We start from the raw sequence: 55,119 nt of genomic DNA on the forward strand, positions 1-55,119 counted from the left end.
GGCCGTGCGGCCGCCCGGACGCACGGTCCCGGTCGACTGGAGGCCGGGGTCGGTCGCGTCGGTCATGCCACCACCTTAACGCAACGACTGTTGCGTCAACGGTTCGAGCGCGCTACGTTGCAAATGCAACGAGAGTCGCATCAACAGCGGAGGTGGCGTGATGTCCAGAGTGCTGGTCGTGGGTGCGGGGATCGCGGGGGACGCGCTCGCGGTGCTGCTCGACAGGGCAGGGTGGCAGGTGACCGTCGTGGAGATCGCGCCCGGCCTGCGGTCCGGCGGGCAGACGGTCGACCTGCGCGGGGACAGCCGGGACGTGCTCGCCCGGCTCGGGCTCCTCGACGCGGCGCTCGCGGCCACGATCGAGCAGCGCGGCCTCGCGTGGATCGACGAGCGGGGGAGGCGGCGCGCCGAGATGCCCGTCGAGGCCTTCGGCGGGGCGGGCTTCGTCTCGACGGACGAGCTGCTGCGCGCCGACCTGGCCCGGTTGCTGCACGACGCGACCGGCCCGCGCACGCGGCACCGGTTCGCCGACACCGTGACCGGGCTGACCGGGACCGGCCACGGCGTGCGGGCCGAGTTCCGACGGCACGCTCCGGAGGACTACGACCTCGTGGTCGGGGCGGACGGCGCGCACTCGGTCGTCCGGCGCCTCGCCTTCGGGCCGGAGGAGGCCTTCCGGCGTCCGCTGGGGCTGGCGCACGCGTGGTTCACGCTGCGCGAGGCACGGACGACCCCGCCGACCCCGCCCCTCGACGGGTGGTTCCTCATGCTCAACCTGCCGGGGTCCCGGGTCGTCGAGGCGCGGCCCGGGCACGCCGGCGAGCAGGAGGTCGGCTTCACGTTCCCCGCCACCTCCCTGCCACCACGCGGCGACACCGAGGCGCGGCTCGCCCTGCTCGAGCGGACCTTCGCGGGGGAGGGCTGGCGCACGGCGGAGCTCCTGGCGGCCGCGCGCGTGGCCGACGACCTCGCGCTCGACACCTACGACCAGGTCCACGCCGGCACGTGGTCCCGGGGCCGCGTCGTGCTCCTGGGGGACAGCGCCTGGTGCGCGAGCCCCTTGAGCGGCCTCGGCACCGCGCTCGCGCTCCGGGGCGCCGCCACGCTCGCGGACGCGCTCGGGCGGGAGGTCCCGGCGGACGTGGGCGGGGCGCTCGCCGGGTACGAGGCCGCGATGCGGCCCGTGGTCGAGCGGGCGCAGGCCATGTACCCCGGCCGGGTCCGGTCGTTCGCGCCGCGCACGCGGCTCGGCATCGCGGCCATGACCGGCGTGATGCGGCTGGTCCAGCGCGGCCCGGTCGGCGCGTTCCTCACCCGGCACGTCGGCGACTACGGGCGGGCGCCCGAGGCGGCACCCGCCCCGCCGGTCACGACCGGCCGCTGAGGAAGGCGCGCAGGTCCGCCGCCAGCAGCTCGGGCTCCTCCATCGCGGGGAAGTGCCCGCCCTCGGGGTGCTCCACCCACTGGTCGATCCCGCCCCAGGCGTTGAAGACCTTCGCCATCAGGGGATGGGTGTCGAAGACCGACCAGGCGGAGGGCACCTCCGCGGCGGAGAGCCAGTCCAGGCCGGAGTGCGTCGCCTCGTAGTAGAGCTGCGCGCTGGACGCGCCGCTGCGGGTGAACCAGTACAGCGACACGTTCGTCAGGAGCTGGTCGCGGTCGACGGACTCGTCCGGCGTGCGGCGGGTCGGGTTCGTCCACGTCTGGAACTTCTCGGCGATCCACGCGAGCTGGCCGACGGGCGAGTCGGTGAGGGCCGGCCCGATCGTGTCCGGGCGGTGGTTCTGCATCTCGAAGTAGCCGTGCTCGGCGGCGTCGGCCGCGCGCACCGCCTCGATCTGCGCGACCTCCTCGGCCGAGAGCCCGTCGGGCATCGGGTACTGGTCGCCGACCATCCCGAGCGACCGGCCGTCGCTCCCGACGTGCGTGCCGATCACGCGCTGCGGGTACAGCGCGGCCAGGCGGCCGGTGGTGCCGGCGCCGATGTCGGTGCCGTGCACCGCGAACCGGTCGTAGCCGAGCCGCGTCATGATCTCCGCGTACGCCTCGGTGGTCCGCGCCACCTCCCAGCCGGTGCCCGACAGCGGCGTCGAGTACCCGAACCCGGGCAGCGACGGCACGACCACGTGGAACGCGTCCGTGAGCAGCGGGACCAGCCGCTGGTACTCGACGAACGACCCCGGCCACCCGTGGCACAGCAGCAGGGGGATCGCGTCCGGGTTCGCCGAGCGGACGTGCAGCACGTGGAAGGTCTGCCCGTCCACGACGGTCGTGAGCTGCTCGTCGGAGTTGAGCGCGGCCTCCTGCGCGCGCCAGTCGAACCCGTCGCGCCAGTACTCGGCGAGCTCGCGCAGGTACGGCAGGGGGATGCCGCGGCTGAAGTCCGTGCGGTCGTCGCGGCCGGGCACGGGCAGGGGCCAGCGGGTGCGCGCCAGCCGGTCGCGCAGGTCGTCGAGATCGGCCTGCGGCACGTCGATGCGGAAGGGGACGAGGGCGGTGTCCGCGCTGTTCGTGGTCATGGCTCCACGCTCCCAGGAAACGCGGAAGACTTGCTTCCGCGATCGGTGAGAAACTCCGAGGGTGCTCGAGACCTCGGCCCGACTGCTCCAGCTCCTGTCCCTGCTGCAGCTGCGGCGGGACTGGACCAGCGGCGAGCTCGCCGACCGGCTCGCGGTCAGCACCCGCACCGTGCGCACCGACGTCGGCAAGCTGCGGTCGCTCGGCTACCCGGTCGAGGCCCGTCCCGGGGTCGCCGGCGGCTACCGCCTGGCCGCCGGGACGGCGATGCCGCCGCTGGTGCTCGACGACGACGAGGCGGTCGCCGTCGCCGTAGGGCTCGGCGTCGCGGCCAGCACGGGCGCGGGCGGCGGGGAGACGTTCCTCACCGCGCTGGCGAAGCTCGAGCAGGTCATGCCCTCCCGGCTGCGGCGCCGCGTCGAGGCGGTCCGCGAGGCCACCAGCGTGGTGCCGGGGACGGACCCGCCCCCGGACCTCGAGGTGCTCGGCGCCGTCGCCGCCGCGATCCGGGCGCACGAGCGGCTCCGCTTCGGCTACACCGCGCACGGCGGCGCCGAGACGACCCGGCACACGGAGCCGCACCGCGTCGTGCGCTGGGGATCGCGCTGGTACCTGCTCGCCTGGGACCTCGACCGCGCGGACTGGCGGGTCTTCCGGGTGGACCGGATCACCCCACGCCCGCCCACCGGCGCGCGGTTCCGGCCGCGGGCCGTCCCCGAGGACGCCGTGCAGCGGTACGTCGTGGCCCGGGTGGGGCGGGCGACCTGGCGGTACCGCGCCCGGATCCTCGTCCACGCGCCCGCCGAGGAGGTCGTGGCGAGGATCGGCTCGCCGCTCGAGGTCGAGGTGCTCGGGCCGCGGACCTGCCGCCTGGAGGTGGGCAGCGACGACCCCGACCAGCTCGCGCTCTGGGTCACCCAGCTCGGGATGGACGTCGAGGTGCTCGAGGGCGCCGAGCTGGCCGCCGCGTTCGGCCGGCTGGCGACGCGCCTCAGCCGCGCGGCGCGGGAGACGTCGCCGTGACCGCCGCGTCCAGCGCCCCCTCGGCGACCCGCACGTGCACGGCGTCGCCGGGGGAGACGTCGCGGGCCGCGCGGACGACGTGCCCGTCGGCGCGCTGCACGACCGCGTAGCCGCGGGCCAGCGTCGACTCGGGGGAGAGGGCACGCACCTGGGCCGCCAGCCGGCCGATCTCGCCCGACGCGCGCAGCAGCGCGGCGTCGAGCAGGTGGCGTGCGTGGCGCACGTGCTGGGCGAGCTCGCGCTCGCGGGCGTCGACCGTCGTCTGCGGGTGCGCGAGCGACGGCCGCGACCGGAGCGCGTCGAGGCCGTGCTGCTCCCGCTCGACGCGCGCGGTGACCGCGGCGCGCATCCGGCGGCGCGCCTGGTCGAGGCGCTGCCGCTCCTCGGCGACGTCGGGCACCACCCGCTTCGCGGCGTCGGTCGGGGTGGACGCGCGGTGGTCGGCGACGAGGTCCAGGAGAGGCGCGTCCGTCTCGTGGCCGATGGCGCTGACCAGCGGCGTCGTGCACGCCGCCGCCGCGCGGACGAGGGCCTCGTTGCTGAAGGGGAGCAGGTCCTCGACGGACCCGCCGCCGCGCGCCACGACGATCACCTCGACCTCCGGGCGCGCGTCGAGGTCGGCGAGGGCGGCGCTCACCTCGCGCACGGCGTCGACGCCCTGCACGGCGACCTCGCGGATCTCGAACCGCACCTGGGGCCAGCGGGCCCGCGCGTTGACGACGACGTCGTGCTCGGCCTTGGACTCCCGCCCGCACACCAGGCCGACGACCGCGGGGAGGAACGGCAGCGGGCGCTTGCGGTCGAGGTCGAACAGGCCCTCCGCGGCGAGCACCCGGCGCAGCTGGTCGATGCGGGCGAGCAGCTCGCCGACGCCCACCTGCCGCACGGCGGTGGCACGCATCGACATCCGGCCCGTCTTGACCCAGAACTCCGGCTTGGCCTGCACCACGACGTGGTCGCCCACCTCGGGCTTGTGGTGGAGGCCGTCGAAGACGCGCGTCAGCATGTGCACCGGCAGGGACGCCTCGACGTCGGTGTCGCGCAGCGTGACGAACTGCACGCCGGCCCGGGGCCGGTAGGTGTGCTCCACGACCTGGCCCTCGACCCAGACCAACGACATCTTCGCGACGTAGTCCCGGATCTTCGCGGACAGCAGGCGCACGGGCCACGGGCGCTCCGCCGTCGTCTCGCGGGCGAGCTCGGGCAGGGGCAGCGGCTGGGCTTCCGGCGGGGACTCGTCAGGCACGGCGTCCAGCATGCCCCACGCCCCCGACGGCCACCCCCGCCGCCCGTCACAGGACGTCCACACCCCCGCACCTAGACTGGCCGCGTGACTGCGACCGTTCCGGCCCCTTCCGTCCCGACGTCGACCAAGCGCGTGCTGCTGGCCGCGCCGCGCGGCTACTGCGCGGGGGTCGACCGCGCGGTCGTGGCGGTGGAGAAGGCCCTCGAGACCTATGGCGCCCCGGTGTACGTGCGCAAGGAGATCGTGCACAACAAGCACGTCGTGGAGACGCTGCGCGACCGGGGCGCGATCTTCGTCAACGAGACGGACGAGGTGCCCGAGGGCGCCCGGCTCGTGTTCTCGGCGCACGGGGTCTCGCCCGCGGTGCGCGAGTCGGCCGCCGCGCGCGGCCTCGACACCATCGACGCCACGTGCCCGCTGGTGACCAAGGTGCACAAGGAGGCCGTCCGCTTCGCGAAGGACGACTACGACATCCTCCTCATCGGCCACACCGGCCACGAGGAGGTCGAGGGCACGGCGGGCGAGGCGCCCGACCACGTGCAGGTCGTGAACTCCCCGGACGAGGTCGACCAGGTGCAGGTCCGCGACCCGCACAAGGTCGTCTGGATCTCGCAGACCACGCTGTCCGTGGACGAGACGATGGAGACCGTGCGGCGCCTGCGCGACCGGTTCCCGGAGATGCAGGACCCGCCCAGCGACGACATCTGCTACGCCACGCAGAACCGCCAGGTCGCGGTGAAGAAGCTGTCGCCGGAGTGCGACGTCGTGATCGTCGTCGGCTCCGCGAACTCGTCGAACTCGGTCCGCCTCGTCGAGGTGGCGCTCCAGGCCGGCGCGCGCACCGCGTACCGCGTGGACCGGGCCACCGAGATCGAGGACGCCTGGCTCGACGGCGCGGCGACCGTGGGCGTCACCTCGGGCGCGTCGGTGCCGGAGATCCTCGTGCAGGACGTCATCGCGCACCTCGACGCGCACGGCTTCGCCGACGTCGAGGAGGTGCGCACCGCGACGGAGGACCTGATGTTCTCCCTGCCGCGCGAGCTGGCGCGCGGGCTCAAGGCCGCGGGCCAGGAGGAGAAGCGGCCCCGCCGCGGCGCACGTACCGCGCTGCCGGTCGAGCCCGCCTGACGTCGGCCGGGCGGGCGGCCCGCCCGACGACGGGCGACGGGCTCAGCCGGCGGCCGACTCGCCCTTGTCGTCCGGGTCCGCGGCGCGCTCGAGGTCGCGCTGCGCGGCGTCGACGAGGGACTCGACCGAGTCGTCCCGGCCGGCCTCGACCCCGAGGATGCCGAGGTCGACGACCAGGCCCTCCTCGACGGCGAGCAGCTCCGGCTTGGTGACCGCGCGCGTGGTGTCCTCGACCGCCTTCAGCGGCTCGAGGGACTGGCCGGCGTCCACCACCTTGAGCTCGACCATGCGGCGGGCCTGCGGCAGCACGCGGGTCTCGAGCGACCCGACGAACGCGTTGTAGTGCTTGGTGGCGGTGGTCATCGACTGGCCGAGCTTGGTGATGCTCTTGGTCATCGTGACGATGCGGGCGTACAGCTCCTTGCCCGTCTGCAGCACCTTCTGGGCGTCCTCGGCGATGGCGTCCTGCTGCCACGCGTACGCCACGGTGCGCAGCATCGCGACGAGCGTCATCGGGGTCGCGACCAGCACGCGCTTGCGGATGGCGGTCTCGAGGAGGTCGGGCCGGCGCTCGACGGCCGCGGCGAGGATCGGCTCGGCCGGGACGAACAGGACCACGAACTCGGGGGCGGCGTCGAACTGCGACCAGTAGGCCTTGTCGGCCAGCACGTCCACGTGCTTGGCGAGGTCCTTGGCGTGGGCGTCGAGCTCCCTGTCCCCCTCGGCGGAGCCCTCGGCCTGCTGGGCGCGCAGGTACGCGCTGAGCGGCACCTTCGCGTCGACCACGATCGTCTTGCCGCCCGCCAGGCTGACGACCAGGTCGGGGATGAGGGTCTCGCCCTCGGCCGTCGTGCGGTGCACCTGCGCCTCGAAGTCGACGTGGTCCATCATCCCGGCCGCCTCGACGACGCGCTTGAGCTGCAGCTCGCCCCACACGCCGCGGGTCTGGTTGGAGCGCAGCGCCGAGACGAGGTCGCTGGTGCCGACGCGCAGTTGGGAGTTCACCGTCTCGAGCTGTCGCAGCTGCTCCGTGAGGGCGGTGTGTCCCTGGAGGCGTGCCTGCTCGGCGGTGTCGACCCGGGCGTTGACCTTGTCGAGCGTCTTGCTCATCGGGTCGAGCAGGGCGCGGATGGCCTGCTCGCGCTGGGCGAGCGTCTCGTCGTTCTTCTGCGTGCTGCGCTGCAGGCGCTCGTCCGCGAGGTCGAGGAACTGCTTCTGGTTGGCGGCGAGCGCGTCGTTGGCCAGCGCGCGGAACCGCTGCGCGGCCGCCTCCTGGTCGCCCTTCGCCTCCGCGAGCTGCCGCTCGAGGTCCTCGCGCACCTGGACCAGCAGGCGGTCGGCCTGCTCGCGGGTCTCCACGACGCGCCGGTCCGCCTCGTCGCGGGCCCGGTCGAGGTCGCGGTCGGCGAGCTCGCGCTGCTCCGCGAGGCGGCGTGCGGTCTCGTCGCCCGCCTGCGACAGGCGGCTGCGCAGCTCGGCGGCGTCGCGTCGCAGGGTCTCGAGCTCGCCGTGCTGCTGGACCCGCTGCATCTCCTGCGACCGGCCCGCCTTGGCCGCACGGTTCGCGTGCCCCATCCATCCCAGCAGCGCACCCACCACGAGGGCGCCGGCGATCAGGAGCAGGGCGAGGGGCGTCGTCATGGGCACACCGTGTCATGCCGCACCGACACGGCCGAGCGCCCACGCGACGATCCCGCCGAGTCGGACCCGCGCCGCCGGCCCGCGCCGCGAGCGTGCCCGGAGCACTACGGTTGACCCGTGAGCGACCAGACCGGGCCGCCGCCCGCCGCCCCCGCCCCTGTCCCGCCCGACCTCGGCGCCGCCCTCAGCCTGCGCGGGCTGTGGAAGCGGTTCGGCCAGAAGGTCGCCGTCGCGGGCGTCGACCTCGACGTGCCGAGCGGCTCCTTCTTCGGACTCGTCGGCCCCAACGGCGCGGGCAAGACGACGTCCCTGTCCATGGCCACCGGGCTGCTGCGCCCCGACTTCGGCACGGTGCACGTGCACGGCACCGACCTGTGGGCGCGCCCGGACGAGGCCAAGGCGCAGCTCGGCGTGCTGCCCGACGGCGTCCGCCTGTTCGACCGGCTCACCGGCGCGCAGCTGCTCACCTACGCCGGCCTGCTGCGCGGGCTCGACCGGGACACGGTCGCCCAGCGCACCGAGGACCTGCTGCAGGCGATGGACCTGACGGGCGACCGCGACACGTTCGTCGTCGACTACTCCGCGGGCATGACCAAGAAGATCGGCCTCGCCTCCGCGATGATCCACGCCCCGCGCGTGCTCGTCCTCGACGAGCCGTTCGAGGCCGTGGACCCGGTGAGCGCGGCGAACATCCGCGACATCCTGCACGCCTACGTGCACGACGGCGGGACGGTCGTGGTCTCGAGCCACGTCATGGACCTGGTGCAGCGGATGTGCTCGCACGTGGCGATCATCGCGGGAGGGCACGTGCTCGCGGCGGGGACCGTCGACGACGTGCGGGGCGAGCAGAGCCTCGAGGACCGCTTCGTGGACCTCGTGGGCGGCCGCCGGGAGTCGGAGGGACTGGCGTGGTTGCGCAGCTCGTCCGCCTCAAGCTGACCCTGCTGGCCAACACGTTCCGCCGGAGCGTGTGGCAGACGATCGGGCTCGTCGTCGGGTCCCTCTACGGCCTCCTGGTCCTGGTGCTCGTGGTGGTCGCCGCCGTCGCGGGCGGCACGGCCGACCCCGGGCTCACCGGCCGGGTGATCACGGTGGCGGGCGCGCTCGTGGTCCTGGCGTGGTGGCTCGTGCCGGTCTTCGCGTTCGGCGTGGACGCCACCCTCGACCCGCGCCGCTTCGTCACGTTCGCGATCCCGCGGCGCACGATGCTGGTCGGGCTCGCCCTGGCCGGCCTCGTGTCGATCCCGGCCGCGGTGACGACGCTCGGTGCGCTCGGCGTCTCGTTCGCCTGGTGGCGCGACCCCGCGGCCCTGGCGGCCGGGCTCGTCGGAGGCGTGCTCGCGACGGCGCTGTGCGTGGTGGGCTCGCGCGCGACGACGACGGCGCTGGCGCCGCTGCTGGACTCGCGCCGCTACCGCGAGGTGCTGATGGTCGTGGCGGTCGTGCCGATCCTGCTGATCGGCCCGGCCTTCGGGTGGGTCGCGAACGGCGTCGAGGTCACCGTCGACGGCTCCGGGACGGGCGCGGTCGACGCCGTCCTGACGCCCCTGGCGCAGGTGGTGGGCTGGACGCCGCTCGGCGCGCCGTGGGCCCTGCCGTCCGCGGTGCACGACGGCGCGTGGGGCCTGTTCCTGGCGCGCCTGCTCATCTCCGCCGGCACGCTCGCGCTCGCGTGGGTCGTGTGGGACCGGGCGCTCGCGCGCGAGCTCGTGACGCCGCGGGGCGGGGGAGCGGCCGCGGCCGCGAAGGGCCTCGGCTGGTTCGGGCGGCTCCCCGCGACGCCCACCGGGGCCGTCGCCGCGCGGGCCGCGACCTACTGGCTGCGCGACCCCCGGTACGCGGCGTCCGTCGCGATGGTGCCGCTGCTGCCGCTGGTGCTCCTCGCCGTCGGCGTCACCAACGGGGGCGGGGGCGGCCTCCTGCTCGTCATGGCGCCCCTGGCGGCGTGGCTGCTCGGCTTCGGCATCTCGAACGACGTCGGCTACGACAACACGGCGTTCGCCCTGCACGTCGCGACGGGCACGAAGGGCCGCGCCGACCGGTGGGGCCGGGTGCTGCCCGTGCTCGTCGCGGGCCTGCCGCTGTGCCTGGCGTTCGCCGTCATCGGCTGCGGCGTGGCCGGGCGGTGGGACGCCCTGCCCGCGATGCTCGGGCTCACCTGCGGCGTCCTGGGGGCGTCGCTGGGGATCTCGAGCGCCGTGTCGGCGCGCATGGTCTACCCCGTGCCGAAGCCCGGGGAGAGCCCGTTCAAGTCGCCGCAGGGGGCGACGATGGCGACGATGGTCGCCCAGATGGTGGCGATGCTCGTCGTGCTCGCGGTGAGCGTCCCGACGCTCGCGCTGACGCTGCCCGCCGTGCTGATGCCGCAGGCCGCGCTCGGGTGGGGCGCGCTGGGCGTCGGGCTGGTCACGGGCGTCGTCGCGCTGCTGCTCGGCGTGCGCTGGGGGGCCCGCACCTACGACCGCCGGCTGCCCGAGCTGCTGCAGCAGGTCATGGCCTTCGGCTGACGAACCGGCCACCCCGCCCGGGAGGTTCCTGGGCGGGGGGTCATGGGCTGCCCAAGCGGGCTTTGCGACAATGGGGGACGTGACGTCCCTGAACCCCGAGCACCTGCCCCTGCCCGCGCGCTGGACCGCGTCGGCCCCCGAGCTCGGCGACCTGCCACGCCTGGGCGAGCTCCGCGGGGTGGTCGCGGCGCCCTTCACGGGCTCGTCGGTCGTGAACCAGGACGCCCTCGCCGCCGAGGTGGCGGGCCCGATGTCGTGGACGCGCCGCCAGGTCGTGGTGCGCGACCCGGGCGGTGAGATCCGGGCCTGGGCGACGGCCCACGACCGGGCCGCGGGCCGCGTGGTCGTGAGCGTGGACGTCGACCGCGCCGCCGAGGGGGCCGACGAGCTCGCCGCGGCGGGGTACGGGTGGGCGGCGCAGCAGGGCCGCGAGCTCGCGGCCCTGCGCGGGCTGGACCGCACGCAGCTCGACGCGGGCGCGTTCGCCGGGGACGAGCGGCAGCGGGAGTGGCTGGCCGCGGCGGGGTACGCGCAGGCGCGGTCCTGGCTGCAGATGTCCCGCCCCGTCGTGCCCGAGGAGGCCCTGCGCGGCGTGCTGCCCGACCCTCGCCCGGGAGTCATGGTGCGCCAGGTGGCGACCCACGAGGACGGCCTGCCCGTGGCCGAGGACCTGCAGACCGTGCACCGCGTGCTCGAGAGCGCGTTCGAGGACCACTTCAACTCCTACCGCGAGAGCTTCGGCGAGTTCCTGGTGCGGCTGCGCGCCGACCCGGGCCACCGCTGGGACCACTGGTGGCTCGCCCTCGTGGCCGACCCGGAGCGCCCCGACGCGGAGCCGGAGCCGATGGGCGCGCTCGTCGGGGCGGTCCTGCCCTCGGGCGCGTCCGGCAAGGAGGGCAGCTACGTCGAGTACCTCGGCGCGGACCGCCGCGCCCGCGGCCGTGGGGTCGCGACGGCGCTGCTGTTCGCGGTCATCCGCGACGCGGCGGCGCGCGGTCGCGACCGGGTGGGGCTCGAGGTCGACGCCGACAGCCCGACCGGCGCCGCGTCGCTCTACGAGAGCTGGGGCTGGCGCACCCGGTACGTGACGGAGTCCTGGCACCAGGACGTCGTCGTCTGACCCGCCCCGCCCGGCCGCGTGTCGGTGCCCGCGCCTACGGTCGGCGCATGGCACCTGCGGAGGCACGGTTCGGGCCGGACGACGAGCTGCGGGGCGCGCGGTTCGTCGAGGCCGACATGACGGGCGCGGCGTTCCGGCTGGTCCGGCTCGACGGCGTGCGGCTCGACCAGAGCTTCCTGCCCGGGGCGGTGATGCGCGGCGTCGACCTCACGGACGCGGACATCGACGGCGAGATCACGGGGCTGCGCGTCAACGGTGTCGACGTCGCGCCGCTCGTCGAGGCCGAGCTGAACCGCCGGAACCCGGGCCGCGAGCAGGCGCGCTCGGCGGACCTCGCCGAGCAGCGCGCGTCGCTGGACGCCGCGCTCCGCCGGTGGGACGAGCACCTGGCGCGTGCCGCCGCCCTCGGGCCCCGGGCGGTCGACACGTCGGTCGACGGCGAGTGGTCGACGGTGCAGACGCTGCGGCACCTGGTGTTCGCCATGGACGGCTGGGTGCGGTTCGGGCTCCAGGGGATCGACGACCCCTTCTGGTACGCGGGGCTGCCGTTCACCGAGTACGAGCCCGAGGTGGCCGCCCTCGGCGTCGACCTCGAGGCCACGCCGTCGCTGGCGGAGACCCTCGCCGCGCACGCCGACCGCATCGCCCAGGTGCACGCCCTCTACGACGCGCTCGCCGGCACCGACGTCACGGTCGACGCCCCGCGGCTCCCGCCCTGGTACCCCGACGGCCTCACCCGCGCGGTGCACGAGAGCCTGGGCGTCGTCGCGCGCGAGCACTGGGCGCACCTGCAGTTCGTGGAGCGGGACCTGGCGACGCTCGAGGAGCGCGCCCGGGGGGAGGCCCCCTAGGGGCGCCACGTAGACTCTCCCGACGTGGCACTCACCATCGGCATCGTCGGCCTGCCCAACGTCGGCAAGTCCACGCTCTTCAACGCACTGACCCGCAACCAGGTGCTCGCCGCGAACTACCCGTTCGCGACGATCGAGCCCAACGTCGGCGTGGTCCCGCTGCCCGACCCCCGGCTCGACACCCTCGCCGAGATCTTCGGCAGCGAGCGCACCCTGCCCGCCACGGTGTCGTTCGTCGACATCGCGGGCATCGTCAAGGGCGCCTCCGAGGGCGAGGGGCTGGGCAACAAGTTCCTCGCGAACATCCGCGAGGCGGACGCGATCTGCCAGGTCACCCGCGTGTTCGACGACGGCGACGTCGTCCGCGTCGAGGGGTCCGTCGACGCCGAGGGCGACATCGAGACCATCTCCACCGAGCTGATCCTCGCCGACCTCCAGACGCTGGAGAAGGCGCTGCCGCGGATGGAGAAGGAGGTCAAGATCAAGCGGGGCGACGCCGCGCTGTTCGCGGCCGCCACCACCGCGCAGAAGATCCTCGAGTCGGGCACCACGCTCTTCCAGGGCGCGAAGGCCGAGGGCCTGGACCTCGCCGACGTCGCGTCGCTGCAGCTGCTCACGGCCAAGCCGTTCATCTACGTGTTCAACACCGACGAGGCCGGCCTCGCCGACAAGGGGATGCAGCAGCGCCTGCGCGACCTCGTCGCCCCCGCGGACGCCGTCTTCCTCGACGCGAAGTTCGAGTCCGAGCTCGTCGAGCTCGAGCCGGAGGACGCCAAGGAGATGCTCGCCGACTCCGGCCAGGAGGAGGCGGGCCTCGACCAGCTCGCCCGCGTCGGCTTCCACACGCTCGGCCTGCAGACGTACCTCACGGCCGGGCCCAAGGAGTCGCGCGCCTGGACGATCCGCAAGGGCTGGACCGCCCCGCAGGCCGCCGGCGTCATCCACACCGACTTCGAGCGCGGCTTCATCAAGGCCGAGGTCATCTCGTTCGAGGACCTCGTCGAGGCCGGCTCCGTGCAGGCCGCCCGCTCCGCCGGCAAGGCGCGCGTCGAGGGCAAGGACTACGTCATGCAGGACGGCGACGTCGTGGAGTTCCGCTTCAACGTCTAGGCGCGTTCCGTCCGACGCCCAGCTCTGCCTCAGGCGGGCCGCCGCGGTCCCGCGGACGGCCCGTCAGTCGTCGGTGCGTGCCGCCCCTGCGCCTCCGAGGAAGACCTCGGCGACGTTCTCGGCGTGGCGGTCCGCATCGGCGTCGGGGTGCGCGTCCAGGTAGTCGAGCATGCCGTCGACCATCCCCTGGTAGGTCACGGCGAGGACGCGCGGGTCGAGGTCACCCCGGAAGTCGCCCTCGGACTGGCCCCGACGGAAGATCGCCTCCTGGGCTGCGAGCATGTCCTCGAGGTAGCCCGGGCCGATCGCGGGTTCGCCGGTGGCGGTGCGGAGGTTGAGCACGATCTCCTGGATCGCTCGTCGCTCGGCCTCGTGGGTGAGCCTGAGCTCGGTGGTCGCGTGGATCGCCGACCGGATCACCGTCGGCGCGGGCGCGTCGAGGTCGAGCATCGTCGCGGCCGCGCTGGTGAGCGACGTCAGGGCGTAGCGCGTCGTCGTCGCGAACAGGTCGTCGAGGTCGGTGAAGTAGTGCCACAGGAGGCCCTTGGAGACGCCCGCGACGCGGGCGATCTCGCCGGCGGTCGCCGCTCGAAACCCTCGGTCGGCCAGGACGCGGACGGTCGCGGCCATCAGCTGGTCGCGACGCTCGTCCGCGCTGAGCCGCTTTCGCCCGGTCATGCTGCGCGCCGGCCTGCTCGACCGCGCCAGACGAGCGCGACGATCACGGCCATGAGCCCGGCGACGACGAGCATCTCGACGCTCGTCCACGGCGGGACGAAACCCGGGACGAGCGCCTCGACGACGTTCACGGCCACCAGCACCGCGGCGATGATCCCGACCGCACCGTAGGCGCGGGCGTCCCCCCGGGTCGCTGCCCGCGTGCGCAGCGGGAGGAGCACCGCGAAGACGGCGACGACCGCGGCGTGCCCCCACGCCTCGTCGGTCGCCAGCGCGGGTGCGAGGAACGCGAGGGCCACGAGCGCGAGGAGGGTGGCGACGACGGCCGCGACGTACACGGCGACCAGACGTGCGATCCACGGCGAGACGTACGGAGCCGGACTGTTGACCATGCGGTCAATATTAATGACCCGTGGGTCAACAAGGCAACGATCGCCATGGCACTGGCCCTCGGCGCGGGCATGTGGTGGAGTCCGCTCCACGACGTCGTCCCGGGTCGGCGCCTCGGCCGTGCGCCGATCGGGGCGTCTTCCACGACACACGGAGGGGTGCCTGTCGATGCCTGCGACGCCACGGATCGAGCTGGTCCGGCGGACCGAGCTTCCGCTGCCCAGGGCGCCGGGCCTGCTGAACGAGCCGCGGACCGCCCGCCGCTCGCCGCTGGTGGGCGGTGCCGCGCGACGGGGCGGGCGAAGCACGTGACAGGGTCCGAGCGCTCCCGCCTGATCGTCGTCCGTGGGAACTCGGGAAGCGGGAAGTCCCAGCTGGCGCGGGCGATCCGTGCCGCTCGCCCCCGGGGCGTGGCGATCATCTGCCACGACGTGCTGCGGCGGGAGATCCTGCACGTCCGCGACCGTCCGGGGGCGTTGAGCGTGCCCTACATCGACCTGTCGGCGCGCTTCGCGCTCGATCACGGGCTGGACGTGGTGATCGAGGGCATCCTGCACTCCGAGAGCTACGGAGAGATGCTCGCTCGGCTCCGGAGCGAGCACCGGGGGGTGACCCGCTGCTACTACTACGGGCTCGAGCTGGAGGAGACGCTGCGGCGGCACCGCACCAAGGCCCTGACGGCCGAGGTCTCGGAGGCCGACGTCGCCTCCTGGTACCGCGACGACGACCGCGTCGCAGCGCTCGACGAGGTCGTCCTCGACGCCACGGTCAGCGCGCAGGAGGCGTTGGAGAGGGTCCTGGCCGACGTGGGATGGGACACGGCCCGCTGACGCACGCGCGACCCTGCCGAGCGGCGCGGCCCGGTCACTCGACCCGGCGGACCTCCTGCGGCCAGCCGCAGGCCTCGGCGACCCTGCCCGCCCACGCCTTCGCGTCGTCGTCGCCGGCGACGTCGATGATCGTCAGGCCGCCGATGCGCTGCTCCGTCGGGGCGAACGACCCGGGGGTGACCACCGGCGTGCCGCCGGTCGCGTCGGCGGTGAAGGCGCGGTCGTCGTCCTCGTCCACGCCGGCGGCGAACACGAGGATGCCGGCGTCCTTCATGTCGTCCACGACGGCGTTGGCGAGCGGCCCGCGCCCGGCGAACCACTCCGGGCTGTGGTCGCCCACCCACTGCTGGTTGAAGTAGATGATGTAGTGGCTCATCGTCGCTCGTCCCGTCGTCGTCGTCGGACACCTGGGCAGGACGCTACTCCGCAGCGACGACGCGGTTCCAGGTACCAGCCGGGCGGCGCGCGTCCGGCCCCCGAATTCCGTTGCGCCGAGGTGCGACGATGCCGGGCATGACCCTGCCGACCCCGGTCCTGGAGACCGAGCGACTGACGCTGCGTCCGTTCACGCCCGCGGACGGCGACGACCTGTTCGCGCTGCAGAGCGACGCGTTCGTGCTGCGCTACTGGGACTCGCCGCCGTGGCGCGACCGGTCGCGGGTCGACAGCTTCCTCGACCGGTGCCGGCGGATGGCGGAGGAGGGCAGCGGCGCGCGGGTCGCCGTCGAGCGCAGCGCTGACCGGGCGTTCCTCGGCTGGTGCACCTTCAACGACTGGGACCCGGGGTTCCGGAGCGCCTCCCTGGGCTACTGCTTCACCCAGGCCTCGTGGGGGCACGGCTACGCGACGGAGGCGGGCCGCGCGCTGCTCGGGTGGGCCTACGACGCCCTCGACCTCAACCGGGTCCAGGCCGAGGCCGACACGCGCAACGCGGCGTCCGCCAGGGTGCTCGAGAAGCTCGGCTTCGTCCACGAGGGCACTCTGCGCGAGGACTGCGTCGTGGACGGCGTCGTGTCCGACTCGTGGGTGTACGGACTGCTGCGGCGCGACTGGGCCGGCGGCGGCGCGTGAACGACGAGGCACGGCTCGGCGAGCAGCTCGACGAGGCGCTGGCCACCGGCGCGGCGATCGAGCACGCGATCCGGGAGCACCGCGGCAAGTGTGCACCGGCGTGGTCGGGGCTCTGGGTCCCGGTCGTCGACCGGGGGGCCTTCGCGATCCTGCCGCTGGCGCAGGCCCTGGCGCAGGCCCTGGCGCGGCCCGGCGACGCGGGCGAGGAGCCCCTGGTGGGCAGCACGAACCGCGCGCAGTCCCGACGTCGTCGGATGCTGCGGGACCGTGCCGCCGCCGACGTGTCCTGGACGTGGCCCGACTGACCGCGTCAGCCCTCGCAGAGGTCGTCCACCGCGACGACGGCCGACGGGGTGTCCGTCCAGAACGGGGTGAGCTCCGGGTAGGCGTCGTCCCACGCGTTCTCGAACGGGACGGCCTCGCCGGTCTCGGCGACGGAGAACTCGAGCTCGACGTCATCGGTCAGGCGGATCGACGAGCACACGGCGCCGACCACCGTGCGCAGGGCTTCCGCGTCCACGGCCTGGCCGGGTTGCTCCACGGTCACGGTCATCTGCTGGGCGAAGCCGTTCTTGCGGGATGTCGCGGTGACCTCGACGGCCTCGGTGAGCGCGGCGTCCACGGCGGCGGCGACGGCGTCCTCGGGCGGCGCGTCGCCCCTCTTGCCGGAGATCTCGTCGGCCAGGGCGTTGCAGCCGGAGAGCAGGAACGCCCCGCCCGCGACCAGGGCCAGCGTCGTGGTGCGTCGTCGGGCGCGCGACGTCGTCGGAGTGGTCACGTCCGTTCGCTCCTTCGCGGAGGGTGCCGGACGGTCCGGCGGGGGAGATGCTGCTCTCGGCATACCATCCTCCCCTCTCCACGGCGACGAGGTGGAGCCACGCCCCGACGACCCGATGAGGCCCCGTGACCGACCCCGAACGCGCCGCCGGGCGCGCGATCGACTTCCGCCCCCTGACCGAGCCCGTCGACGGCCGGCTCGTCCCGGCGTTCGAGGCGGAGCTGTACCGCCGCGCCGGCCTCCGTGCGCCGTCCGGCGCGTCGGGCGCAGGGTGCGTGATCGCCGTCGCGCTCCCGGTCGGGATGCTGTTCGCGGGCGCCTTCTGGATGGGCTACGTGTCACGCCCGACCGCGTGGGGGTGGGCGCTGGTGGCCGGCCTGATCCTGCTCGGCACCTTCGCGTTCTGCGTGTGGGCGATCGTCTTCGCTGCGCGGAACGCCGCCCAGATGCCGCCGCGCCGGTACCGCGTCGCGCGGTTCGCCGAGGCGAACGGGCTGACCTTCGAGCTCGTGGAGCAGGAGCCCGAGCGCGCGGGGCTCCTCCTCGGCACGGGGAGCGACGGGCGCCTCGAGTGCGTCCTGCGGTGGCCGGACGACGGGATCGAGGCGGGCACCTACCACTACGTGACGCGGAGCGTGAGGTCGACGACGCCGTGGTCCTACGACTACGCCCGCATCCGGGGCCTCGGGTCCGCGCCGGAGCTGTTCGTCGACGTGCGGTCGACCGGGTCGCGCCGCCGGCTCTACCGCCCCATGCACTCCTACGGGGCATCGACCGGGCTGGATGCGCCGGGAGGCGCCCACTTCACGATGTGGACCCTGCCCCGGAGCACCGCACGGGCCCGGCGCTTCGTCGACGACGAGCTGCTCGAGCTGCTCGCCCGGCGGGACGTGAACCTGGAGGTCGCCGGCGACGACGCCTTCGTCTACCTGCGCCTCGACAAGATGGTCCCCATGACGGACCCCGACCTGTGGCGCTGGCTCCTGGCGCTCTCTCACGTCCTCCGCGAGCGCGCCCGTGCTTGAGGCCACGGCTGACGAGACGGCTGCGGAGCCGGCTGACGAGGAAGACCCCATGAACGACGTGACCGTCCGTCCCTGCCGCGGGCCGGAGGAGTACCCCCGCCTGGTCGCGATCTGGCGGTCCGCCGTCGACGCGACGCACGACTTCCTGGCTGACGACGACCGCGCGCGGATCGAGGAGCTGCTCCCTTCCGCGTACTTCCCGCACGTGCGGCTGTTCGTCGCCGAGCGGGCCGGCCGCGTGGTCGGCTTCGCGGGCGTCTCCGGGTCGTCGCTGGAGATGCTGTTCGTCGACGCGGCCGACCGGGGGAGCGGCGTGGGGAGCGCGCTCCTGGCCCACGCGGTCGACGAGGGAGGCGTGACGACCGTCGACGTGAACGAGCAGAACACCCAGGCGGTCGGCTTCTACGCGCGGGCCGGGTTCACGGTCACGGGCCGGAGCCCGGTGGACGACGAGGGCAGGCCGTACCCGCTGCTCCACCTCTCGCTGGCGCGGTAGCCCGCGCGCTCAGCGGTGGTCGGACGACGGCGGAAGCTGCGGGTAGTCGGCGACCGGGTAGACGCCGACGGCGAACCCGTGCACCTGGTCGCCGCGGCGCGGGAGGGTGTCGAACTCCTCGACCAGCGCCGCCATGCGGTGCCAGAACTCCTGCTTCTGCGCCTCGTCGATCCGGGCGTGCCGCAGGAAGCCCCACAGCTGCCCCTCGAGGTACGCGGGCCGGGACTCGCGGGCCGCGACCTCGAAGTCGTTGAAGTCCAGCGGGCGGCCACCGCCGTCGTCCCTCTCGTCCGCCCCCTCGAGGGAGACGTGGAACAGCCGCGCCGTCCGGCCGTAGAAGGCCTCCTCGATCGCGCGGACCCGGCGCGTGCGGACCACGGTCAGGAGGCCCGCGTCGGCGAGGACCTTGACGTGGTGGGCGACGGTGCTCTTCGGCCGGCCCACCGCGGTGGCGAGCTCGGTGACGCTCGCGGCACGCTCGTGGAGCAGGCCGAGGATCGTGGTGCGCAGCGGGTGGGCGAGCGCGCGGACCTGGTCGGGGCGGGTCAGCGCCCGCCGGTCCTCGAGGTCGTAGTCGGGGGTCTTGCCGTCCATGGCTCACGATACTAACGTTCTAGAACGTTCGAAGTTCATGGATCATTGGAGGCGTCATGGCCGAGATCGTCCTGTTCCACCACTCCCAGGGGCTCACCGCGGGGGTGCGGGCGTTCGCCGACGCCCTGGCGGCGGAGGGGCACACCGTGCACGTCCCCGACCTGTTCGAGGGCCGCACGTTCGACGACGTCGAGACCGGCGTCGCCCACGCGCAGGAGATCGGGTTCGACACCGTCCTCGACCGGGGCACCGCGGCCGTCGACGGGCTCCCCGCCGCGCTGGTCTACGCGGGGTTCTCCATGGGCGTGATGCCCGCGCAGCGGCTCGCGCAGACCCGCCCGGGCGCGGTGGGGGCCCTCTTCCTCGACGCCTGCCTGCCCGTCGCCGAGTTCGGCACGTGGCCCGACGGTCTCCCGGCGCAGGTCCACGGCGGCAGCGACGACGAGTGGTTCGCCGAGGACCTGGAGGCGGCCCGCGAGCTGGCCGCCTCGGTGGCCGAGGCGGACCTCTTCCTCTACCCCGGGACGGCGCACCTGTTCGCCGACTCCTCGCTGCGGAGCCACGACCCGCAGGCGGCGGGCCTCGTCCTGCAGCGCGTGCAGGGCTTCCTCGCCGCGCTCGCCTGAGGGCCGGAGGGGCATGATGCGCGGGTGATCATCCGCCGCGGCGAGAGCGCCGACGTCCCCGCGATCCTCGAGTTCTGGGCGGTGGCCGGGGAGAACTCCTCCCGGCCGGCCGACGACGCCACGCTGGTGGCGAACCTCCTGAGCCGGGACCCGGACAGCCTCCTCGTCGCCGATCGGGACGGCGCGGTGGTCGGCACCGTGATCGCCGGCTGGGACGGCTGGCGCGCGCACCTCTACCGCCTGGCCGTCGACCCCGGGACGCGCGGGCAGGGCGTCGGCCGCCGCCTGGTGGAGGCGGCCGAGGAGCGGCTCCGCGCGCTCGGCGCCCGCCGGTTCGACGCGATGGTGCTGTCCGGGAACGACCTCGGGGCGCGCGCCTGGACCGCCCTCGGGTACCGGCCCCAGGACGACTGGGCCCGGTGGGTCAAGCCCGCCTGAGGCGTGCTCGGGGCGCCGCCGGCACGGGGTGGCGATACTGGACGGCATGAGCCTGTACGACGACGTGGGTGGCTTCGACATGCTGCTGGCGGTGTGCCGGCGGTGGAACGCGCTGACCCTGGCCGACCCGGTGGCGGCGCACCCGTTCTCGCACGGCACGCTGCACCCGCAGCACGACGAGCGGCTCGCCGCCTACCTGGCGGAGGCGCTGGGCGGGCCGCGGCTGTACACGGGCGGCTACGGGGACGAGTCGAAGGTGCAGCGCATGCACGCGGGCAACGGGGAGCACCCGGACCTCGACGCGGCGTGCGTCCGCCTGTTCCGGCAGGCGCTCGACGACGTGGGCGTCCCGGCCGCGGCGGCCGCACGGGTCGGCGACTTCTTCGAGCGGTCGACGCTCGCCATGCGCGCCTACGGCGGCGGCCGGGACGCCGTGCCGCGGGGGCTCCCGCTCCCGCGGGCGTGACGGACCGGGAGCCCAGGAAGCGGGCCTACCATCTCCCGGTGCCGACGATCGTGCTGACCACCGAGATCCCGTCGTCCGCGGAGGCGTGCTTCGCGGCGAGCCTGTCGGTGGACGCCCACACCGCGTCGATGAGCCGGTCGGGGGAGCGCGCGGTCGGCGGCGTCACGACCGGGGTCATGGGCCCCGGCGACACCGTCACGTGGCGGGCCCGGCACTTCGGCGTCCCGTTCCGGATGACGTCGCGGATCAGCGCCCACGACGCGCCGCACCGCTTCGTCGACGAGCAGGCGGCGGGCCCGTTCCGCCGGTGGTGGCACGAGCACCGGTTCGAGACCGTCCCCGGCGGCACCCGGATGACGGACGTCGTCGAGTTCACGTCGCCGGCCGGGCCGCTGGGCCGCCTGGTGGACCGCGTCGTCCTGACCCGGTACATGACGCGGCTCCTGCGCGCCCGGAACCGGTGGCTCCTCGACGCCCTGTCCCCGCGCGACTGAGGCGACGCGCCTCGCACGGGTGCGCCCGAGCGCTTAGGTCGCCGCGAGCATCTGTTCTGTGAAGTAGCGCCAGTAGGCGCTGACGATCCCTTGCAGCAGGTCGGCGTCGTTTTCGCGGACCGCCGCGATGATTGAAGCGAATTGCTGCGCCTGCTCCAAGCGGACAAGGCGGTCTTGCCGGGCGTGCACGAGCCGGTGTATGTGGGGCCGCAGTCCTGCCGTCACTCTCTCGAGCACCGCGTTGTCCGCTCGGGCGATGAAGAAGTCATGCAGCTCGATCGCGTGCAGTCTGTAATTCTCAGGAGTCTGAAGCGCGGTCCGCATCTGCTCCTCGCCCAGCGTGGTCAGCCAGCGGATGTCCTGGCCGGACAGTCGCGGGAGGGCCAGACGGCTCGCGTATCCGACGAGTTCAGCCAGCAGGTCGCCTACCTGCCTCAGGTGGTTGGGGTCAAGGTCTGCGATCCGACTCCCGCGGTTGACCTCGATCCGGAGCATGCCGATCTCGGCCAGACGGCGGAACGCCTCGCGCACCGGCGTGCGAGACACGCCGAGGAGTTCTCCGACTTCGGACTCCTTGACCACCTCGCCCGGTGCGAGTTCGCCGGTGACGATCGAGTCCAGCATGACTTGGTATACGCCGTCGACGAGCGCGTTCGTGGCCGGCAAGGGTCGGTGGGGTGGGGCGAGCGGCATTGTTCCTCCTCGGTGTGGTACGAGACTAGAAGCTTCGGGCTGTCGGGCTTTGGGGCTATGGCCCGGGCGTGCGTCGCCCGCGGGGCCGTCGGCGGGCCGACGGCCCGTAGGCTGCCGGCCCGCTATGGCCATGCTGTCGCGTCATTCGTGTCGTGCGGCGCGCCTGCTTCGCACGCGGAGCAGGACGGCGCCTGCGAGGACCAGCCCTGCGGCGGCCAGGACGAACCAGCCCAGGCCGGCCTGTACTCCGGTCATGGCCAGCACTGCCGCGCCGCCACCGGTCACCATCGGCATCCCATCGCTCATGATCTGTGTCACCTCCCTTGTCTGTATCCGTGTATACATGCATACTAGAGGTGTCAGCACGAAGAGTTCAACCCCGAACCTCGAAAGAAGCGCGATCATGACCACCGTCACCACGACCCGCCCGGCCACGTCCCCGGCGCCCACCCTCCCCAACACGAGGACCACGTTCGACCTTGCCGTCGTCGGGCTCGGCTACGTCGGCCTCCCCCTGGCCCAGGAGGCCATCGCCTCTGGCCTGCGCGTGGCCGGCTTCGACATCGACGAGGCCCGGGTCGACGGGCTGCGCGCCGGCCGCTCGGCCGTGGACGACATCTCCAACCGGCAGGTCGCCGAGATGACCGCGGCAGGCTTCGTTGCCGGCACGGACGAGCGGCTGCTGCGCCGCGCCCGGGCGGTCGTCATCTGCGTTCCCACCCCGCTGGGGGCGGACGGTGGGCCTGACCTCACCGCGGTGCGCAGCGCCGTCGTCACGGTGGGCCGCAACCTCCAGCCGGGCACGCTCGTCGTGCTGGAGTCCACGACGTTCCCCGGTACCACCGAGGACATCGTGGCGCCCATGCTCTCGGAGCACTCCGGGCTCAGCGCCGGCACGGACTTCCACCTCGCCTTCTCGCCTGAACGGGTCGACCCGGGCAACGGCACGTTCGGTGTCCGGAACACGCCCAAGGTCGTCGGCGGGCTCACCCCGGCCTGCACCGACCGCGCGACCGCGCTCTACTCCGCGTTCGTCGACCGAGTTGTCCCGGTGTCCTCGCCGCGCGAGGCCGAGACCGCGAAGCTGCTGGAGAACACCTACCGGCAGGTGAACATCGCCCTCGTGAACGAGCTCGCCCAGGCGTGCCACGACCTGGGGATCGACGTGTGGGACGTGATCGGGGCCGCCTCTACCAAGCCGTTCGGCTTCCAGCCGTTCCGGCCGGGGGTCGGCGTCGGCGGGCACTGCATCCCGATCGATCCCATGTACCTCAGCGCCCACCTGCGCGAGCAGACCGGGCGTCCCCTGCGGATGGCGGAACTAGCACAGGAGATCAACGTCGCGATGCCCTCGTACGTCGCGCGCCGCAGCCAGGACCTGCTCAACGACGCGGGGGTCCCGCTGCACGGCGCCCGCGTGCTCCTCCTCGGCGTCGCCTACAAGCGGGACATCTCCGACGACCGCGAGACGCCCGCCCGACCCCTGGCCCAGGCCCTGCTGAGCCACGGCGCCCAGGTCGAGTACCACGACCCGCACGTCCCGGAGTGGGGCGAGCCCGGCGTCCGGCGGGTCGACGACGAGGAGCTGCGCGCCGCCGTCGGCGAGGCCGACCTCGTCATCCTCGTCCAGAAGCACAGCGCGTACGACCTGGCCGGCCTCGCGGCGACGGCGCAGCGCTTCTTCGATACGACCGGCACGCTTGACCAGGCCTCTGACCGGCTCTGACCGGCCCGCCAGGTCTGCACCGTCCCGTCCATCCGCGCCATCACCGCCGGAGAGAGCAACATGACCGCATCAACGCAGGAGCACGCACCGCTCGCCGCCACCCGCGTCCCGGGCCGCTTCCGCTGGGTCCTCGTCGCCGGGGCCGTGCTCGGCATCGTCTGGGCCACCCATCGTCTGGCCTTCCTCCTGACCGGCCATAGCCCGGTGCTGTGGGTGTACGTCGCCGGTATGGGCTTCCTGGTCTGGCAGCTCGCGACCGCCGCGTTCGACCGGCCCGCCACCGCGTCCCCCGACGGCGCGGCGCGCCTGGCCGCCGCGCGGGTCGCCGTCCTCGTGCCCGTCTACAACGAGGACGACGACATCCTGCGCGGCAACCTCGAGGCGCTGCTGCGCCAGACGCACCCGCCGGCCGCCGTCTGCGTCGTCGACGACGGGTCCACCACCGGTGACTACGCGCCGGTGCGCGACTGGTTCGTCGAGGCCGCCCCGAGGGCCGGTGTCTCAGCGACCTGGCAGCGGCAGGAGAACGGCGGCAAGCGGAGTGCCCAGGTCGCCGGCGCGCGCACCTGCCCGGACGCCGATTTCTACGTGACGGTCGACAGCGACACCCAGCTCGACGCGCGGGCGATCGAGGAGAGCCTCCAGCCGTTCGAGGACCCGCAGGTCCAGTCGGTGGCGGGCACGATCCTCGTCACCAACTACCGCACCAACCTCCTGACCCGCATGCAGGAGGTCTGGTACCTGTCCATGCAGATGGTCGACCGCGCGGCGCTGTCCAGAGCCGGCGCCGTCCTGGTGAACTCCGGCGGCCTGGCGACCTATCGCGCCGACATCTTGTGGGACCACGTCGAGGACTACCTGACCGAGACCTTCCGCGGGCGCCCCGTGCACACCTCGGACGACAGCCTCCTGACGCTTTTCGCCCAGCAGCGGGGGCGGACGGTCCACCAGGGGAGCGCCTTTGCGTTCACGGCGATGCCGTCGACCTTTGACGGGCACCGGCGGCAGCAGCTGCGCTGGATGAGGGGATCCTTCCTGCGGTCGGGCACCCGGCTCCGCAGCCTGCCCCTCGGGCGGTTCTCCTACTGGTACCACGTGGCCCGGTGGATGCAGTACACCGCCGCCACCGTCGCGCTCGTCGTCCTCCTTGCCTCCGGCGCGCTCCTGCACCCCGCAACCCTCGCCCTGGGCGCGTGCATTGTCGGGAGCGTCCAGCTCATCGTCGCCTCCCCCTACCTCTCGTTGCGGCGCAGCGACCAGTCACGAGGCCAACGCCTCGCCGTCTTCGCCTGCGCACCCCTCGTCGGCCTGTGGAGCGTGACCTTCCTGCGTGTCCTGCGCTGGTACGCGATGGCCACCGTCAGCAACGTGTCGTGGGGAACACGGCAGTCCGTCGAGATCACGTCCTTGGCGGCGCCACGTCGTCGGCCCGCTCCTGAGGTACACACCGTCTGATCCGTTCCGCACCCTGGAGCCCTCGCGCAGTGCCCTGCGCGCCCTTGTCCCCGGGTCAAGAGCCGGTCATGCTGCACGGCCGGAGGACCGTGCAACCTACGTTGCATCTCGACAGGGAATGAACCGAGAGACCCGACCGCGGGGGAAGGACCTGCCGAGTCCACCTACTCCTTCGTCGGACGCGTCGCGGCAAGCCTGCCCAGTCTGCCCAGTCTGCCAAGCAAGCAGGGTCGCGAAGGTGGGGCCTGGACGGGCCGAGCTGCAACCCGGATCGCGCGCCCCCGCGCCTAGGCCCGCTGCGCCAGCTGCACGGGATGGCCGTCGGGGTCCTCGACGAACGCGACCCGCAGCAGGCCGTCGCGGAACGGGTGCGGCGCCCGGTTGTCCGTGGCCCCCGCCGCGAGCGCCGCGGCGTAGGCGGCGTCGACGTCGTCCGTCCAGAGCGTCAGGCACGCGCGGTGGCCGCTGGTCACGGGCGTGAGCCCGTGGCTCTCGGCGGCCGGCCCGGGCAGCGCGAGGCCGAGGCCGAACCCGCCGTGCGCCATCTCCACCTTCACCGGGTGCTGTTGCGGCGCCCGGAAGGTCTCGGTGAACCCGAAGGTGCCGTAGAACGCCGCCGCCCGCTCGCAGTCGGCCACGAAGAGGATGACCTGGGGGTCGAAGAAGTCCATCGTCGGATGGTCACACGACGGCGGCGGCCCCGGCCAGGGCCAGGTAGACGCCGCCGGTGGTGACGCCGAGGCGGCGCCGGGCGCGCTCCGAGGCGCGCAGCCGCCACGACATCCGGTCGGCGAGCAGGGCGTACCCGCTGTCGACGAGGGCCGCCAGCACGACGAACGCCCCACCGAGGATCGCGAGCTGGGGTGCCACGGCGCCGCGCGCCGGGTCCGCGAACTGGGGCAGGAACGCGACGAAGAAGAGCGCGGTCTTCGGGTTGAGGGCGTCCACGAGGACGCCGTCGGTGACCAGCCGCCAGCCCCGCGGCCGCCGGGTCGTGCCGCGGTCCTCGCCGGGGGCGGTGCCCGCGTCGTCCTCGGGGGCGGGCCGGGACCGGGCGGCGCGCAGCTCCCGCACGCCGAGCCAGACGAGGTAGGCGGCGCCCGCCCACCGGACGGCGCCGAACAGCACGGGTGACCGCTCCAGCAGGGCGGCGAGCCCCGCCGCCGCGGCCACCACGTGCAGGGCCGCGCCGGCCTCGAGCCCGGCCATCGACAGCAGGCCGGCCCGTCGCCCGAGGGTGGTGCTGCGCGCGACGACGTGGACGACCGACGGGCCGGGCACGGCGAGCGTCGCGAGGGACGCGCCGAGGAAGCCGAGCAGCGCGGGCGCGGCCGGCAGCAGGCCGGTCACGGCCTGGACGGTGTCGAGCGCCCGCGGGGTCATGGTGGGGAGGGAGGGGCGGGACGGTTGTCCGTGACACCCGTCCGTCGTCGGGGTGCCTGTGCGGCGGTCGCGGACGAGGATGGCGGGCATGGCGGACTGGACGGTCGTGCAGGTCACCGACCCGGCCGAGCTCGTCGCGGCGTCCCACCTCTTCGACGCGCCCGTCCGGGCCGACGGCGCGGCCGACACGCTGGCGCGGCCCGGCCACGTGGTGCTGCTCGCGCGGGGACCGGACGGCCACGACGTCGGGTTCGTGTCCGGGGTGGAGATGCGGCACCCGGACAAGGAGCCGGAGATGTTCCTGTACGAGCTGGGGGTCGAGGAGGGGGCGCGCCGCCGTGGGGTGGCGTCCGCGCTGCTCGCGGCCCTGCGCGACCACGCCCTCGCCCACGGCTGCCGCGGGATGTGGACCGGCACCGAGGCGGACAACGTCGCGGCGCTCGCGACCTATCGGGCCGCGGGAGCCCAGATCGACCGGGACTCCGTCTTCGTCGTCTGGGACGACCTGGCCACCTCGTGAGGGACGCGGTCAGTCCCAGACGCCACTGCGCCCGGCGGCGAGGGCGTCGAGCATCGACACGTGGGGGGCGAAGAGCGGCTCGGGCAGGGCGTCGAGGGCGAACCAGCCCAGTGCCCGGGTCTCGACGCCGTCGACCGTGAGCTCCCCGGACACGACCCGGGCGACGAACACCGCGACGACCGCCTGGACGACGTCGCCGTTCGGGTAGGTGTGCGACCGGGAGCCGGAGAAGACGCCGAGGAGGGTCCGGGGCTCCACGACGAGGCCGGTCTCCTCGCGCGTCTCCCGGACGGCGGCCTCCGCGACGGTCTCGCCCAGCTCCAGCGCGCCGCCGGGGAGGCCCCACGGGGCGCCGGGCTCGCCGCGCTGCTGCAGCAGCACCCGGGTCGTCCCGGCGGTGTCCTGGTCGAGCACCGCGCACGCCGCGCTCGGCAGGAAGAGGGGGTCGTGGCCGACCACGCCGCGCAGGCGCTGGACGTAGCTCTCGGGCCGGCTCGGGGGCTCGCTCACGGGAACCGACCCTAGCGGTGGGGCAAATCCGGTCGGCCGCGGTGGGCCGTCAGCCAGGGCAGCAGGACCGGCAGGACGGCGTCGGCCTGCATGGCGGACATGTGGTCCTTGCCGGGCAGCACCTCGACGGTCCAGCCCGCGGCCTCGAGCTCGGCCCGCCGGCGGGTGACGGCGCCGGCGATGACGACCTCGACGTCGCCCCAGCCGGGGCCGTAGACGATGTCGTCGTCCGCACCGACGACGGCGAGGCGCGGCACGGCCAGGGTGAGGGCGGCGGCGTCGTCGAAGCCGGCGAGCGACTCGTAGAGCGTGACGTACTGCCCGGTCTGCTCGGGGGCCTGCGTCATCTCGACGGAGTCCCAGTCGCCGGGCTCGGGTGCCGACGTCGATGCGGGGCGCGGGGCGTCGCGGTGGGAGAGTGCCAGCCGGTGCGCGGCGCGCGTCACGGCGAGCATCGCGGCGTACGGGCCGTCGAGGGGCGGGTAGCCGCCCATCGCCAGGCCGGTGAGCCGGTCGGTGCGCAGCGCGAGCTGGAGCCCGGCGAGCGCCAGCCACGAGTAGCCGTAGTAGGCGAACCGGTCGGCACCCGCGGCGTCGGCGACGGCCAGGAGGTCGGCCGTGACGGCGTCGGCCGTCAGCGTGCCCGGCCGCGGGTGGGCGGCGAGGTGGGCCTCGTAGTCGGCGGCGACGACGCGGAAGCCCGCCCCGGCGACCCGGCGCGCGAGGGCGGCGCCGAGGTCGGGGTCGGCGCCCCAGGCGCGCATCGCGTCGGCCTGGGCCTCCTCGAGCGGGTCGGTCCGGACGGGGAGCAGGACGGCCGGGCCGTCGCCCAGGGTGGTGACGTCGAGGGTCGAGCCGTCGGGCAGGGTGGCGGCGGGCATGGCGGGGCTCCTCGGGTCGACGCGTTAACGTCTTACACTGTAAGCAGATGGGAGGATCCAGGGCAATGAGCGACGTCGAGGAGCACGTGCGGCGGCTGTGGCGCCACCGAGGGGCGGCGCCCGCCGAGGCGCGCCGCGGGCCGCGTCGGCGGCTCGACCTGGACGAGGTGCTCGACGCCGCGGTCGCCGTCGCCGACGCGGACGGCCTCGACGGGCTGTCGACGCGCGCGGTCGGCACCCGGCTCGGGCTGAGCGCGATGGGCCTGTACCCGTACGTGGGCACGAAGGAACAGCTGCTGGCGCTCGCGGAGGACCACGCCTCGGCGATGCCGGCCTGGCGGGACCCGGGCCCCGACCTCGCCGCCGACCTCGACGCCTGGGCGGGCCGTCTCTTCGACCTGTACCGGGAGCACCCGTGGCTGGCGGAGCTGCCATGGTCCTCCGCGCCGGGCGGCCCGCAGCAGCAGGACTGGCTCGAACGGCTGCTCGACGTCCTCGCGCGCCACGAGGTGGCCCCGGAGTCCCGGGCGGCGGTCGTCACCGCCCTGTACGCCGTCGTCCGCGCCACCGCGCAGACCGCGGCGGCCTCTGCGCGCCTGGACGCCGCGGGCGCCGAGGCGTGGCGGGAGCGCGCGGCGGCGACGAGCCGCCTCGTGCCCGACCTCGGTGAGCGGTACCCGCGCGCGGCCGCGCTGGCGCCGCACTCCGCCGCCGGCTGGCAGGACGCGCCCCGCGCCGCGGTGCGGCACGTCGTGGACGCCCTGAGCCGCGGCCTGGCACCCGGTCCGGGAAGGCCCTGACCGGAGAGTGCACCTCGGCGAAAACCGTTGCCTGCCCCTGGGGCCTCTGGAAGGGTGACGGCCGTGAACTCACCCTCGGGCCAGACCCCGGCCGGCGTGGACGCCACGAGCCTCCTCGCCGCCTACGACGACCAGCTGCGGACCGACGCGGAGACGCCGGGCGCCCTCGCCGTCACCCGCCTCGGGCCCCTACGCCTCGTGACCTTCGCCGCCGGCCGCGGCTTCGTCACCTACCGCGACCTCGCCGGCGCGGACGCCGCGACGATCCGCGGGTTCGTCGCGTCCGCGCTCGCGCACTTCCGCGACGACGCGACCGTCACGAGCGTCGAGTGGAAGACGCGCGGCCACGACGTCGCGCCGGGCCTGCACGAGGCGCTCGTCGACCACGGCTTCGTGCCCGAGGAGCCGGAGTCGATCATGATCGGCGAGGCGCGCCTGCTGGTCGCGGACGTGCCCCTGCCCGAGGGCGTCACGCTCCGCCGGGTGACCGCCGAGGCGGACGTCCGGGCCATGTCCGCGATGGCCGACGAGGTGTTCGGCGACGACCCGGCCACGTCCGGCCACGCCGACTCGATCCTGCACCGCCAGGAGCGCGACCCCGAGATGGAGCTGTGGGTCGCCGAGGCCGACGGCCGGGTGGTCAGCGCCGGACGCCTCGAGCCCGTGCCGGGCACCCAGTTCGCCGGGCTGTGGGGCGGGTCGACCCGCCCGGAGTGGCGCGGCCGTGGCATCTATCGCGCGCTCACCTCCGCCCGCGCCCGGTCGGCGCTCGAGCGCGGCAAGACATACCTGAACAGCGACTCCACCGAGTTCTCGCGTCCCATCCTGGAGCGTTCCGGGCTGGTCAAGGTGTCGACGACGACGCCGTACGAGTGGCGCCGCTGAGCGGCGCCGGGCAGGGCTGAGGGAACCGAGGGAGGGCACCGTGGGCCTCGACGACGACCCGTTCGACCACCGTCTCACCAAGGACGGCAAGGTCCTGGTGAGCCGCGGCGGGCGGCTCGTGGTGACGGTCTCGGGTGCTCGCGCCGCGCGGTTGGTCGCGCTGCTCGGGCAGGACCCCCAGACCGACCAGGAGCTCCTCGCGCGGGCCACGGGGAACTACCGCCGGGGCAACGAGAAGCGCCCCCACCGGCCGTGACCTGGCCCGACGGGTGGGGGACCCGATGTCCGGAACCTCGTCCGACGCCCTCCCTCCGTCGTGGCGGCCCCGGGAGGGCGCCCGCGGCCGCGCGAGAGGCGGGCGCGCCGGGCGGCAGAGGGGGACTAGGGTCCGCCCTGGACCCCCGCACCGGCGCGGGGACGACATGACGACGAGGCCCGGAGCGGGCCCGAGCAAGGACGCAGGAGGGCACGTGGTCGACGCCCGCGCTCCGCTCGCCACGAGGGCGGGCCGATGAGCCGCGCCGGCCTGCTCGCGCGGCGCTCCGCCGCCCACCGCGGCCTGCTGGTCCTGGTCGCCCTGCTCGTCGCCACGGTGACCGCGGCGCTCGGCACGACGATCGGCACCGTGCGCGTCGCCGAGGCGCGGATCGTCCACGACGGACTGACCCGCGGCGGGGAGCCCGGCGTCGTCCAGGTGGTCACGCGCCTCGCCCCCGAGGCCGACGCGCAGGACGCGGCCCTGCGGCGCGACGTCGACGCCCTCTTCCCGGGCGTCCCGTACGACCTGGCGCGCGAGGAGGTGCCCGACGACGACTCGGACGCCCCCTTCGTGCGCTGGACGCTGACGCCGGACGTCGCCGCGACGGGCGACGCGGACCTGCGGGTCCTCACGACGGGCCAGGCGGCCCTGCGCGACACCGTCCTGGAGGACGACGCCGTGCAGGTGCGGGGCGCCGAGGTGACCGGAGACCTGGGGGAGCGCGCCGCCGACGCCACCGCCGCGCTGGGCGCGGCGTCGGCCGTCGCGCTCGTCCCGATGCTGGTCCTCGCGCTCGCGGGGCTGATCGCCGTCGCCCAGCTCGCGCGGCTCCTGGCGGCGACGCGGGCGGGCGAGGTCCGGCTGCTGGTCTCGCGGGGCGCCTCGCCGGCGCAGCTCACCGGCGCCGCGGCCGCGGAGGCCGGGATCGTCGCGGCGGCCGGCGCCGTCGTCGGACTCGGGACGGCGCTCGCCGTCCTCGCCGCGCGGGGTGCCCCGACCGGCGCGCTGGCGGGCGACCTGGTGCCGGCGACCGTGGTCGCGGCGGCGGCGGCCGTGCTCGTGCTGGTGGTCGTCGAGGGGCTGCAGGCCCGCGCCACGGCGGCGCTGCGCCTCTCGGACGCCTCCGGCCGCGCCCGGCAGGCCGCCACCTGGGGCACCGTCGCGCTCGTCCTCGTCGCCGCCGCGGTCTCCCTGTGGATGCTGCGCCGCTACGGGTCGCCGCTCGTCCCGACGCCCGACGGCGGGCAGACCGACCCGGCCGCGGCCGCGGCGCCCGCGCTCGTCCTCGCCGCCGCCGCGGTCCTCGCCGTCGCGCTGCTGGGGCCCCTGTCGCGGGCGTGGGCGGCGCTCGCCGCGCGCCGCCCCGACGCGCGGGTGCTCCCCGCGCGGCAGGTCGCGCGCCGGCTCGCCGTCAGCGCCGTCCCCGTGGTGCTCGTCGTCGTGGCCGCCGGGAGCGTCGTGCTCGCCGCGGCCTACACCGGCACCGGGCAGCGGCTGCGCCACGACGCGGCCGCCGTCGCCTCCGGCGGCGACGTGCGCGTCGTCGCGGCCCAGGGCTCGCCCGGGCCCGCCGCGCGGTACGCGGAGCTGCCGGGCGCCGCTTCCGCCGCGCCCGCGCGGGTCACGGAGGGCAACCTCGACGACGTCACCCTCTCCGTGACGGGCGTGCCCGCCGCCCGCCTCGGGCGGGTGGCGCTCGACACGGCCGGGTCGGGCGACCTCGACCGCCTCGCGGCGGCGCTGGCGGTGCCCGACCTGTACGACGGGAACCCGCGCCTGCCCGCGGGGACGACGGGGCTCACCCTCCGCGGCTCGGGGCAGTTCTTCGTGGTCGACCCGGCCGTCGAGGAGGACGCCGGGGCGCTCGGTGCCCCGGCCTCGTGGCGGTCGCTGCGGGAGCGGACGGCGGGGGACCCGGCCGGACGGGGCCTGCTCGAGACGCTGGAACGCGGGTCGATGCCGGTGCGCCTGTGGCTGGCCGACGCCGACGGGCAGCTGCGGGCGGCCGACGTCGGGAGCCTCGACGTCGACCTGGACGGCGACGGCGACGGGGCCCACCCGATCGGCCCCGTCGAACGGTCCTTCACGATGCGCGCGGACGTGCCCCCGGCGCCCGACGGGCCCGACGGCACGCCGGGGGAGTGGACGGTGGTCGCGTTCGACGTGCTTCAGGTCGGGTCGGGGAACGACACCACGGGACTGCGGCTCTCCGTGGCCGAGGTGGACGCCACCACGGCCGACGGGACGACCTCCGCCGTGGACGTCGAGGACGTCGGCTGGGCGCCCGCGACGCAGGACGCCGCCGCGCGCTCCGCGTTCGACGCCCGCCCGGGGCTGGGCCTGAGCCTCGCCGCGCGCGTCGAGAACGAGCCGTTCCCGTCGCCGTACCGGATCATCGCCGCGGGTGCCGGCCGCGAGGCCGTGCCCGCCGTGCTCTCGCGGCGGCTCGCCGGCCTGCTCGACGTGCGCGTCGGCGAGCGGACGGAGCTCCCCGTCGAGGGCGGTGACCGGCTCGCGGTGGAGGTGGTCGGCGTCGTCGACGTCGTGCCCGGGGCGCGACGCCCGGCGGCCGCCCTGGTGGGTCTGGCGGAGCTGCAGGCGGCCTCGCTCCGGCTGACGACGACCCCGCCGGACGCCGGCGAGGTGTGGGTCCGCGCGGAGCCGGGGGCCACCGCGGCGGACGTCGCCGGGCTCGCCGCGGCCGCCGCGCGGTCGGCGCGGTCGGCGTCGTCGGGCGACGTCCAGGTCACGACCTCGCACGGCGGCGGCAGCTCGGACGCGACCGGCCCGGTCCGGCAGGCGTTCGTGGTCGCGGCCCTGGCGGCCGTGCTGCTCGCCCTCGTCGGCGTCGGCGCGGTGAGCCTCGCCGCCGTGCGGGGGCGGCGCGGCGAGGTCGCCGTGCTGCGCGCCGTCGGGATGCCTCCGCGGGCCCAGGGGAACGGGCGCGCGCTGGAGCTGGTCACGGTGACCGCCGCGGCGCTCGTCGTCGGGATCGCCGCCGGGTGGGGGCTCGCCGCGGCGACGGCGCCCGGCCTCGCGACGGCCACCCTCACGGGCTTCGCCGTGGTGCCGCCCGCGCTCACCACCCTCGAGCCCTGGGCCACGCTCGTGCCCGGCCTCCTGCTCCTCGCCGGGCTCGCGGCGGTCGCGCTCGCCGTGCGGGCCGGCGTCGCCGCGCAGGCGCGCGACGGCGCCTACCGCGAGGAGGTGCGCTGATGCTCTGGCTGCTGCTGCGTCGCCACCTGCGCACCGCGTGGGGGACGGCCCTCGTCCTCGCGCTCGTCACGCTCGTCGCGGCCGGGACCGCCACCGCCACCGCGCGGGCGATCGGCGAGATGCGCTCGGAGCAGGTCGCCTACGCCACCGACCAGCTCTCGACGCTGCGGAGGGACGTCGTCTCGCGGGCCGGAGAGGTCCCGGCCACGGAGCAGGGGCCCGCCGACTTCCCGGCGTACGAGCCCGACGCCGAGCCGCAGGTCCCGCCCGAGCCGGCGTGGGACGAGTTCCTCGCCGGGATGGTCCGGGCGCGCGACGGCCTCCCGGACCCCCTGCGGGGCGTGCTCGGCGAGCCGTCGTTCACCGTGACCGCGCGGAAGATCGAGACGGAGCACCTGCCCGGGTCGGGGATCCAGACGACCCAGGTCTTCCTCCGGGCGTCGGCCCGCCTGCAGCAGGACGTGCGGCTCGTCGACGGCCGGTGGCCCCGGGCCACGCCGGTCCTCCAGGGCGTCAACGGGCCGGAGGGGAGCCGGCCCGTCGAGGTCGTCGTCAGCACGGAGACCGCGGACGTCCTCGGGTGGCGGCTCGACGGCACCTACGCCGCCGAGGTGTGGAAGCACCCCCCGCTGCGCGTCGTCGGGCTCTACGAGCCGGTCGACCCCGCCTCCGGCACCTGGGACCACCAGCCCTTCGGCCGCCGGGCCCAGCTCGCCACGACCCCGGACGGCTCCACCATCGCGAGCGCGGCCGCCTACGTGGACCCCGCGATGGTCGGACCCCTCGCCTGGCGCTACGCCCAGACCACCCTCTGGTACCCGGTCTCCGCCGAGGGGGTCGGGTCCGGCGACGTCGCGGCCCTGACCGACCAGGTGCGCGGGCTCACCCACGACACGATCGAGATCGTCCCGGGCGACCGTGTGGTGCTCCAGGCCCGCACCGCCCTCTCCGAGGTGCTCGACGAGCTGCTCCGCGAGCGCGTGACCACCGACGCCGTCCTCGCCGTCCTCGTCGTCGGGCCGCTCGGCGCGCTCGGTGCCGTGATGGTGCTGGCGGCGCGGCTGGTCGTCGAACGCCGGCGCGCGGCGCTCGCGGTCCTCCTCGCGCGCGGCGCGACGGGGGCGCGGCTGCGGCTCCTCACCGCGGCGGAGGGCTTCGTCGTGAGCCTGCCCGCGGCCGCGCTGGGCGTGCTGCTCGGCCTGCTCGTGCGGCCCGGCGCGGTGACCGGGACGCAGGTGCTGCTCGCGTGCGCGGCGGCGCTGGCGCCCGCGGTGGCCGCCGCCGCCGTCACCGTGCCCCGGTCGCTGCGCGGGGAACGGCGCGACCTCACGGCCGCCACGGGTCGGCGCTGGCGGCGCACGGCCGAGCTGGTGGTCGTGGGCCTCGCGGCGCTGTCGGTCGCGCTCCTGCTGCGTCGCGGCGTGGTCGGCGGCACGGGGACGGGCGGCGTCGACCCGCTGCTCGCCGCGATGCCGCTCCTGGTGTCCGGCGCCGCGGCGCTGGTCGCGGTCCGCGTGATCCCGTTCGTCGCCCGCGGGCTCGAGCGGCTGCTCGCGCGGCGCCGGGACCTCGTGCCGTTCCTCGGCGCCGCACGCGCCACCCGGGCGCCGGCGGGCGGCGTGGTGCCCGCGCTCGCCCTGGTGCTCGCGGTCGCGGTCGGGGCGTCCTCGGCGGTGGTCCTCTCGACGGTCGACGCCGGCGTCGAGCGGCAGGCGCGGGTCCAGCTCGGCGCGGACCTGCGGGTCACCGGGCCCGCGGTGACGCCCGACGCCGTGGCAGCGATGCGCGCGGTGGACGGCGTCGCCGAGGTGGCGACCGTGGCCCGGGTGACCGACGTGGGCGACCTGACGTGGCCCGACGGGCACAGCCGCGCCGTCCAGCTGCTCGCCGTCGACGCGGCGGCCCTGGCCCGCGTCCAGGAGGGCGTCCCCGACGCGCCGGACGGGCTCGCCGACCTGGCCCGGCCGGACGCGGACGGCGCGCTGCCGATGCTCGCGATGACCGTGCCCGGCGCGACCGCGGGGACGGGCGACCTCGTGCTGGGCCTGCAGGACGAGCAGGCCGACGCCGCGGTGGTGGGCGCGCCCGACCTCGTGCCGGGGCTGGGGGACGCGCCGGCGACCGTGGTCGTGGACTCCGGCCTCGTCGCGGGCTCGCTCGGCACGGCCACCGAGGCCCGCACGGCGCTCGTCGCGCTGGAGGCCGGCGCCTCCCCGGACCGGGTGGGCGCGGCCCTGCGCGGCGTGCTCCCGGACGCCACGGTCGACGGCACCGCGTCGGCGACGGCCGACCTGCTCGACGCGCCCGCGTCGCAGGGGATCGCGACCGCCGCCCGGGTGGCGGTCGCGCTGGCCGGCGTTCTGGTGGCGCTCACCGTCGCGATCACCCTGGTGCTCGCCGCTCCGGACCGCGAGCGGCTCCTCGCGGTGCTGCGCTCGATGGGCCTGCGACGGGCGGAGGCGCGGGGGCTGGTGGCCTGGGAGGTGGCGCCGTGGGCGCTCGGCGCGCTCGTCGTCGGGGTGCTGGTCGGCGCTGTCGTGCCCGCGCTGCTGCGCGCCCGCGTGGACCTCACGTCGCTGACGGGCGGCGGCCCGCAGCCGGCGCTGGCGGTGGACCCGGTGCTGGTGGTGGCGGGCCTGGCCGGGTTCGTCGTGACGGTGGTGGCGGGCGCGGCCCTGGCCGCCGTCGTGGGCCGCCGGGCAGCGACGACGGAGCAGTTGCGGGAGGCGGCGGAATGAGGGAGGACGACAGGGTGGTGACGACATGGTGGTGACCCAGGAGGACGCGCCCGGCCCGGCGCCGGACGCGGTCGGTCCGGTGCACGAGGAGATCCGCTGCCGCGGGCTCGTGCGGATCTTCGCGGCGGACGGCATCGAGGTGCAGGCGCTGCAGGGCCTGGACCTCACGGTGGACCGCGGCGAGCTCGTCGCGGTGGTGGGTGCGTCCGGCTCGGGCAAGTCCACGCTGCTGAACATCCTGTCGGGGATGGACCTGCCCACCGCCGGGTCGGCGGTGGTCGCGGGCACGGACCTGCTCGCGATGACGCGTCGCGACCGGGTGCGCTACCAGCGGTCCACGGTCGGGTTCGTCTGGCAGCAGACGGGCCGCAACCTGCTCCCGTACCTCACCGCGGCGGAGAACGTGCGGGTGCCGCTGGAGATCTCGCGGACGGGCACGCGGGACGAGCGCGCGGCGCGCGTGGCCGACCTGCTGGAGATGCTCGAGGTGGGCCAGGTCGCCGACCGCGTGCCCGGGCAGATGTCCGGCGGGCAGCAGCAGCGGGTCGCGGTCGCGGTCGCGGTGGCCGGGTCGCCTCGCGTGCTGCTGGCCGACGAGCCGACCGGCGAGCTGGACGAGGCGACGAGCGTGGAGGTGCTGGAGTCGCTGCGCGCGGTGAACGCCGGGACGGGCGTGACCACGCTGATCGTCACGCACGACCCGACGGTCTCCGAGCACGTCGCGCGGACCGTGCAGATCCGCGACGGGCGCACGTCCACCGAGGTGCTGCGGCGCACGGAGATCGACGAGGACGGTGCGCAGCGGCACGTCGCCGAGGAGTTCGCCGTGCTCGACCGGGTGGGCCGCCTGCAGCTGCCGCAGGACTTCGTGAGCGCGCTGGACCTGCGCGACCGCGTGCGCCTCGCGCTGGAGGACGACCACGTGGAGGTCCGGCCGGACGAGCGGCGGGGCCGGACGGGGGAGGGACGATGAGCGCGACGACGACGCGCCGTCCGGCGACCGCGGTGCTGCGCGCGACGGGCGTCTCGCGGGTCTACGGCTCGGGCGCCGGCGAGGTGCGGGCGCTGGAGGACGTGTCGGTCGAGGTCGGAGCCGGCGAGCTCGTGGTGGTCGTGGGCCCGTCGGGGTCCGGGAAGTCCACGCTGCTGCACCTGCTCGGGGGCCTGGACCGGCCGACGGCGGGCACGGTGCACCTCGGGGCGGACCCGGCGGCCGAGGGCGGTCCGGGGGCGGCGGAGCGCGAGCTCGGCAGCTTGGGCGAGGACGAGCTGCACGCGGTGCGGCGCACCGAGATCGGGTTCGTCTTCCAGTCGTTCGGTCTGGTTCCGGTGCTCTCCGCCGCGGAGAACGTGGAGGTGCCGCTGCGGCTGGCGCGGGTCGACGCGGCCGAGCGGGCGGCCCGCGTCGCGGAGGCGCTCGAGGCGGTGGGGCTCGCGGACCACGCCGACCAGCGCCCCTACGAGCTCTCGGGCGGGCAGCAGCAGCGGGTGGGCGTCGCCCGGGCGCTGGTGGCCCGTCCGCGGGTGCTGCTCGCGGACGAGCCGACCGGCCAGCTCGACTCGGCCACCGCCCAGCGCGTCATGGTGCTGCTGCGCGACCTGGTGCACTCGCGGGGCGTCGCCGCCGTCGTGGCCACGCACGACCCCGAGCTCGTGGCGATGGCGGACCGGGTGCTGGTGGTGCGCGACGGCCGCTTGGTGGCGGTCGACTGACCCTGCGCACCCTCCGCGCGCGGCTCCCTGTACCACGGGCCGGCGAGTCCCGCAGGTTGCGACGAGATACCGGAATGGTCACGGTTCCGGGCGCAAACCGGGCAGAGGGTATGACCTGGGGCCGAGACGTGACTAGGCTCACCGGCGCACAGTGCAGTGCGCGCGCACACGCGCCTGTACCTCACCAAGGGGTGACCCCTTCCGGTGAGCGACCCAACTCAGGAGGACACGTGACACCTCGACGACGACTTGCAGGCATCGGGGCCTTTACCCTGGCCTCGGCCCTGCTGCTGTCTGCGTGCGGTGGCGGTTCCGGGGACAACCCCGAGGCCACGGGCGGCGACGGCGGCCCGACGACCGGCATCGTGACGGTCAGCAACGGCGAGCCGCAGAACCCGCTCATCCCCACGATGACCAACGAGACCTATGGCTCGAAGGTCATCAACAACCTGTTCGCCGGCCTGGTGTACTACGACGCCAAGGGCGAGGTGCACAACGAGATGGCCGAGTCCATCGAGACGGACGACCAGCAGACGTACACGATCACGATCAAGGACGGCTGGAAGTTCACGGACGGCACCCCGGTGACGGCCGACAGCTTCGTCAAGGCGTGGAACTACGGCGCCCTGCTGTCGAACAAGCAGAACCTCTCGTACTTCTTCGAGCCCATCGAGGGCTTCTCGTACGACAAGGACTCCGAGCTGACCGGCCTCAAGGTCGTGTCGGACACCGAGTTCACGGTGAAGCTGACCCAGCCCGAGTCCGACTTCGAGCTTCGACTGGGCTACGCGGCCTTCATGCCGCTGCCGGACTCGTTCTTCGACGACCCGAAGGCGTTCGGCGACAACCCGGTCGGCAACGGCCCGTACAAGCTCGAGTCCTGGGAGAAGAACCAGCAGATCTCGCTCCGCCCCAACGCTGACTACGCGGGCGAGCGCAAGGTCCAGAACGGTGGCGTCGACCTGATCGCCTACACCGAGGAGGACACCGCGTACAACGACCTCCTCTCGGGCAACCTGGACATCGTCACCAACGTCCCGTCGTCGGCCTTCGCCACGTTCGAGGACGACCTGGGCGACCGCGCGGTCAACCAGCCCGCGGCCATCATCCAGGTCGTCAACGTCCCGGAGTACCTGCCCGAGTGGGGCGGCGAGGCCGGTCACATGCGCCGCAAGGCCGTGTCGATGGCGATCAACCGCGACGAGATCACCAAGACGATCTTCAACGGCTCGCGCACGCCCGCCAAGGACTTCAGCTCGCCGGTCATCGACGGCTGGTCCGACGACATCGAGGGCAACGAGGTCCTGAACTACGACCCCGAGGGCGCCAAGAAGCTCTGGGACGAGGCCGAGGGCATCTCGAAGTTCGGTGACAAGGCGATCACCATCGCGTCGAACGCCGACTCCGACCACCAGACCTGGGTGGACGCGGTCTGCAACAACATCCGTAGCGCGCTCGGCGTCGACTGCGAGTTCGCGCCGTTCCCGACGTTCGACGAGTTCCTCGACGCCCGCGACAACAAGACCCTCAAGGGTCTCTTCCGTGGCGGCTGGCAGGCCGACTACCCGGCCATGAGCAACTTCCTCGGGCCGATCTACGGCACGGGTGCCGGCTCGAACGACGGTGGCTACTCCAACAAGGAGTTCGACGCCAAGCTGAAGGAGGCGGCCGGCCAGGCCGACCCCGACAAGGCGCTGGACCTCTACAAGCAGGCGCAGACGATCCTGTTCACGGACATGCCGGGCATCCCGCTCTGGTACCAGAACGTGACCGCCGGCTACGGCGAGGACGTCGACAACGTCGTGTTCGGCTGGGACAGCGACCCGCTGCTGTACCAGGTCACGAAGCAGTAGCAGCACCCGGCTGGTGATGTCGACCGGCCCGGGGCGAGCAGGGCAGACGCCCGATCTGCCCGCCCTGGGCCGGTCGTCCGATTCGGATGGTGCCGACGACGTCATGTAGCGTCGCGGGCGGCCACCCGACGTGAGGGGGGCGGGGCGTGCCGACGACGCACGCCCCGCCCCCGAGCCTGTCCGGGCAACGACGGCCGGACAACGACCCGTAGCCCGGGGGATCCCCGGAGCGAACGAGGAGAATAGACACATGCTCTGGTATCTCGGACGCAGGCTCTTGCAGATGATCCCTGTGTTCCTGGGGGCGACCCTCCTGCTGTACGCGATGGTGTTCCTACGGCCCGGTGACCCCGTGGCCGGACTGGGCGGGGAGCGTGGGCTCCCCGAGGCGGTCCAGGAACAGATCCGCGCGGAGTACAACCTCGACAAGCCGTTCATCGTCCAGTACCTGCTGTTCCTGCGTGGCGTGTTCACGCTGGACTTCGGGGTGGACTTCCGCGGCCGCGAGATCACGGACGTGATGGCGCAGGCGTTCCCCATCACGTTCCAGCTCGCCATCATGGCCCTCATCCTGGAGGGCGTCTTCGGCATCATGTTCGGCCTCATCGCCGGCATGCGGAAGGGCGGCTTCTTCGACGCGACGGTGCTGGTCCTCAGCCTCGTGGTGATCGCGGTGCCGACCTTCGTCATCGGCTTCGTCATGCAGTTCGTCTTCGGCGTGAAGCTGGGGTGGTTCCCCGTCAGCGTCGGCAACGACCCAGGCTTGTACGAGCTGTTCTTACCCGCGGTCGTGCTGGCCGCGACGTCGTTCGCCTACGTGCTGCGACTGACCCGCACGTCGGTCGGCGAGAACCTCAGCGCGGACTACGTGCGCACGGCCCGCGCCAAGGGCCTGCGTCGCTCGCAGGTCACCGGCCGCCACGTGCTGCGCAACTCGCTCATCCCCGTCGTGACCTTCCTCGGCGCCGACCTGGGCAACCTCATGGCCGGGGCGATCGTGACCGAGGGCATCTTCAACATCCAAGGCGTCGGCGGAACGCTCTACCAGGCGATCATCCGCGGCGAGAACGTCACCGTCGTCGCGATCACCACCGTGCTGGTCCTCGTCTACATCCTGGCGAACCTGCTCGTCGACCTCCTCTACGCAGCCCTCGACCCGAGGATCCGTTATGCCTGAGAACCGTTTCGAGACCGTGCCCGGCGGACGGCGACCCCGTCCTGGGCAGGAGCACTTCGCCGCCGAGGTGGACGAGGGCGGCCTCGGCGCCGTCGACGCGGTCAAGACCGACGCGGCCCCGTCGGGGCTGTGGCGCGAGGCGTGGCGCGAGATGCGCCGCCGCCCCCTGTTCTGGGTGTCGGCCGCGATCATCCTGCTCGTGATCGTCGTGGCGGCCTTCCCGGGCCTGTTCACGGACATCCACCCGCGGTTCGACTGCGAGCTCTCCAAGTCGCTCGCCGGCCCCGAGGCGGGGCACCCGTTCGGCTACGACAAGCAGGGCTGCGACATCTACTCCCGCACCATCTACGGTGCGCGGGCCTCGGTGCTCGTGGGTGTCATGTCGACCGTCATGGTCGTCATCTTCGGCACCGCCATGGGCGCCGTCGCCGGCTACTACGGCGGCTGGTTCGACTCCGTGCTGTCGCGCATCACCGACATCTTCTTCGCCATCCCGCTGGTGCTGGCCGCCATCGTCTTCATGTCGGTCACCACGAACCGGACCAGCTTCACCGTCGCGTTCGTGCTCGCCGCGTTCGGCTGGACATCCATCGCCCGCATCACGCGCGGCACCGTGATGTCCGTGAAGAACAACGAGTTCGTCACGGCCGCCCGCTCGCTCGGCATGGGCCGCGGCAAGATCCTGCTCCAGCACGTGCTGCCCAACTCGGCGGCGCCGATCATCGTGTACGCGACGGTCGCGCTGGGCACGTTCATCGTCGCGGAGGCGACGCTGAGCTTCCTCGGCATCGGCCTGCCGCCCAGCACCGTCTCGTGGGGCGGCGACATCAGCATGGCGCAGAAGTCCATCCGCGTGGCCCCGGAGATCCTCTTCTACCCGGCCGGCGGCCTGGCCCTCACGGTGCTCGGCTTCATCATGATGGGCGACGTCGTGCGCGACGCCCTCGACCCGAAGGCGCGGAAGCGATGACGACACAGTTCCCAGTGACGAACGGCAACCTGCCCGCCGGTGGGGGCGACGGCTCGAGCTACGAGGCCGGTACGGACAAGCCGCTGCTCGAGATCCGCGACCTGCAGGTCACCTTCAACACCGCCGAGGGTGACGTGCACGCGGTCCGCGGCGCCAACATCACCGTCTACCCGGGCCAGTCGGTCGCGATCGTCGGCGAGTCGGGCTCCGGCAAGTCGACCACGGCGCACGCCGTGATCGACCTGCTGCCGGGCACCGGCAAGGTGACCGGCGGCAGCATCATGTTCGACGGCCGCGACATCGTCGGGCTGCCCCGCGCGGAGATCGAGGGGATGCGCGGCCGCGACATCGGCCTCGTCCCGCAGGACCCGATGTCGAACCTCAACCCGGTCTGGCGCATCGGCACCCAGATCGAGGAGGCCCTCAAGGCCAACGGCTTCGAGGGCGGCAAGAGGGAGCGCAAGGACCGCGTCGCGGGCCTGCTCCAGGAGGCCGGTCTGCCCGACGCCGAGCGGCGCGCGCGGCAGTTCCCGCACGAGTTCTCCGGCGGCATGCGCCAGCGCTCGCTCATCGCGATCGGGCTGGCCTCGCGGCCGAAGCTCCTCATCGCGGACGAGCCGACGTCGGCGCTCGACGTCACCGTGCAGCGGCAGATCCTCGACCACCTCGAGCTCCTCACGCAGGAGCTCGGCACCGCCGTCCTGTTCATCACGCACGACCTGGGCCTGGCCGCCGAGCGCGCCGAGCACCTCGTGGTGATGTTCAAGGGCCGTGTGGTCGAGTCCGGCCCCGCCCGGCAGATCCTCGCCGACCCGCAGCACCCGTACACCAAGCGCCTGGTCGCCTCGGCGCCGTCCCTCGCGTCGCGCCGCATCCAGGTGGCGCGCGAGGCGGGCGAGGAGTCGGACGACCTGCTGGCCCCCGACCTCGACGCCACGGTGCCGCGCGCCGGGGCGAAGGGTGCGGGCACGGCGGACATCGTGGTGGCGCGCAACCTCACCAAGGTGTTCACCATCCGCGGCAGCCGGCCCGGGGCGGCGACGGAGTTCAAGGCCGTCGACGACGTGAGCTTCACGCTCAAGCGCGGGCACACGCTCGCGCTGGTGGGGGAGTCGGGCTCCGGCAAGTCCACGGCCGCCAACATGGTGCTCGGTCTGCTGGACGTCACCTCCGGCACCGTCGAGTTCGACGGCTCGGACATCGCGACGCACTCCACCAAGGAGGCGTTCGCGTTCCGCCGCCGGATCCAGCCGGTGTTCCAGAACCCGTACGGCTCGCTCGACCCGACGTACTCGATCTTCCGCTCGATCGAGGAGCCGCTGGTCCTGCACAAGGTGGGCTCCAAGAAGGAGCGCGAGAAGCGGGTGCGCGAGCTCCTCGACATGGTGGCCCTGCCCCAGTCGGCGATGCGCCGGTTCCCGAACGAGCTCTCCGGCGGCCAGCGCCAGCGCATCGCCATCGCGCGCGCGCTGGCCCTGCGCCCCGAGGTGATCGTGCTCGACGAGGCCGTCTCGGCCCTCGACGTGCTGGTCCAGGCGCAGATCCTCGACCTGCTGGGCACCCTGCAGTCGGAGCTGGGCCTGTCGTACCTGTTCATCACGCACGACCTCGCCGTGGTCCGCCAGATCGCCGACCAGGTGGTCGTGATGCAGTCGGGCAAGGTCGTGGAGCAGGCCACCACCGACGAGGTGTTCGACAACCCGCGCGAGCAGTACACGCGCGACCTGCTCGCCGCCATCCCCGGCGCCGGGCTGGAGGGTTCCGCGATCGCGGGCTGACGCCCTCCCGCGGGAACCACGCGCACGGGGCCGCCGGCGACCGACCTGGGTCGTCCGGCGGCCCCGTCCGCGTTCCCGGCCTGCTCCGTTTGCCGACCCCCGTGCGCGGCGTCAGGGTGAGGGGCATGGCACGGGCGTCCACGCTGTCCCGCGGGGTCTTCTACCCGGCTGCGGGCATCATCCTGCTGTTCGTGCTCGTGGCGGTGTTCGCCACCGACGCCACCACGGCGGTGATGAACACCCTGCAGACCAAGGTGATCGGCGCGTTCGGCTGGTACTACGTGCTGCTGGTGGCCGCCTTCGTGATCTTCGCAGTCTGGATGGGCCTGAGCCGCTTCGGCGACATCGTGCTCGGCCCGGACGACGAGGCCCCGGACTTCAAGCTTCCGGTGTGGTTCTCCATGCTGTTCGCCACGGGGATGGGCATCGGCCTCGTCTACTACGGCGTGTCGGAGCCGCTGTCGCACCTCGTGGACCCGAAGCCGGGGGTCACGGGGGACCAGGCGACGCTGGCGCAGGCGGCGATCGGCCAGACCTACGTGCACTGGGGCTTCCACGCCTGGGCGATCTACGTCGTGGCCGGGCTCGCGCTGGCGTACGCGATCCATCGCAAGGGCCGCCCGGTGTCGATCCGCTGGGCGCTGGAGCCGCTCCTCGGGGACCGGGTCAAGGGGACGTGGGGGCACGTCATCGACGTCGTCGCCATCATCGGCACGGTGTTCGGCGTGGCCACGTCACTGGGCCTGGGGGTGCTGCAGGTGGCGCACGGCCTGGGCTACCTCGACGTGGTCGAGCCGTCCGTGGGTCTCCAGATCGGGCTGATCGCCGTGATCACCGCCATCGCGGGGATGTCGGTGGCCTCGGGCCTCTCCCGCGGCATCAAGTGGCTGTCCAACGGCAACATGATGCTGGCGGGCGTGGTCCTCGCCGTCGTGCTGGTGCTCGGCCCCACCCTGTTCCTGCTGCGCAGCTGGGTGCAGTCGTTCGGCTACTACTTCGCGAACGTCGTCCAGATGACCTTCGACACGCTCGCCTTCCGCGGGGACGAGGGCCTCGAGTGGGAGTCGAGCTGGACGATCTTCTACTGGGGCTGGTGGATGTCGTGGGCGCCGTTCGTGGGCGTCTTCATCGCCCGCATCTCCCGCGGCCGCACCGTCCGGGAGTTCGTGCTCGGCACCCTCGCGGTGCCGATGCTGGTCACGACGATCTGGTTCAGCGTGTTCGGCGGTGCCGGGCTGAACCAGGAGATGACCGAGCCGGGCAGCATGCTGGACCCGGCCACGGGCGGCGTGAACACGGACACCGCGATGTTCCAGCTCTTCGACAGCCTGCCGGGCGCCGGCACCTGGCTCGCGGTCGCGGGGATCGTCCTCGTGGTGATCTTCTTCGTCACGTCGTCGGACTCCGGGTCGTTCGTCGTCGACATGCTGGCGCACGGGGGCAACCCCAACCCGCCGCTGTGGAGCCGGCTGTTCTGGGCGGCGATGCAGGGGCTGGTCGCGATCGCGCTGCTGCTGGCGGGCGGGCTGCAGGCCCTGCAGACGGCGTCGATCCTCATCGCGCTGCCGTTCTCGCTGGTGCTCATCGGCATGGCCGTGTCGATCGTGCGCGAGCTCGGCGCGGAGCACCGGGCGATCGTGCGCTCCGAGCGGCGCGCGGCCCGCGCGGAGCTGACCGAGCACGTCACCGAGAAGGTGGCGACGACGCTCGCCGGCCGGTGGGAGAACGTGCTGCCGTCGGCCCCCGGCGCCCTGCGGCTGCGCGTGCCGCGCCGCCGCGACGCGAAGCCCCCCGGGCGCACGACCGGCTCCGGAGGGGACGAGGACGCGGGCCCGGGAGGCTGAGCGGAGGGGGAAACAGGGGCGGGGACGACGGCCATCCGCGAGCGGGTTCGCGCGGCAGGTAAGATGGTCGGGGCCCGATCGCGGGCCGCCCCTCCCTCCCCAGGAAAAGAGACCCTCGATGTCTGTGCGCTCAGACCTGCGCAACGTGGCGATCGTCGCCCACGTCGACCACGGCAAGACGACCCTCGTGGACGCCATGCTGCGCCAGGCAGGCGCCTTCTCCGCCCACCAGCACGTGGACGAACGGGTGATGGACTCCGGCGACCTGGAGCGGGAGAAGGGCATCACGATCCTCGCGAAGAACACCGCGGTCCGGTACGCCGGCCCGTCGGCCGCGAGCGTCGGCGAGCCCGGCGGCATCACCATCAACGTGATCGACACCCCGGGCCACGCCGACTTCGGCGGCGAGGTCGAGCGCGGCCTGTCGATGGTCGACGGCGTCGTCCTCCTCGTGGACGCGTCGGAGGGCCCGCTGCCCCAGACGCGCTTCGTGCTGCGCAAGGCGCTGGCCGCGAAGCTGCCCGTCATCGTCGTCGTGAACAAGGTGGACCGCCCCGACGCGCGCATCACCGAGGTCGTGGGGGAGACCACCGACCTGCTGCTCGGCCTCGCGAGCGACCTGTCCGACGAGGTGCCCGACCTCGACCTCGACGCGATCCTCGACGTGCCCGTCGTCTACGCCTCGGCCAAGGCCGGCCGCGCGTCGGTCGACCAGCCCGGTGACGGCTCGCTGCCCGCCAACGAGGACCTCGAGCCCCTGTTCGCGACCATCCTCGAGAAGATCCCGGCCCCGACGTTCGACGCCGACATGCCGCTGCAGGCGCACGTCACCAACCTCGACGCGTCGCCGTTCCTCGGCCGCCTCGCGCTGCTGCGCATCTTCAACGGCACCCTGCGCAAGGGCCAGACCGTCGCCTGGGCGCGCCACGACGGCACCCTGACGAGCGTCCGCATCACCGAGCTGCTCGAGACCAAGGCCCTGGACCGCGTGCCCACCGAGTCCGCCGGCCCCGGCGAGATCGTGGCCGTCGCGGGCATCGCCGACATCATGATCGGCGAGACGCTCACGGACGTCGACGACCCGCGCCCCCTGCCGCTCATCACGGTGGACGACCCCGCGATCTCGATGACCGTCGGCATCAACACCTCGCCGCTGGCCGGCAAGGGCGGCAAGGGTCACAAGGTCACCGCCCGCCAGGTGAAGGACCGCCTCGACGCCGAGCTCATCGGCAACGTGTCGCTCAAGGTGCTGCCCACCGAGCGCCCGGACGCGTGGGAGGTCCAGGGCCGCGGCGAGCTCGCCCTGGCGATCCTCGTCGAGCAGATGCGCCGGGAGGGCTTCGAGCTCACCGTCGGCAAGCCGCAGGTCGTCACCAAGCAGGTCGACGGCAAGCGGCACGAGCCGATGGAGCGCATGACCATCGACGTGCCCGAGGAGTACCTCGGCGCCGTGACCCAGCTCCTGGCGCAGCGCAAGGGCCGCATGGAGACGATGAGCAACCACGGCACCGGCTGGGTGCGCATGGAGTTCATGGTCCCGGCCCGCGGCCTCATCGGCTTCCGTACCCAGTTCCTCACGGAGACGCGCGGCACCGGCATCGCGGCCTCCATCTCCGAGGGCTTCGAGCCGTGGAACGGCCCGATCGAGTCGCGCAACACGGGCTCGCTCGTCGCCGACCGCGCGGGCAAGGTGACGCCGTTCGCCATGATCAACCTGCAGGAGCGCGGCTCGTTCTTCGTCGACCCCACGCAGGAGGTCTACGAGGGCATGATCGTCGGCGAGAACTCCCGCAACGAGGACATGGACGTCAACATCACCAAGGAGAAGAAGCTGACGAACATGCGGTCCTCGACCGCGGACAACTTCGAGAACCTCATTCCGCCGCGCCACCTGACGCTCGAGGAGTCCCTCGAGTTCGCGCGCGAGGACGAGTGCGTCGAGGTGACGCCGGAGGTCGTGCGCATCCGCAAGGTCGAGCTCGACGCGACCTCCCGCGCCCGCGCCGTCGCGCGCGCCAAGCGCGCCTGACGGACCGGCGACGCCCGTGGGGCTGCTCGCGGTGCACGCGCACCCGGACGACGAGACCCTCGCGACCGGTGCGCTGATCGCGTCGTGGGCGGCCTCCGGGCGGCCGGTCACGGTGGTGACCTGTACGCGCGGCGAGCGCGGCGAGGTCATCGACACGCCGTCGCACCCCACGGGCCTGGCCCGGCTGGAGGGCGACGGGCCCGCGCTCGCCGCCCACCGCGAGACGGAGCTGGCGGCGGCGCTGGCCGCCCTCGGCGGCGCCCCGGGCGTCGTCGCGCAGGACTTCCTCGACGGCGTCGCCCTCCCGGACACCCGGCCTGCCGGGGGGACCGTGGAGGTGGAGGCTACGCGCTTCGAGGACTCCGGGATGGCATGGGTCGCGCCGGGGATCGCCGGCCCGGCCGCCGACGCGCCGCCGACGGCGTTCGCGCGCGTCCCGCTCGACGACGCCGCGGCGCGGCTCGCCGCCCTGGTCCGGGATCGTCGGCCCGCCGTCGTCGCGACCTACGAGGCCCGCGGTGGCTACGGCCACCCGGACCACGTGCGCACGCACGACGTCGCCGTGCGGGCGCTCGCCCTCGCCGCGGACCCGGGCGCGCCCGTCCCCGGCGAGCCGTGGGCGGGGGCGGAGCTGTGGCAGGCGGTGACGCCGTCGGCGGCCCTGCGGGCGTCCCGCAGGGCCCTGGCCGGTGCGCCGGACGCCCGGGCCCTCGCGGACCGGGCCGGGCTCACCTTCCCCGACCCTGACGAGGAGCTGCCGCCGCTCGCCGGGCACGACGACGAGCTCGCCACGGGCGACGTCCGCACCGTCGAGGTGGCGCCGGTGCTCGACCGGGTGCTCGGCGCGATGCGGGCGCACGCCACGCAGGTGCAGCACGCAACGTCCGGGCCGGCCGGCGACCCCGCCCTCCTGGGCTGGTACGCGCTGAGCAACGACGTGCTCGCCCCCGTGCCCGCGCACGAGTCGTATCTGGTGTCCGCGCCGGTAGGCTCGGCGCGATGACCACGCCCGAGCACTCGACCGCCCCGGCTCGCACCGGCCGCTGGTGGCGGACCGCCGCCCGAGCCGTGCTCGCGCTCGCCCTCGGCGCCGCCGTCGGCGTGCTGGGCACCGTCGCCCACCGGACCCAGTGGAACGACCTGCCGGTCGGCATCGTGCTGGCGCTGGCCATCACCCTGTCCACGGCGATGCTGTGCCGGGCGTGGGCGGGGCTCGGCCCCCTGCTCGCCGCCGGCGCCGGCTGGGTGGTCGCGGTGCAGGTGCTGTCCGTCGCGGGGCCGGGCGGGGACGTCCTCGTGCCGGCCCAGGCCGTCGGCCTGGTGTGGACCTACGGGGGCCTCGCCATGTTCCTCGTCGCCGCCTTCCTGCCGCGGTCCTGGTTCACCGACCGCCGGGCCTGACCCGGCGGGTGTGAGCGTCCCGTGCGCGGCCCCGGGCCGCGCGTGACGAACGTGTGGGGACTCGTGCCCGAAATGGCGGTTTCACCCGAACTGCGGCGAGGTCGGGCAGAGGGCCGCGAGTAGGATCCTCCACGCGGGTCCGGCCCGCGCCCACCTGTCCTTCCCGGGGCGTCGTCCCCGCACCTCCACCCCGACGGAGCCTCTGCATGGGTCACCCGACCGAGCGCGATCCGGCGAGCACCGGATCCGCACCCGCCGAGCCCGCGCGTCCCGACTCCGGGGCCGAGCCCGACACGACGGCGACGACCCCGGCAGCGACGCCGGCGACGACGCCCGCACCGTCCGCGCAGCCCGCCCCGCCCGCCACCGTGCCGAGCGCTCCCGCACCGGCGGCGGCGACGCCGCCGCCCGCGACCCCGCCTGCTGCGACCCCGCCTGCTGCGACGCCGCCTGCTGCGACGCCGCCTGCCGCGACGCCGCCTGCTGCTGCGACGCCGCCTGCCGCGACGCCGCCTGCTGTCACGACGCCGCCTGCTGTCACGACCCCGCCTGCTGTCGCGACGCCGTCGGCCTCGACGCCGCCTGCCGCCGCCCCGGCCGCCGCGACGTCGATGCTGGCGGAGGAGCCCGAGGAGCCGTACCAGCCGCGCGTGCGCCTCTACGAGCAGCGCGTGATCGCGACGGTCGCCGCGCCGGCGACGGGTGCTCCGACCCAGGCGCTGCCCGCGGTGTCCGTCGCCGCCGCCGCGCCCGCGGTCTTCGCGGCGCCCGGGGGCCCTGCCGGCCCCGGTGGCCCGGCAGGCCCCGCCGGCCTTGGCGGCCCTGCCGGTCCTGGTGCGCCCGCCGGACCGGGTGGGACGGGTGGGACTGGCGGGTCCGGCGGACCCGAGGGTCCGACGTCGGGCTCGCCGCTCGACGGTCTTGCCGGCGACGGCGCGCCCAGCCGCGCGCCCAAGGTGGCGTTGTGGGCGGGCGTCGGGCTCGTCGTCGTGGCCGGCCTCTACGTGGGGGCGCAGGCGGCGGTCGCGGGGTCGGTGCCGAAGGGCACGACCGTCGCGGGCGTCGACATCGGCGGCATGGACAGCGCCGCCGCGGTGGCCGCGCTGGACGACGGCCTCGCGCCGCGGGCCGCCGAGCCGGTCACCGTCCAGGCGGGCGACGCGTCGAGCACGGTCGACCCCGCCGACGCAGGCCTGTCGTTCGACGCGGACGCGACCGTCGAGGGACTGACCGGGTTCTCGCTCGACCCCGCGCACCTGTGGGAGCACCTGGTGGGCGGCGACGAGCTCGCCCCCGCGGTCGACGTCCGCCGCTCGGCGCTGACCGAGGTGCTCTCGGGGCTGGAGGAGTCGCTGCAGGTCGAGCCCGTGGACGGCACCGTCGGGTTCGACGGCGCCAAGGCCGTCGCGACGAAGGCGAAGACGGGCTCCAGCGTGCTGGTCGACGAGGCCGTGGACACCGTCGCGGACGCCTGGCTCGTCACCTCGGGCCCGGTCGAGCTGCCGACGAAGACCGTGGCTCCGGCGATCACGCAGGAGGAGACCGACGCGGCCCTGGCCGAGGCCGAGCAGGTCGTGAGCGGCCCCGTCGAGGTGGAGGTCGGCGACCAGACCGCGGAGCTGAGCCCGAAGACGCTCGCCAAGGTGACCTCGTTCAAGGCGGCCGACGGCTCGCTCACCGCGAAGTTCGACGGCGACAAGATCGTCTCGGCGGTCGTGAAGGGCACCGACGGACTGCTCACGGAGCCGGACGACGCGCACTTCGTCTTCTCCGGCGGCAAGCCGGTGGTCGAGGGCGGTGCCCAGGGCACGTCCCTGGACCCGGACACCGCGTCGACGGAGGTCGGCAAGGCCGCCCTCGGCGACTCGCGCACCACCCAGCTCACGCTGGTCGAGCGCGACCCGGAGCGCACCAAGGAGGCGCTCGAGAAGATGGGCGTCAAGGAGGTCGTCTCCGAGTTCTCGACCCCGCTGACCAGCGACAGCGTCCGCACCCGGAACCTGATCCGTGGCGCGCAGCTCGTCACGGGCACGCTCGTCGCCCCCGGCGAGACGTTCTCCCTGCTGGACACCCTGTCGCCCGTGACGGCGGCGAACGGGTACGTGCAGTCGGGCGTCATCAGCAACGGCGTGCACACCGACGCGATCGGCGGCGGGCTGTCGCAGATGGCCACGACCACCTACAACGCGGGCTACTTCGCCGGGTTCGACGACGCGGGCCACCAGCCGCACAGCTACTGGTTCGACCGCTACCCCGCCGGGCGCGAGGCGACCATCTACGTGGGCGCCATCGACATGAAGTTCACCAACGACACCCCGTACGGCGCCGTCATGCAGTCGTGGGTGTCGGGCGGCCGCGTGCACGTCGCCATCTGGTCCACCAAGTACTACGAGGTGAAGACCTCGGCGGGCGACAAGCGGAACGTCGTGCAGGCCACCCCGGTGCACAGCACGGGCGCGTCGTGCGAGAGCTACCCGGGCGGCAGCGACGGCTTCACCATCACGAACTACCGCAAGGTGTACCACGACGGCAAGCAGGTCAAGGACGAGTCGAAGACCTGGACGTACAAGCCGGACAACCCGGTGGTGTGCGACCAGCCGAAGGCCGACCGGGACCAGGAGCGCAAGCCCGCCGACCACGGGGACGACGACGACGGCAAGGCCAAGGAGGACTGATGCTCGGACGCTCGGAACGCGAGTCCCCGGCGCACGCCGCGCAGGCGGCGCACGACGCGGGATGGTCGGGGGTCGCCGCCGGCTCGGAGGTGGTCACGGCCGTGGCGGACGAGTCGCTCGAGCTGCTCGACCTCGGCACGACGTCGGACACGCTCGCCACGGTGGCGACGATCGACGACCTCGCCGCGGTCGTGCACCTGGGCCACCCGGAGCAGCCGTCGCCGGCGCTCGAGGAGGCGATCCTCGCGGGCGACCCGTCGCTCATCGTCACGGCGGCGGTCGCCGTCGCGCCGCAGTGGGTGTGGGTGGCGCCGGCGGGGGCGTCGGGCGGCCAGGTCGTCATCGACGAGGCCGGGATGCGCGACTGCCAGGACCTGCTGCGCGGCATGGGCGTGAGCCCGCGCCTCGTGCCCACGCGGACGTCGGTCGACGAGCGGGTCGCGCTCGCGGGGGCGGCGGGCTCGATCGTCGTCGAGCGGTCGCGGGTGCCCGCCGGCTGGGCCGAGGTGCCCGGCAGCGAGCGGCTCGCCGGCCGCCTGCCGGTCTGGTACGGCCTGCTCGAGTCGCGCGCGGCCTGGCCGCGGTTCGACGCGCCCGCACAGGTGTGGCTCGCCGTCGGGCCCTCCGACGACCACCGCGGGTCGCTGCAGCACACGCTGGCCGTGCTCTCGGCCGCGGGCGTGGACCTGCAGCACCTGCGCAGCCACCCGTCCACCCGCGGGCCGCACGTGTTCTTCACCTCGTTCCGCTGCCCGTCGGTCGACGTGCTGGACGGGCTCGTCGCCGAGCTGGACGGCCGGGGCGTCGCGCACCGCACGCTCGCGGTGCTGCCGGGCGAGGGCTTCGTGCCCGGACCGGTCCCGCTCGCCCCGCGCTGGGCAGAGGGCGGGCAGGCCGGGGCATGAGGGTCGCGTACCTGGGGCCGGAGGGCACGTTCACCCACGAGGCGGCGCGCCGCTGGGCCGGGGGCGCGGGCGCCGCGGCCGAGGACGCCGCCCTGGAGCCGCTCGCCACGGTCCGCGCGGTGCACGACGCCGTCGCGTCGGGGGCCGCGGACCGCGGGGTCGTGGCGATCGAGAGCTCGGTCGAGGGGTACGTCGTGCCGTCGCTCGACGCCCTCGTGGGCAGCCCCGACGTGGTGGCCGTCGACGAGGTGGTGCTCGACGTGTCGTTCGACGCGTTCGTCCGGCCCGGGCACGCCGACGACGCGGGCCTGCGCGAGGCGACCGCGCACCCCCACGGCCTGGCGCAGTGCACGCGGTTCGTCGCGGAGCGCGGCCTGCTGCCGGTGCCCGCGTCGTCCAACGCGGCGGCCTGCCGCGACCTGGCCGAGCACCAGGTCGCGTTCGGCCCGCGGCTGTGCGGGGAGCTGTACGGCCTGGAGACCCTCGCGACGGGGGTGGAGGACTTCGCCGGCGCGCGGACCCGCTTCCTCGTGCTGTGCCGCCGCGACGGCGCCGCGGCCGCGTGGGCGCCGGTCCGCGCCGCGGACGGGGACGGTGCCGGGGCCACGTGGCGCACCATGCTCGCGATGACGCCGGTCGTCACGGGGCCGGGCGTGCTCGCGCGGGTCACCGGTGAGTTCGCGGCCCGCGGCGTCAACATGACGAGCCTCGTCGAGCGCCCGCTGAAGGTGCGCGAGAGCCAGTACGTGTTCGTCGTGACGCTCGACGGCGCCCCGTGGGAGCCGCGCGTGCGCGACCTGCTCGCCGCGCTCCTCGGCGCGGGCGACTCGCTCAAGGTGCTCGGCGCGTTCCCGGTGTCGCCGGGCGGGCCGGGGCTGGACGGCGTCCTGCCCGACCACGTGCCCACGGGCAGCGTGCTGCAGCAGGACGCGGACGAGACCCTCGCCCGGGGCCTGCTGTGGTGACCCGCGGCCCGGCCGGGACGGTGGCCGTCGTCGGCCTGGGCCTGGTCGGCGGGTCGCTGACCCGGCTGCTCGCGGCGCGCGGCGTCGACGTCGTCGCGACGGACCTGGACCCCGGGACCCGGTCGGACGCCCGCGCGGTGGGCCTGAGGGTCGCGGACGACCTCGCCGCGCTGTGCGCGGCGGCCCCGGACCTGGTGGTGCTGGCCGTGCCCCTGCGGGCCGTGCGTGCGACGGCGGCGGAGCTGGCGCCGCTCCTGGCCGGGGGCGACGCGACGCTGACCGACGTGGGCAGCGTGAAGGGCCCCGTGCGCGCCGCGGTGCGGGCGGCGGGCCTGGGCGACCGGTACGTCGGGGCCCACCCGATGGCCGGCACGGAGCACAGCGGGTTCGCCGCGTCCGACGCGGGCCTGCTCGACGGCGCGCCCTGGGCGGTCACCGTCGCCGAGCCGGGTGCGGTCGCCGCGGACGAGCCGGCGCGCCTGGCGCAGGTGCTGCGCCTGGTGACGGGGCCGTTGGGCGGCACCGCGGCCGTCGTGACCGACGACCGGCACGACGAGGCGGCCGCCCTGATCAGCCACGTGCCGCACGTGCTGGCCACGCAGCTGCTCAACGCGGTGGCGGGCGCCCCCGTGCGCGACCTGGCGCTGGGCCTCGCGGCGGGCAGCTTCCGCGACGGCACGCGGGTCGCGCTCACGGACCCCGCCCGCACCGAGGCGATGGTCACCGAGAACGCCGCCTGGGTGGCGCCCGCGCTGCGCAAGGCGGTGCGGGACCTCGAGGTGGTCATCGGGGCGCTGGAGACCAACGGGTCGCTGCACGACGTCTTCCACGCCGCCGACGACGTCCGGGCCGAGCGCGCGGGCCGCGGGCGGCCCGGCGGCGCCGAGGAGCGCGTGCCGCTCGCCGGCGGCTGGACGCCCGCCACGGTGGACGCCCTCGTGACGCGCGGCGCGGCCGGGGCCGTCGTCGTCGGCGTGGACGACGACGCGGTGCGGGTGCGCGCGCCGCGCTGACGCGTCGCCCCTGGGCGCGGCCCGGCGTCGGCTCAGTCGGCTCAGTCGGCTCAGTCGGCTCGGTCGGCTCGGTCGGCTCGGTCGGCTCGGTCGGCTCGGTCGGCTCGGTCGGCTCGGTCGTCCTCGGGCCGCCCGCGCCGCGGACGGCGGGGCGGGATCGGCTTCACGGCCTCGACGTCGGCCGCCCCGACCGCGACCTCGGGTGCGCCGGGGGAGCGGTCGGGGCGCACCCGCAGGCCGTCGTCGGCGACGGACGTGAGGATCCCCACGACGTCCGTCCACCGCGCCCCGCTCGCGGCGGCCTCGGCCGGCGACAGCCGGCGGCGCACGACGACGCGCGCGCCGACCGGCAGCCGCGTCCAGCCGGGCGGGACGGCGGGCGGCTCGGCGGGGGGGACGGCAGGTGGGACGGCTGACGGCGGAGGCACCACGTCAGCGATACTAGAGTTGGCCGCGCGGGCCACGTGCCCGCGCCGGTATCGCCGAAGAAGCATCGAGCCCCCGCGCCCCGCTCTCCAGGGCGCGCCCTCGTCACCTGGAAGGTAGCCCGCAGTGACCTACGTGATCGCTCAGCCGTGCGTCGACGTCAAGGACAAGGCGTGCATCGAGGAGTGTCCCGTGGACTGCATCTACGAGGGCTCGCGGTCGCTCTACATCCACCCGGACGAGTGCGTGGACTGCGGCGCGTGCGAGCCGGTGTG

General features: G+C 74.5%; 56 protein-coding genes (2 of these 56 only partly in view). 40 read left to right on the top strand and 16 right to left on the bottom strand.

Annotated features, from left to right (window positions below; all coding sequences use genetic code 11):
- Window positions 1-66, bottom strand: partial view of a TetR/AcrR family transcriptional regulator gene (locus ACFU5J_RS07720; RefSeq protein WP_430578332.1) — the 5' end (the start) only. It extends 564 nt beyond the left edge of the window; the window shows 66 of its 630 coding nt (coding positions 1-66); the start codon lies at window positions 64-66; the stop codon falls past the left edge of the window.
- 94 nt (window positions 67-160) lie between these two features.
- Between ACFU5J_RS07720 and ACFU5J_RS07725 the strand changes: the two genes are divergently transcribed.
- The gene (locus tag ACFU5J_RS07725; RefSeq protein ID WP_430578333.1) at window positions 161-1,384 is read left to right on the top strand and encodes an FAD-dependent monooxygenase; all 1,224 of its coding nucleotides are present in this window, start codon (window positions 161-163) and stop codon (window positions 1,382-1,384) included.
- Here the strand turns inward: ACFU5J_RS07725 and ACFU5J_RS07730 are convergent.
- A complete protein-coding gene (locus ACFU5J_RS07730) occupies window positions 1,368-2,519 on the bottom strand; it encodes an epoxide hydrolase family protein (protein ID WP_430578334.1) in 1,152 nt (383 codons plus the stop codon). The genes ACFU5J_RS07725 and ACFU5J_RS07730 overlap by 17 nt on opposite strands.
- A gap of 61 nt (window positions 2,520-2,580) precedes the next feature.
- Here ACFU5J_RS07730 and ACFU5J_RS07735 point away from each other — a divergent pair, with 61 nt between their 5' ends.
- A complete protein-coding gene (locus ACFU5J_RS07735; protein ID WP_430578335.1) occupies window positions 2,581-3,540 on the top strand; it encodes a helix-turn-helix transcriptional regulator in 960 nt (319 codons plus the stop codon).
- Here the strand turns inward: ACFU5J_RS07735 and xseA are convergent.
- Window positions 3,509-4,798, bottom strand: a complete 1,290-nt coding sequence (gene xseA / locus ACFU5J_RS07740; RefSeq protein ID WP_430578336.1) for an exodeoxyribonuclease VII large subunit — start codon at window positions 4,796-4,798, stop codon at window positions 3,509-3,511. The genes ACFU5J_RS07735 and xseA overlap by 32 nt on opposite strands.
- A gap of 72 nt (window positions 4,799-4,870) precedes the next feature.
- On the opposite strand from xseA, the gene ACFU5J_RS07745 reads away from it, so the two are divergent.
- Window positions 4,871-5,914, top strand: coding sequence for a 4-hydroxy-3-methylbut-2-enyl diphosphate reductase (locus ACFU5J_RS07745; RefSeq protein WP_430578337.1), 1,044 nt, complete (start codon window positions 4,871-4,873; stop codon window positions 5,912-5,914).
- Between the two features lie 42 nt (window positions 5,915-5,956).
- Here ACFU5J_RS07745 and rmuC read toward each other — a convergent pair whose 3' ends face one another.
- Window positions 5,957-7,555 carry a DNA recombination protein RmuC gene (rmuC, locus tag ACFU5J_RS07750; RefSeq protein WP_430578338.1) on the bottom strand — a complete coding sequence of 533 codons (1,599 nt, stop codon included), beginning with the start codon at window positions 7,553-7,555 and terminating at the stop codon, window positions 5,957-5,959.
- 117 nt (window positions 7,556-7,672) lie between these two features.
- Here rmuC and ACFU5J_RS07755 point away from each other — a divergent pair, with 117 nt between their 5' ends.
- The 5 genes from ACFU5J_RS07755 to ychF all read left to right on the top strand — a co-directional run bounded on the left by ACFU5J_RS07755 (window position 7,673) and on the right by ychF (window position 13,143).
- On the top strand, window positions 7,673-8,494 hold the full coding sequence (locus tag ACFU5J_RS07755; RefSeq protein WP_430574856.1) for an ABC transporter ATP-binding protein: 822 nt from the start codon (window positions 7,673-7,675) through the stop codon (window positions 8,492-8,494).
- Window positions 8,464-10,062 (top strand): hypothetical protein, encoded by a 1,599-nt coding sequence (locus tag ACFU5J_RS07760; protein ID WP_430574857.1) that lies wholly within the window; start codon window positions 8,464-8,466, stop codon window positions 10,060-10,062. Before ACFU5J_RS07755 ends, ACFU5J_RS07760 begins: the two co-directional genes overlap by 31 nt.
- Before the next feature lie 70 nt (window positions 10,063-10,132).
- Window positions 10,133-11,182 carry a GNAT family N-acetyltransferase gene (locus ACFU5J_RS07765; RefSeq protein WP_430578339.1) on the top strand — a complete coding sequence of 350 codons (1,050 nt, stop codon included), beginning with the start codon at window positions 10,133-10,135 and terminating at the stop codon, window positions 11,180-11,182.
- Between the two features lie 47 nt (window positions 11,183-11,229).
- Window positions 11,230-12,033, top strand: a complete 804-nt coding sequence (locus ACFU5J_RS07770; RefSeq protein WP_430574859.1) for a DinB family protein — start codon at window positions 11,230-11,232, stop codon at window positions 12,031-12,033.
- A gap of 24 nt (window positions 12,034-12,057) precedes the next feature.
- Complete coding sequence (ychF, locus tag ACFU5J_RS07775; protein WP_430574860.1) at window positions 12,058-13,143, top strand: redox-regulated ATPase YchF; 1,086 nt, start codon at window positions 12,058-12,060, stop codon at window positions 13,141-13,143.
- Window positions 13,144-13,206: 63 nt separating this feature from the next.
- Here ychF and ACFU5J_RS07780 read toward each other — a convergent pair whose 3' ends face one another.
- Both ACFU5J_RS07780 and ACFU5J_RS07785 read right to left on the bottom strand, forming a co-directional pair.
- The gene (locus ACFU5J_RS07780; protein ID WP_430574861.1) at window positions 13,207-13,821 is read right to left on the bottom strand and encodes a TetR/AcrR family transcriptional regulator; all 615 of its coding nucleotides are present in this window, start codon (window positions 13,819-13,821) and stop codon (window positions 13,207-13,209) included.
- Window positions 13,818-14,213, bottom strand: coding sequence for a hypothetical protein (locus tag ACFU5J_RS07785; protein ID WP_430578340.1), 396 nt, complete (start codon window positions 14,211-14,213; stop codon window positions 13,818-13,820). The genes ACFU5J_RS07780 and ACFU5J_RS07785 overlap by 4 nt, the downstream gene beginning before the upstream one ends.
- Before the next feature lie 408 nt (window positions 14,214-14,621).
- Here ACFU5J_RS07785 and ACFU5J_RS07790 point away from each other — a divergent pair, with 408 nt between their 5' ends.
- The gene (locus ACFU5J_RS07790; RefSeq protein WP_430578341.1) at window positions 14,622-15,041 is read left to right on the top strand and encodes a kinase; all 420 of its coding nucleotides are present in this window, start codon (window positions 14,622-14,624) and stop codon (window positions 15,039-15,041) included.
- 34 nt (window positions 15,042-15,075) lie between these two features.
- Here the strand turns inward: ACFU5J_RS07790 and ACFU5J_RS07795 are convergent, their stop codons facing one another.
- On the bottom strand, window positions 15,076-15,417 hold the full coding sequence (locus tag ACFU5J_RS07795) for a YciI family protein (RefSeq protein WP_430578342.1): 342 nt from the start codon (window positions 15,415-15,417) through the stop codon (window positions 15,076-15,078).
- A gap of 137 nt (window positions 15,418-15,554) precedes the next feature.
- Here ACFU5J_RS07795 and ACFU5J_RS07800 point away from each other — a divergent pair, with 137 nt between their 5' ends.
- On the top strand, window positions 15,555-16,112 hold the full coding sequence (locus tag ACFU5J_RS07800; RefSeq protein WP_430578343.1) for a GNAT family N-acetyltransferase: 558 nt from the start codon (window positions 15,555-15,557) through the stop codon (window positions 16,110-16,112).
- A complete protein-coding gene (locus tag ACFU5J_RS07805) occupies window positions 16,109-16,417 on the top strand; it encodes a hypothetical protein (protein ID WP_430578344.1) in 309 nt (102 codons plus the stop codon). The genes ACFU5J_RS07800 and ACFU5J_RS07805 overlap by 4 nt, the downstream gene beginning before the upstream one ends.
- 5 nt (window positions 16,418-16,422) lie before the next feature.
- Here ACFU5J_RS07805 and ACFU5J_RS07810 read toward each other — a convergent pair whose 3' ends face one another.
- Window positions 16,423-16,890 carry a hypothetical protein gene (locus ACFU5J_RS07810; protein ID WP_430578345.1) on the bottom strand — a complete coding sequence of 156 codons (468 nt, stop codon included), beginning with the start codon at window positions 16,888-16,890 and terminating at the stop codon, window positions 16,423-16,425.
- A 125-nt stretch (window positions 16,891-17,015) separates the two neighbouring features.
- Between ACFU5J_RS07810 and ACFU5J_RS07815 the strand changes: the two genes are divergently transcribed.
- Complete coding sequence (locus tag ACFU5J_RS07815) at window positions 17,016-17,915, top strand: hypothetical protein (protein WP_430578346.1); 900 nt, start codon at window positions 17,016-17,018, stop codon at window positions 17,913-17,915.
- 49 nt (window positions 17,916-17,964) lie between these two features.
- Window positions 17,965-18,411: an acetyltransferase gene (locus ACFU5J_RS07820; protein WP_430578347.1), complete on the top strand. Its 447-nt coding sequence runs from the start codon at window positions 17,965-17,967 to the stop codon at window positions 18,409-18,411.
- A gap of 9 nt (window positions 18,412-18,420) precedes the next feature.
- Here ACFU5J_RS07820 and ACFU5J_RS07825 read toward each other — a convergent pair whose 3' ends face one another.
- Complete coding sequence (locus ACFU5J_RS07825) at window positions 18,421-19,005, bottom strand: ArsR/SmtB family transcription factor (protein WP_430578348.1); 585 nt, start codon at window positions 19,003-19,005, stop codon at window positions 18,421-18,423.
- A 56-nt stretch (window positions 19,006-19,061) separates the two neighbouring features.
- Here ACFU5J_RS07825 and ACFU5J_RS07830 point away from each other — a divergent pair, with 56 nt between their 5' ends.
- The 4 genes from ACFU5J_RS07830 to ACFU5J_RS07845 are packed head-to-tail and all read left to right on the top strand — an operon-like array spanning window position 19,062 to window position 21,029.
- A complete protein-coding gene (locus tag ACFU5J_RS07830; RefSeq protein WP_430578349.1) occupies window positions 19,062-19,631 on the top strand; it encodes a dienelactone hydrolase family protein in 570 nt (189 codons plus the stop codon).
- A gap of 24 nt (window positions 19,632-19,655) precedes the next feature.
- Window positions 19,656-20,069, top strand: coding sequence for a GNAT family N-acetyltransferase (locus ACFU5J_RS07835; RefSeq protein WP_430574868.1), 414 nt, complete (start codon window positions 19,656-19,658; stop codon window positions 20,067-20,069).
- A 46-nt stretch (window positions 20,070-20,115) separates the two neighbouring features.
- Entirely contained in the window at window positions 20,116-20,535 is a 420-nt protein-coding gene (locus ACFU5J_RS07840; protein ID WP_430574869.1) for an oxidoreductase, read from the top strand.
- A gap of 38 nt (window positions 20,536-20,573) precedes the next feature.
- Window positions 20,574-21,029: an SRPBCC family protein gene (locus tag ACFU5J_RS07845; protein ID WP_430578350.1), complete on the top strand. Its 456-nt coding sequence runs from the start codon at window positions 20,574-20,576 to the stop codon at window positions 21,027-21,029.
- Window positions 21,030-21,062: 33 nt separating this feature from the next.
- Here the strand turns inward: ACFU5J_RS07845 and ACFU5J_RS07850 are convergent, their stop codons facing one another.
- Together ACFU5J_RS07850 and ACFU5J_RS07855 are read right to left on the bottom strand one after the other, a co-directional pair.
- A complete protein-coding gene (locus tag ACFU5J_RS07850; RefSeq protein ID WP_430578351.1) occupies window positions 21,063-21,854 on the bottom strand; it encodes a GntR family transcriptional regulator in 792 nt (263 codons plus the stop codon).
- A gap of 9 nt (window positions 21,855-21,863) precedes the next feature.
- Window positions 21,864-22,040 carry an LPXTG cell wall anchor domain-containing protein gene (locus tag ACFU5J_RS07855; protein ID WP_430578352.1) on the bottom strand — a complete coding sequence of 59 codons (177 nt, stop codon included), beginning with the start codon at window positions 22,038-22,040 and terminating at the stop codon, window positions 21,864-21,866.
- Window positions 22,041-22,125: 85 nt separating this feature from the next.
- Between ACFU5J_RS07855 and ACFU5J_RS07860 the strand changes: the two genes are divergently transcribed.
- Both ACFU5J_RS07860 and ACFU5J_RS07865 read left to right on the top strand, forming a co-directional pair.
- Window positions 22,126-23,448 (top strand): nucleotide sugar dehydrogenase, encoded by a 1,323-nt coding sequence (locus tag ACFU5J_RS07860; RefSeq protein ID WP_430578353.1) that lies wholly within the window; start codon window positions 22,126-22,128, stop codon window positions 23,446-23,448.
- A gap of 60 nt (window positions 23,449-23,508) precedes the next feature.
- On the top strand, window positions 23,509-24,903 hold the full coding sequence (locus ACFU5J_RS07865; RefSeq protein WP_430578354.1) for a glycosyltransferase family 2 protein: 1,395 nt from the start codon (window positions 23,509-23,511) through the stop codon (window positions 24,901-24,903).
- A 287-nt stretch (window positions 24,904-25,190) separates the two neighbouring features.
- Here the strand turns inward: ACFU5J_RS07865 and ACFU5J_RS07870 are convergent, their stop codons facing one another.
- Together ACFU5J_RS07870 and ACFU5J_RS07875 are read right to left on the bottom strand one after the other, a co-directional pair.
- Window positions 25,191-25,574 (bottom strand): VOC family protein, encoded by a 384-nt coding sequence (locus tag ACFU5J_RS07870; RefSeq protein ID WP_430578355.1) that lies wholly within the window; start codon window positions 25,572-25,574, stop codon window positions 25,191-25,193.
- A gap of 10 nt (window positions 25,575-25,584) precedes the next feature.
- Window positions 25,585-26,286 (bottom strand): LysE family translocator, encoded by a 702-nt coding sequence (locus ACFU5J_RS07875; protein ID WP_430578356.1) that lies wholly within the window; start codon window positions 26,284-26,286, stop codon window positions 25,585-25,587.
- A gap of 88 nt (window positions 26,287-26,374) precedes the next feature.
- Here ACFU5J_RS07875 and ACFU5J_RS07880 point away from each other — a divergent pair, with 88 nt between their 5' ends.
- Window positions 26,375-26,806 carry a GNAT family N-acetyltransferase gene (locus ACFU5J_RS07880; protein WP_430578357.1) on the top strand — a complete coding sequence of 144 codons (432 nt, stop codon included), beginning with the start codon at window positions 26,375-26,377 and terminating at the stop codon, window positions 26,804-26,806.
- Window positions 26,807-26,815: 9 nt separating this feature from the next.
- Here the strand turns inward: ACFU5J_RS07880 and ACFU5J_RS07885 are convergent, their stop codons facing one another.
- Window positions 26,816-27,316, bottom strand: coding sequence for an NUDIX hydrolase (locus tag ACFU5J_RS07885; protein WP_430578358.1), 501 nt, complete (start codon window positions 27,314-27,316; stop codon window positions 26,816-26,818).
- 11 nt (window positions 27,317-27,327) lie between these two features.
- On the bottom strand, window positions 27,328-28,197 hold the full coding sequence (locus ACFU5J_RS07890) for an alpha/beta hydrolase (RefSeq protein ID WP_430578359.1): 870 nt from the start codon (window positions 28,195-28,197) through the stop codon (window positions 27,328-27,330).
- A gap of 65 nt (window positions 28,198-28,262) precedes the next feature.
- Here ACFU5J_RS07890 and ACFU5J_RS07895 point away from each other — a divergent pair, with 65 nt between their 5' ends.
- The 15 genes from ACFU5J_RS07895 (at window position 28,263) to ACFU5J_RS07965 (ending at window position 48,860) form a co-directional block, all read left to right on the top strand.
- Window positions 28,263-28,997, top strand: a complete 735-nt coding sequence (locus tag ACFU5J_RS07895) for a TetR/AcrR family transcriptional regulator (protein WP_430578360.1) — start codon at window positions 28,263-28,265, stop codon at window positions 28,995-28,997.
- 63 nt (window positions 28,998-29,060) lie between these two features.
- Window positions 29,061-29,882, top strand: coding sequence for a GNAT family N-acetyltransferase (locus tag ACFU5J_RS07900; RefSeq protein WP_430578361.1), 822 nt, complete (start codon window positions 29,061-29,063; stop codon window positions 29,880-29,882).
- A gap of 40 nt (window positions 29,883-29,922) precedes the next feature.
- Window positions 29,923-30,138: a hypothetical protein gene (locus ACFU5J_RS07905; protein ID WP_430574878.1), complete on the top strand. Its 216-nt coding sequence runs from the start codon at window positions 29,923-29,925 to the stop codon at window positions 30,136-30,138.
- A gap of 255 nt (window positions 30,139-30,393) precedes the next feature.
- Window positions 30,394-33,357, top strand: coding sequence for an FtsX-like permease family protein (locus ACFU5J_RS07910; protein ID WP_430578362.1), 2,964 nt, complete (start codon window positions 30,394-30,396; stop codon window positions 33,355-33,357).
- Entirely contained in the window at window positions 33,357-36,095 is a 2,739-nt protein-coding gene (locus tag ACFU5J_RS07915) for an FtsX-like permease family protein (RefSeq protein WP_430578363.1), read from the top strand. The genes ACFU5J_RS07910 and ACFU5J_RS07915 overlap by 1 nt, the downstream gene beginning before the upstream one ends.
- A 25-nt stretch (window positions 36,096-36,120) precedes the next feature.
- On the top strand, window positions 36,121-37,068 hold the full coding sequence (locus ACFU5J_RS07920) for an ABC transporter ATP-binding protein (RefSeq protein WP_430578364.1): 948 nt from the start codon (window positions 36,121-36,123) through the stop codon (window positions 37,066-37,068).
- On the top strand, window positions 37,065-37,808 hold the full coding sequence (locus ACFU5J_RS07925; RefSeq protein WP_430578365.1) for an ABC transporter ATP-binding protein: 744 nt from the start codon (window positions 37,065-37,067) through the stop codon (window positions 37,806-37,808). Before ACFU5J_RS07920 ends, ACFU5J_RS07925 begins: the two co-directional genes overlap by 4 nt.
- Before the next feature lie 365 nt (window positions 37,809-38,173).
- Window positions 38,174-39,661, top strand: coding sequence for an ABC transporter substrate-binding protein (locus ACFU5J_RS07930; protein WP_430574883.1), 1,488 nt, complete (start codon window positions 38,174-38,176; stop codon window positions 39,659-39,661).
- Window positions 39,662-39,911: 250 nt separating this feature from the next.
- Window positions 39,912-40,838: an ABC transporter permease gene (locus tag ACFU5J_RS07935; RefSeq protein ID WP_430574884.1), complete on the top strand. Its 927-nt coding sequence runs from the start codon at window positions 39,912-39,914 to the stop codon at window positions 40,836-40,838.
- Window positions 40,831-41,808 (top strand): ABC transporter permease, encoded by a 978-nt coding sequence (locus tag ACFU5J_RS07940; protein ID WP_430574885.1) that lies wholly within the window; start codon window positions 40,831-40,833, stop codon window positions 41,806-41,808. The genes ACFU5J_RS07935 and ACFU5J_RS07940 overlap by 8 nt, the downstream gene beginning before the upstream one ends.
- On the top strand, window positions 41,805-43,586 hold the full coding sequence (locus tag ACFU5J_RS07945) for a dipeptide ABC transporter ATP-binding protein (protein WP_430574886.1): 1,782 nt from the start codon (window positions 41,805-41,807) through the stop codon (window positions 43,584-43,586). Before ACFU5J_RS07940 ends, ACFU5J_RS07945 begins: the two co-directional genes overlap by 4 nt.
- 125 nt (window positions 43,587-43,711) lie before the next feature.
- Window positions 43,712-45,430, top strand: a complete 1,719-nt coding sequence (locus ACFU5J_RS07950) for a BCCT family transporter (protein WP_430578366.1) — start codon at window positions 43,712-43,714, stop codon at window positions 45,428-45,430.
- A gap of 118 nt (window positions 45,431-45,548) precedes the next feature.
- Complete coding sequence (gene typA / locus ACFU5J_RS07955; protein WP_430574888.1) at window positions 45,549-47,459, top strand: translational GTPase TypA; 1,911 nt, start codon at window positions 45,549-45,551, stop codon at window positions 47,457-47,459.
- A gap of 16 nt (window positions 47,460-47,475) precedes the next feature.
- On the top strand, window positions 47,476-48,462 hold the full coding sequence (locus ACFU5J_RS07960) for a PIG-L family deacetylase (RefSeq protein WP_430578367.1): 987 nt from the start codon (window positions 47,476-47,478) through the stop codon (window positions 48,460-48,462).
- On the top strand, window positions 48,459-48,860 hold the full coding sequence (locus tag ACFU5J_RS07965; protein WP_430574890.1) for a DUF6113 family protein: 402 nt from the start codon (window positions 48,459-48,461) through the stop codon (window positions 48,858-48,860). The genes ACFU5J_RS07960 and ACFU5J_RS07965 overlap by 4 nt, the downstream gene beginning before the upstream one ends.
- Window positions 48,861-49,071: 211 nt before the next feature.
- Here ACFU5J_RS07965 and ACFU5J_RS07970 read toward each other — a convergent pair whose 3' ends face one another.
- Window positions 49,072-49,401, bottom strand: a complete 330-nt coding sequence (locus ACFU5J_RS07970; RefSeq protein WP_430578368.1) for a hypothetical protein — start codon at window positions 49,399-49,401, stop codon at window positions 49,072-49,074.
- A gap of 70 nt (window positions 49,402-49,471) precedes the next feature.
- Between ACFU5J_RS07970 and ACFU5J_RS07975 the strand changes: the two genes are divergently transcribed.
- The 5 genes from ACFU5J_RS07975 to fdxA all read left to right on the top strand — a co-directional run.
- Entirely contained in the window at window positions 49,472-51,535 is a 2,064-nt protein-coding gene (locus ACFU5J_RS07975; protein WP_430578369.1) for a VanW family protein, read from the top strand.
- On the top strand, window positions 51,535-52,440 hold the full coding sequence (locus tag ACFU5J_RS07980; protein ID WP_430578370.1) for a hypothetical protein: 906 nt from the start codon (window positions 51,535-51,537) through the stop codon (window positions 52,438-52,440). Before ACFU5J_RS07975 ends, ACFU5J_RS07980 begins: the two co-directional genes overlap by 1 nt.
- Complete coding sequence (locus tag ACFU5J_RS07985) at window positions 52,437-53,405, top strand: prephenate dehydratase (RefSeq protein ID WP_430578371.1); 969 nt, start codon at window positions 52,437-52,439, stop codon at window positions 53,403-53,405. The genes ACFU5J_RS07980 and ACFU5J_RS07985 overlap by 4 nt, the downstream gene beginning before the upstream one ends.
- Complete coding sequence (locus tag ACFU5J_RS07990; RefSeq protein WP_430578372.1) at window positions 53,402-54,418, top strand: prephenate dehydrogenase; 1,017 nt, start codon at window positions 53,402-53,404, stop codon at window positions 54,416-54,418. Before ACFU5J_RS07985 ends, ACFU5J_RS07990 begins: the two co-directional genes overlap by 4 nt.
- Before the next feature lie 552 nt (window positions 54,419-54,970).
- Window positions 54,971-55,119 carry the 5' end (the start) of a ferredoxin gene (fdxA, locus tag ACFU5J_RS07995; RefSeq protein WP_416342121.1) on the top strand. The gene runs 169 nt beyond the window's last position, so 149 of the gene's 318 nt are visible here — the first part of the coding sequence; its start codon is at window positions 54,971-54,973; the stop codon falls past the right edge of the window.

It is taken from the genome of Isoptericola sp. NPDC057559 (assembly GCF_042801555.1).
Classification (GTDB): domain Bacteria; phylum Actinomycetota; class Actinomycetes; order Actinomycetales; family Cellulomonadaceae; genus Isoptericola.

Excerpts from the sequence above, each read along its gene's own strand:
- rmuC (WP_430578338.1), bottom strand. The coding sequence starts at position 7,555 with ATGACGACGCCCCTCGCCCTGCTCCTGATCGCCGGCGCCCTCGTGGTG.
- ACFU5J_RS07965 (WP_430574890.1), top strand. The coding sequence starts at position 48,459 with ATGACCACGCCCGAGCACTCGACCGCCCCGGCTCGCACCGGCCGCTGG.
- typA (WP_430574888.1), top strand. The coding sequence starts at position 45,549 with ATGTCTGTGCGCTCAGACCTGCGCAACGTGGCGATCGTCGCCCACGTC.
- ACFU5J_RS07890 (WP_430578359.1), bottom strand. The coding sequence starts at position 28,197 with ATGCCCGCCGCCACCCTGCCCGACGGCTCGACCCTCGACGTCACCACC.
- ACFU5J_RS07730 (WP_430578334.1), bottom strand. The coding sequence starts at position 2,519 with ATGACCACGAACAGCGCGGACACCGCCCTCGTCCCCTTCCGCATCGAC.
- ACFU5J_RS07980 (WP_430578370.1), top strand. The coding sequence starts at position 51,535 with ATGCTCGGACGCTCGGAACGCGAGTCCCCGGCGCACGCCGCGCAGGCG.
- ACFU5J_RS07830 (WP_430578349.1), top strand. The coding sequence starts at position 19,062 with ATGGCCGAGATCGTCCTGTTCCACCACTCCCAGGGGCTCACCGCGGGG.
- ACFU5J_RS07795 (WP_430578342.1), bottom strand. The coding sequence starts at position 15,417 with ATGAGCCACTACATCATCTACTTCAACCAGCAGTGGGTGGGCGACCAC.
- ACFU5J_RS07985 (WP_430578371.1), top strand. The coding sequence starts at position 52,437 with ATGAGGGTCGCGTACCTGGGGCCGGAGGGCACGTTCACCCACGAGGCG.
- ACFU5J_RS07895 (WP_430578360.1), top strand. The coding sequence starts at position 28,263 with ATGAGCGACGTCGAGGAGCACGTGCGGCGGCTGTGGCGCCACCGAGGG.
- ACFU5J_RS07770 (WP_430574859.1), top strand. The coding sequence starts at position 11,230 with ATGGCACCTGCGGAGGCACGGTTCGGGCCGGACGACGAGCTGCGGGGC.
- ACFU5J_RS07910 (WP_430578362.1), top strand. The coding sequence starts at position 30,394 with ATGAGCCGCGCCGGCCTGCTCGCGCGGCGCTCCGCCGCCCACCGCGGC.
- ACFU5J_RS07935 (WP_430574884.1), top strand. The coding sequence starts at position 39,912 with ATGCTCTGGTATCTCGGACGCAGGCTCTTGCAGATGATCCCTGTGTTC.
- ACFU5J_RS07945 (WP_430574886.1), top strand. The coding sequence starts at position 41,805 with ATGACGACACAGTTCCCAGTGACGAACGGCAACCTGCCCGCCGGTGGG.
- ACFU5J_RS07765 (WP_430578339.1), top strand. The coding sequence starts at position 10,133 with ATGGGGGACGTGACGTCCCTGAACCCCGAGCACCTGCCCCTGCCCGCG.
- ACFU5J_RS07850 (WP_430578351.1), bottom strand. The coding sequence starts at position 21,854 with ATGGCCATAGCGGGCCGGCAGCCTACGGGCCGTCGGCCCGCCGACGGC.
- ACFU5J_RS07780 (WP_430574861.1), bottom strand. The coding sequence starts at position 13,821 with ATGACCGGGCGAAAGCGGCTCAGCGCGGACGAGCGTCGCGACCAGCTG.
- ACFU5J_RS07975 (WP_430578369.1), top strand. The coding sequence starts at position 49,472 with ATGCTGGCGGAGGAGCCCGAGGAGCCGTACCAGCCGCGCGTGCGCCTC.
- ACFU5J_RS07860 (WP_430578353.1), top strand. The coding sequence starts at position 22,126 with ATGACCACCGTCACCACGACCCGCCCGGCCACGTCCCCGGCGCCCACC.
- ACFU5J_RS07875 (WP_430578356.1), bottom strand. The coding sequence starts at position 26,286 with ATGACCCCGCGGGCGCTCGACACCGTCCAGGCCGTGACCGGCCTGCTG.
- ACFU5J_RS07925 (WP_430578365.1), top strand. The coding sequence starts at position 37,065 with ATGAGCGCGACGACGACGCGCCGTCCGGCGACCGCGGTGCTGCGCGCG.
- ACFU5J_RS07840 (WP_430574869.1), top strand. The coding sequence starts at position 20,116 with ATGAGCCTGTACGACGACGTGGGTGGCTTCGACATGCTGCTGGCGGTG.
- ACFU5J_RS07785 (WP_430578340.1), bottom strand. The coding sequence starts at position 14,213 with ATGGTCAACAGTCCGGCTCCGTACGTCTCGCCGTGGATCGCACGTCTG.
- ACFU5J_RS07800 (WP_430578343.1), top strand. The coding sequence starts at position 15,555 with ATGACCCTGCCGACCCCGGTCCTGGAGACCGAGCGACTGACGCTGCGT.
- ACFU5J_RS07870 (WP_430578355.1), bottom strand. The coding sequence starts at position 25,574 with ATGGACTTCTTCGACCCCCAGGTCATCCTCTTCGTGGCCGACTGCGAG.
- xseA (WP_430578336.1), bottom strand. The coding sequence starts at position 4,798 with ATGCTGGACGCCGTGCCTGACGAGTCCCCGCCGGAAGCCCAGCCGCTG.
- ACFU5J_RS07915 (WP_430578363.1), top strand. The coding sequence starts at position 33,357 with ATGCTCTGGCTGCTGCTGCGTCGCCACCTGCGCACCGCGTGGGGGACG.
- ACFU5J_RS07880 (WP_430578357.1), top strand. The coding sequence starts at position 26,375 with ATGGCGGACTGGACGGTCGTGCAGGTCACCGACCCGGCCGAGCTCGTC.
- ACFU5J_RS07920 (WP_430578364.1), top strand. The coding sequence starts at position 36,121 with ATGGTGGTGACCCAGGAGGACGCGCCCGGCCCGGCGCCGGACGCGGTC.
- ACFU5J_RS07825 (WP_430578348.1), bottom strand. The coding sequence starts at position 19,005 with ATGGACGGCAAGACCCCCGACTACGACCTCGAGGACCGGCGGGCGCTG.
- ACFU5J_RS07725 (WP_430578333.1), top strand. The coding sequence starts at position 161 with ATGTCCAGAGTGCTGGTCGTGGGTGCGGGGATCGCGGGGGACGCGCTC.
- ACFU5J_RS07940 (WP_430574885.1), top strand. The coding sequence starts at position 40,831 with ATGCCTGAGAACCGTTTCGAGACCGTGCCCGGCGGACGGCGACCCCGT.
- ACFU5J_RS07865 (WP_430578354.1), top strand. The coding sequence starts at position 23,509 with ATGACCGCATCAACGCAGGAGCACGCACCGCTCGCCGCCACCCGCGTC.
- ACFU5J_RS07950 (WP_430578366.1), top strand. The coding sequence starts at position 43,712 with ATGGCACGGGCGTCCACGCTGTCCCGCGGGGTCTTCTACCCGGCTGCG.
- ACFU5J_RS07820 (WP_430578347.1), top strand. The coding sequence starts at position 17,965 with ATGAACGACGTGACCGTCCGTCCCTGCCGCGGGCCGGAGGAGTACCCC.